The 52,356-nt window shown below is 63.5% G+C and carries 54 protein-coding genes and 1 pseudogene; 32 read left to right on the forward strand and 23 right to left on the reverse strand.

What is annotated here, in order from left to right; genetic code table 11:
- Positions 1 to 195 precede the first annotated feature (195 nt).
- Entirely contained in the window at positions 196 to 1,128 is a 933-nt protein-coding gene (locus QCE49_RS26415) for a M23 family metallopeptidase (protein WP_409017609.1), read from the reverse strand.
- A gap of 221 nt (positions 1,129 to 1,349) precedes the next feature.
- Between QCE49_RS26415 and QCE49_RS26420 the strand changes: the two genes are divergently transcribed.
- Positions 1,350 to 2,801 (forward strand): aldehyde dehydrogenase family protein, encoded by a 1,452-nt coding sequence (locus QCE49_RS26420; RefSeq protein WP_250460030.1) that lies wholly within the window; start codon positions 1,350 to 1,352, stop codon positions 2,799 to 2,801.
- An 85-nt stretch (positions 2,802 to 2,886) separates the two neighbouring features.
- On the opposite strand, the gene QCE49_RS26425 is transcribed toward QCE49_RS26420, so the two are convergent.
- The 3 genes from QCE49_RS26425 to QCE49_RS26435 form a co-directional block, all read right to left on the reverse strand.
- Complete coding sequence (locus tag QCE49_RS26425) at positions 2,887 to 3,225, reverse strand: hypothetical protein (protein ID WP_250460028.1); 339 nt, start codon at positions 3,223 to 3,225, stop codon at positions 2,887 to 2,889.
- A gap of 97 nt (positions 3,226 to 3,322) precedes the next feature.
- Positions 3,323 to 4,267: a LysR family transcriptional regulator gene (locus tag QCE49_RS26430; protein ID WP_033536098.1), complete on the reverse strand. Its 945-nt coding sequence runs from the start codon at positions 4,265 to 4,267 to the stop codon at positions 3,323 to 3,325.
- A 51-nt stretch (positions 4,268 to 4,318) separates the two neighbouring features.
- A complete protein-coding gene (locus tag QCE49_RS26435) occupies positions 4,319 to 4,648 on the reverse strand; it encodes a hypothetical protein (RefSeq protein WP_250460026.1) in 330 nt (109 codons plus the stop codon).
- Between the two features lie 96 nt (positions 4,649 to 4,744).
- Here QCE49_RS26435 and oxlT point away from each other — a divergent pair, with 96 nt between their 5' ends.
- From oxlT to QCE49_RS26460, 5 genes are all read left to right on the forward strand, one after another.
- Complete coding sequence (oxlT, locus tag QCE49_RS26440; RefSeq protein ID WP_008353903.1) at positions 4,745 to 6,076, forward strand: oxalate/formate MFS antiporter; 1,332 nt, start codon at positions 4,745 to 4,747, stop codon at positions 6,074 to 6,076.
- Complete coding sequence (locus QCE49_RS26445) at positions 6,073 to 7,008, forward strand: LysR family transcriptional regulator (protein ID WP_008353902.1); 936 nt, start codon at positions 6,073 to 6,075, stop codon at positions 7,006 to 7,008. The genes oxlT and QCE49_RS26445 overlap by 4 nt, the downstream gene beginning before the upstream one ends.
- A gap of 157 nt (positions 7,009 to 7,165) precedes the next feature.
- Positions 7,166 to 8,179, forward strand: a complete 1,014-nt coding sequence (locus QCE49_RS26450) for a 2-dehydropantoate 2-reductase (protein ID WP_008353901.1) — start codon at positions 7,166 to 7,168, stop codon at positions 8,177 to 8,179.
- Between the two features lie 113 nt (positions 8,180 to 8,292).
- The gene (locus tag QCE49_RS26455) at positions 8,293 to 8,514 is read left to right on the forward strand and encodes a hypothetical protein (RefSeq protein WP_051079075.1); all 222 of its coding nucleotides are present in this window, start codon (positions 8,293 to 8,295) and stop codon (positions 8,512 to 8,514) included.
- On the forward strand, positions 8,504 to 9,247 hold the full coding sequence (locus QCE49_RS26460; RefSeq protein ID WP_008353900.1) for a GntR family transcriptional regulator: 744 nt from the start codon (positions 8,504 to 8,506) through the stop codon (positions 9,245 to 9,247). Before QCE49_RS26455 ends, QCE49_RS26460 begins: the two co-directional genes overlap by 11 nt.
- A 54-nt stretch (positions 9,248 to 9,301) precedes the next feature.
- On the opposite strand, the gene QCE49_RS26465 is transcribed toward QCE49_RS26460, so the two are convergent.
- The 3 genes from QCE49_RS26465 to sucC form a co-directional block, all read right to left on the reverse strand.
- Entirely contained in the window at positions 9,302 to 9,475 is a 174-nt protein-coding gene (locus tag QCE49_RS26465) for a hypothetical protein (RefSeq protein WP_250460024.1), read from the reverse strand.
- Positions 9,476 to 9,587: 112 nt separating this feature from the next.
- A complete protein-coding gene (gene sucD / locus QCE49_RS26470; RefSeq protein ID WP_008353897.1) occupies positions 9,588 to 10,460 on the reverse strand; it encodes a succinate--CoA ligase subunit alpha in 873 nt (290 codons plus the stop codon).
- Positions 10,457 to 11,659 (reverse strand): ADP-forming succinate--CoA ligase subunit beta, encoded by a 1,203-nt coding sequence (gene sucC, locus QCE49_RS26475; RefSeq protein ID WP_250460022.1) that lies wholly within the window; start codon positions 11,657 to 11,659, stop codon positions 10,457 to 10,459. The genes sucD and sucC overlap by 4 nt, the downstream gene beginning before the upstream one ends.
- Before the next feature lie 411 nt (positions 11,660 to 12,070).
- On the opposite strand from sucC, the gene frc reads away from it, so the two are divergent.
- The 4 genes from frc (at position 12,071) to QCE49_RS26495 (ending at position 17,134) form a co-directional block, all read left to right on the forward strand.
- Positions 12,071 to 13,333: a formyl-CoA transferase gene (gene frc / locus QCE49_RS26480; RefSeq protein ID WP_250460012.1), complete on the forward strand. Its 1,263-nt coding sequence runs from the start codon at positions 12,071 to 12,073 to the stop codon at positions 13,331 to 13,333.
- An 81-nt stretch (positions 13,334 to 13,414) separates the two neighbouring features.
- Positions 13,415 to 15,622 (forward strand): acetate--CoA ligase family protein, encoded by a 2,208-nt coding sequence (locus QCE49_RS26485; protein ID WP_250460010.1) that lies wholly within the window; start codon positions 13,415 to 13,417, stop codon positions 15,620 to 15,622.
- Between the two features lie 64 nt (positions 15,623 to 15,686).
- Positions 15,687 to 16,475, forward strand: coding sequence for a fumarylacetoacetate hydrolase family protein (locus QCE49_RS26490; protein ID WP_250460007.1), 789 nt, complete (start codon positions 15,687 to 15,689; stop codon positions 16,473 to 16,475).
- On the forward strand, positions 16,472 to 17,134 hold the full coding sequence (locus QCE49_RS26495; RefSeq protein WP_309806598.1) for a hypothetical protein: 663 nt from the start codon (positions 16,472 to 16,474) through the stop codon (positions 17,132 to 17,134). Before QCE49_RS26490 ends, QCE49_RS26495 begins: the two co-directional genes overlap by 4 nt.
- Before the next feature lie 57 nt (positions 17,135 to 17,191).
- On the opposite strand, the gene QCE49_RS26500 is transcribed toward QCE49_RS26495, so the two are convergent.
- The 3 genes from QCE49_RS26500 to QCE49_RS26510 all read right to left on the reverse strand — a co-directional run bounded on the left by QCE49_RS26500 (position 17,192) and on the right by QCE49_RS26510 (position 19,399).
- Positions 17,192 to 17,446 carry a CsbD family protein gene (locus QCE49_RS26500; protein ID WP_008353889.1) on the reverse strand — a complete coding sequence of 85 codons (255 nt, stop codon included), beginning with the start codon at positions 17,444 to 17,446 and terminating at the stop codon, positions 17,192 to 17,194.
- 85 nt (positions 17,447 to 17,531) lie between these two features.
- Positions 17,532 to 17,888 carry a response regulator gene (locus QCE49_RS26505; protein ID WP_008353888.1) on the reverse strand — a complete coding sequence of 119 codons (357 nt, stop codon included), beginning with the start codon at positions 17,886 to 17,888 and terminating at the stop codon, positions 17,532 to 17,534.
- Complete coding sequence (locus QCE49_RS26510) at positions 17,885 to 19,399, reverse strand: ATPase domain-containing protein (RefSeq protein WP_250460005.1); 1,515 nt, start codon at positions 19,397 to 19,399, stop codon at positions 17,885 to 17,887. Before QCE49_RS26510 ends, QCE49_RS26505 begins: the two co-directional genes overlap by 4 nt.
- A 247-nt stretch (positions 19,400 to 19,646) precedes the next feature.
- Between QCE49_RS26510 and QCE49_RS26515 the strand changes: the two genes are divergently transcribed.
- From QCE49_RS26515 to QCE49_RS26525, 3 genes are all read left to right on the forward strand, one after another.
- A complete protein-coding gene (locus tag QCE49_RS26515; RefSeq protein WP_175983075.1) occupies positions 19,647 to 20,078 on the forward strand; it encodes a hypothetical protein in 432 nt (143 codons plus the stop codon).
- A gap of 112 nt (positions 20,079 to 20,190) precedes the next feature.
- Positions 20,191 to 20,811: a DUF2968 domain-containing protein gene (locus QCE49_RS26520; protein WP_250440438.1), complete on the forward strand. Its 621-nt coding sequence runs from the start codon at positions 20,191 to 20,193 to the stop codon at positions 20,809 to 20,811.
- Positions 20,812 to 21,201: 390 nt separating this feature from the next.
- Positions 21,202 to 21,717 (forward strand): OmpA family protein, encoded by a 516-nt coding sequence (locus tag QCE49_RS26525; protein WP_250460003.1) that lies wholly within the window; start codon positions 21,202 to 21,204, stop codon positions 21,715 to 21,717.
- An 83-nt stretch (positions 21,718 to 21,800) separates the two neighbouring features.
- On the opposite strand, the gene QCE49_RS26530 is transcribed toward QCE49_RS26525, so the two are convergent.
- Genes QCE49_RS26530 through QCE49_RS26540 form a run of 3 tightly spaced genes read right to left on the reverse strand, consistent with a single transcriptional unit; the run spans position 21,801 to position 23,366 of the window.
- Positions 21,801 to 22,316 carry a methylated-DNA--[protein]-cysteine S-methyltransferase gene (locus tag QCE49_RS26530; protein ID WP_008353883.1) on the reverse strand — a complete coding sequence of 172 codons (516 nt, stop codon included), beginning with the start codon at positions 22,314 to 22,316 and terminating at the stop codon, positions 21,801 to 21,803.
- A gap of 38 nt (positions 22,317 to 22,354) precedes the next feature.
- The gene (locus tag QCE49_RS26535) at positions 22,355 to 22,615 is read right to left on the reverse strand and encodes a hypothetical protein (protein WP_033536088.1); all 261 of its coding nucleotides are present in this window, start codon (positions 22,613 to 22,615) and stop codon (positions 22,355 to 22,357) included.
- Positions 22,608 to 23,366 (reverse strand): DNA/RNA non-specific endonuclease, encoded by a 759-nt coding sequence (locus QCE49_RS26540; protein WP_250435541.1) that lies wholly within the window; start codon positions 23,364 to 23,366, stop codon positions 22,608 to 22,610. Before QCE49_RS26540 ends, QCE49_RS26535 begins: the two co-directional genes overlap by 8 nt.
- Before the next feature lie 179 nt (positions 23,367 to 23,545).
- Here QCE49_RS26540 and QCE49_RS26545 point away from each other — a divergent pair, with 179 nt between their 5' ends.
- Complete coding sequence (locus QCE49_RS26545) at positions 23,546 to 24,538, forward strand: alpha/beta fold hydrolase (RefSeq protein WP_250460001.1); 993 nt, start codon at positions 23,546 to 23,548, stop codon at positions 24,536 to 24,538.
- A gap of 279 nt (positions 24,539 to 24,817) precedes the next feature.
- On the opposite strand, the pseudogene QCE49_RS26550 reads toward QCE49_RS26545, so the two are convergent.
- Positions 24,818 to 25,789, reverse strand: a pseudogene (locus QCE49_RS26550) (MATE family efflux transporter); the annotation flags it as partial.
- A 147-nt stretch (positions 25,790 to 25,936) separates the two neighbouring features.
- Between QCE49_RS26550 and QCE49_RS26555 the strand changes: the two are divergent.
- Entirely contained in the window at positions 25,937 to 26,257 is a 321-nt protein-coding gene (locus QCE49_RS26555; protein WP_008353867.1) for a YnfA family protein, read from the forward strand.
- 6 nt (positions 26,258 to 26,263) lie between these two features.
- Here QCE49_RS26555 and QCE49_RS26560 read toward each other — a convergent pair whose 3' ends face one another.
- Positions 26,264 to 27,286 (reverse strand): DUF2891 domain-containing protein, encoded by a 1,023-nt coding sequence (locus QCE49_RS26560; protein ID WP_250459999.1) that lies wholly within the window; start codon positions 27,284 to 27,286, stop codon positions 26,264 to 26,266.
- A 380-nt stretch (positions 27,287 to 27,666) separates the two neighbouring features.
- On the opposite strand from QCE49_RS26560, the gene QCE49_RS26565 reads away from it, so the two are divergent.
- Positions 27,667 to 28,962, forward strand: coding sequence for an MFS family transporter (locus tag QCE49_RS26565; protein WP_008353864.1), 1,296 nt, complete (start codon positions 27,667 to 27,669; stop codon positions 28,960 to 28,962).
- Positions 28,963 to 29,196: 234 nt separating this feature from the next.
- Complete coding sequence (locus QCE49_RS26570) at positions 29,197 to 29,868, forward strand: hypothetical protein (protein ID WP_250459997.1); 672 nt, start codon at positions 29,197 to 29,199, stop codon at positions 29,866 to 29,868.
- Between the two features lie 8 nt (positions 29,869 to 29,876).
- On the opposite strand, the gene QCE49_RS26575 is transcribed toward QCE49_RS26570, so the two are convergent.
- On the reverse strand, positions 29,877 to 30,038 hold the full coding sequence (locus QCE49_RS26575) for a hypothetical protein (protein ID WP_250459994.1): 162 nt from the start codon (positions 30,036 to 30,038) through the stop codon (positions 29,877 to 29,879).
- Positions 30,039 to 30,100: 62 nt separating this feature from the next.
- Entirely contained in the window at positions 30,101 to 31,123 is a 1,023-nt protein-coding gene (locus QCE49_RS26580; protein WP_250459992.1) for an AraC family transcriptional regulator, read from the reverse strand.
- Between the two features lie 186 nt (positions 31,124 to 31,309).
- Here QCE49_RS26580 and QCE49_RS26585 point away from each other — a divergent pair, with 186 nt between their 5' ends.
- The 4 genes from QCE49_RS26585 to QCE49_RS26600 all read left to right on the forward strand — a co-directional run bounded on the left by QCE49_RS26585 (position 31,310) and on the right by QCE49_RS26600 (position 36,110).
- Positions 31,310 to 32,443, forward strand: coding sequence for an acyl-CoA dehydrogenase family protein (locus tag QCE49_RS26585; RefSeq protein WP_250440451.1), 1,134 nt, complete (start codon positions 31,310 to 31,312; stop codon positions 32,441 to 32,443).
- A gap of 15 nt (positions 32,444 to 32,458) precedes the next feature.
- Positions 32,459 to 34,165, forward strand: a complete 1,707-nt coding sequence (locus tag QCE49_RS26590; protein ID WP_008353857.1) for an AMP-binding protein — start codon at positions 32,459 to 32,461, stop codon at positions 34,163 to 34,165.
- An 8-nt stretch (positions 34,166 to 34,173) separates the two neighbouring features.
- Complete coding sequence (locus QCE49_RS26595; protein WP_008353856.1) at positions 34,174 to 35,286, forward strand: enoyl-CoA hydratase/isomerase family protein; 1,113 nt, start codon at positions 34,174 to 34,176, stop codon at positions 35,284 to 35,286.
- Between the two features lie 113 nt (positions 35,287 to 35,399).
- Complete coding sequence (locus QCE49_RS26600) at positions 35,400 to 36,110, forward strand: hypothetical protein (protein ID WP_008353855.1); 711 nt, start codon at positions 35,400 to 35,402, stop codon at positions 36,108 to 36,110.
- Between the two features lie 88 nt (positions 36,111 to 36,198).
- Here QCE49_RS26600 and QCE49_RS26605 read toward each other — a convergent pair whose 3' ends face one another.
- Complete coding sequence (locus tag QCE49_RS26605; protein WP_008353854.1) at positions 36,199 to 36,741, reverse strand: DUF6572 domain-containing protein; 543 nt, start codon at positions 36,739 to 36,741, stop codon at positions 36,199 to 36,201.
- A 191-nt stretch (positions 36,742 to 36,932) separates the two neighbouring features.
- Positions 36,933 to 38,105 carry an AI-2E family transporter YdiK gene (gene ydiK / locus QCE49_RS26610; protein WP_075583509.1) on the reverse strand — a complete coding sequence of 391 codons (1,173 nt, stop codon included), beginning with the start codon at positions 38,103 to 38,105 and terminating at the stop codon, positions 36,933 to 36,935.
- 342 nt (positions 38,106 to 38,447) lie between these two features.
- Here ydiK and QCE49_RS26615 point away from each other — a divergent pair, with 342 nt between their 5' ends.
- Genes QCE49_RS26615 through QCE49_RS26625 form a run of 3 tightly spaced genes read left to right on the forward strand, consistent with a single transcriptional unit; the run spans position 38,448 to position 41,461 of the window.
- A complete protein-coding gene (locus QCE49_RS26615; protein ID WP_250459990.1) occupies positions 38,448 to 40,187 on the forward strand; it encodes a PQQ-binding-like beta-propeller repeat protein in 1,740 nt (579 codons plus the stop codon).
- Positions 40,187 to 40,810, forward strand: coding sequence for a cytochrome c (locus QCE49_RS26620; RefSeq protein WP_008353851.1), 624 nt, complete (start codon positions 40,187 to 40,189; stop codon positions 40,808 to 40,810). The genes QCE49_RS26615 and QCE49_RS26620 overlap by 1 nt, the downstream gene beginning before the upstream one ends.
- A gap of 3 nt (positions 40,811 to 40,813) precedes the next feature.
- Complete coding sequence (locus QCE49_RS26625; protein WP_175983064.1) at positions 40,814 to 41,461, forward strand: ankyrin repeat domain-containing protein; 648 nt, start codon at positions 40,814 to 40,816, stop codon at positions 41,459 to 41,461.
- Positions 41,462 to 41,534: 73 nt separating this feature from the next.
- Here the strand turns inward: QCE49_RS26625 and QCE49_RS26630 are convergent, their stop codons facing one another.
- A complete protein-coding gene (locus QCE49_RS26630) occupies positions 41,535 to 42,449 on the reverse strand; it encodes a LysR family transcriptional regulator (RefSeq protein WP_008353847.1) in 915 nt (304 codons plus the stop codon).
- A 106-nt stretch (positions 42,450 to 42,555) separates the two neighbouring features.
- Between QCE49_RS26630 and QCE49_RS26635 the strand changes: the two genes are divergently transcribed.
- Both QCE49_RS26635 and QCE49_RS26640 read left to right on the forward strand, forming a co-directional pair.
- A complete protein-coding gene (locus QCE49_RS26635; RefSeq protein WP_250459988.1) occupies positions 42,556 to 43,518 on the forward strand; it encodes an alpha/beta fold hydrolase in 963 nt (320 codons plus the stop codon).
- Positions 43,519 to 43,573: 55 nt separating this feature from the next.
- Complete coding sequence (locus QCE49_RS26640; protein WP_008353845.1) at positions 43,574 to 44,524, forward strand: glutathione S-transferase family protein; 951 nt, start codon at positions 43,574 to 43,576, stop codon at positions 44,522 to 44,524.
- On the opposite strand, the gene QCE49_RS26645 is transcribed toward QCE49_RS26640, so the two are convergent.
- Entirely contained in the window at positions 44,512 to 45,447 is a 936-nt protein-coding gene (locus QCE49_RS26645; protein WP_268811655.1) for a 3-hydroxybutyryl-CoA dehydrogenase, read from the reverse strand. The two genes, QCE49_RS26640 and QCE49_RS26645, sit on opposite strands and share 13 nt — an antisense overlap.
- Positions 45,448 to 45,452: 5 nt before the next feature.
- Positions 45,453 to 45,938, reverse strand: a complete 486-nt coding sequence (locus tag QCE49_RS26650; RefSeq protein WP_008353843.1) for a 2,4'-dihydroxyacetophenone dioxygenase family protein — start codon at positions 45,936 to 45,938, stop codon at positions 45,453 to 45,455.
- A gap of 117 nt (positions 45,939 to 46,055) precedes the next feature.
- Here QCE49_RS26650 and QCE49_RS26655 point away from each other — a divergent pair, with 117 nt between their 5' ends.
- The 5 genes from QCE49_RS26655 (at position 46,056) to QCE49_RS26675 (ending at position 49,990) form a co-directional block, all read left to right on the forward strand.
- Positions 46,056 to 46,982, forward strand: coding sequence for an ABC transporter ATP-binding protein (locus QCE49_RS26655; protein ID WP_008353841.1), 927 nt, complete (start codon positions 46,056 to 46,058; stop codon positions 46,980 to 46,982).
- The gene (locus tag QCE49_RS26660) at positions 46,979 to 47,740 is read left to right on the forward strand and encodes an ABC transporter permease (RefSeq protein WP_008353839.1); all 762 of its coding nucleotides are present in this window, start codon (positions 46,979 to 46,981) and stop codon (positions 47,738 to 47,740) included. The genes QCE49_RS26655 and QCE49_RS26660 overlap by 4 nt, the downstream gene beginning before the upstream one ends.
- A 42-nt stretch (positions 47,741 to 47,782) precedes the next feature.
- Positions 47,783 to 48,262, forward strand: a complete 480-nt coding sequence (gene msrB / locus QCE49_RS26665) for a peptide-methionine (R)-S-oxide reductase MsrB (RefSeq protein WP_008353838.1) — start codon at positions 47,783 to 47,785, stop codon at positions 48,260 to 48,262.
- Between the two features lie 38 nt (positions 48,263 to 48,300).
- Positions 48,301 to 48,882 carry a hydrolase gene (locus QCE49_RS26670; protein WP_250459986.1) on the forward strand — a complete coding sequence of 194 codons (582 nt, stop codon included), beginning with the start codon at positions 48,301 to 48,303 and terminating at the stop codon, positions 48,880 to 48,882.
- Between the two features lie 61 nt (positions 48,883 to 48,943).
- Positions 48,944 to 49,990: a patatin-like phospholipase family protein gene (locus tag QCE49_RS26675; protein ID WP_008353836.1), complete on the forward strand. Its 1,047-nt coding sequence runs from the start codon at positions 48,944 to 48,946 to the stop codon at positions 49,988 to 49,990.
- Positions 49,991 to 50,200: 210 nt separating this feature from the next.
- On the opposite strand, the gene QCE49_RS26680 is transcribed toward QCE49_RS26675, so the two are convergent.
- Positions 50,201 to 51,364, reverse strand: a complete 1,164-nt coding sequence (locus QCE49_RS26680; protein ID WP_008353835.1) for a metallophosphoesterase — start codon at positions 51,362 to 51,364, stop codon at positions 50,201 to 50,203.
- 259 nt (positions 51,365 to 51,623) lie between these two features.
- Between QCE49_RS26680 and QCE49_RS26685 the strand changes: the two genes are divergently transcribed.
- Complete coding sequence (locus QCE49_RS26685) at positions 51,624 to 52,220, forward strand: hypothetical protein (RefSeq protein ID WP_008353834.1); 597 nt, start codon at positions 51,624 to 51,626, stop codon at positions 52,218 to 52,220.
- Positions 52,221 to 52,356 lie beyond the last annotated feature (136 nt).

Consider the following 52,356-nt stretch of genomic DNA (forward strand, 5'->3'; position numbering starts at 1 on the left):
TGCCGCGTCGGCGGCGTCGAGTGTCTCGGGAGCCGCCGCCGCGAGCAAAGCGGCGGCGCAGAGCGTCAACACGGCGACCGACGCGCTCACAAGCGCCAAGGCGAGCGCAAGTTCGCTCTCGAAGAGCGCCGGCGGGTTGCTTTCGAATTGAACGTGTCGGAATGGTCCACCCGGCGGACCAATTCTTACCTCGTCTCACGCATGCGAGTCGCCCGCAAACAGCGCGAGATATCCTTCCGGGTCGACCGGCTTCCCGCCCACACGCACCTCGAAATGCAGATGCGGTCCCGTGGATCGACCCGTCGAGCCCACCTCGGCGATAGTCTCGCGCGGCTCGACCTGCTGTCCGACGCGCACTTCGATCTTCGAAGCGTGAGCGTATCGCGTGATAAAGCCGTTGCCGTGATCGATCTCGACCGTATTGCCATAGCCCGGCATCGGTCCGGCGTGGATCACGCGGCCGCCGGCGGCCGCGAGAATCGGCGTACCTGTCGGGGCGACCAGATCCACGCCCGGGTGGAAACTCAGGTGACGATTGAACGGATCCAGACGGTTCCCGAACGATGAACTCGTTCGTCCGAACGCGAGCGGACGACGCCCCGGAAAGGCTTCCCACGCCGCCTCGTGCTGCGCCGCGTCTTGTTCGAGCGCGCCAAGCGTCGTCGCCAGGCAGTCGAGTTCGTTGCTTCGGTTTCGCGGCTCCGGTCGCGCGTCGGCGGCCTGGCAAGGGCGGGGCGGAAGCTCTGGGCCGCCCGCTGCGTCGCTGGAGGCCGCGCGCACCGAGGCCACTGCGCTGGTCGCCGTGGCGCGCGGCGGTTTTGCGCGCAAGCGTTGATCGAACCCACTGAGCGTGTCCAACTGCGCAGCGAGCCGCTCCACGCGCGCATCGAGCGCGGCGTTCGACGCCTTCAGACGCGCGAGCTCATCGGCGTTGTAAGGGGCTCGGGCGTATCGGACGGCGGCGGGCTCCTGCGCACGCCGCATCTGAACGTCATACCGGCCGAGCGCGAGACCGCCTGCCAGCGCCAGCACCGCCACCGAGCAGGCAGTACCAACGATGGCGCGCAGCGCGCCTCGCCGCATCACGATGTAAAGATCGTTTTTCGAGCGCGAGATGACTGACACCACCCTTATCTCCCTGCAATCAGTGCGAGTTTTGAGATGGTACGAGCGCGCCGGATCTCGGCCTATCGGACGAATCAGAGAAATTTGGGACAAGAGTCGATTCCGCGGCCTGCGCTATATCCGCTCATACATTCTGCCCTATATAAATAATAAAAATGTTTTGCTTTCATAGATGGTTCTTCTCCCTCAACATGAAGTGATCCGAAAAAGCACTGGAGCGAGACATGGAAAGCACCGCGGATTTGAAGCGCTATGAATTGCTGATCAATGGCGAGTTCGTCCCGCCGAGCGGAGGCGACTACTCGACGAACCTCGATCCTTCGAACGAGAATCCGATCGCCCACGTCGCGCAAGGCACATCCGCCGATGTCGACCGCGCGGTGCAGGCGGCGCGCGCCGCGCTCAAGCCGTGGAATGCGATCCGCGCCGCCGAACGCGGCCGAATCCTGATGAAGCTTGCCGATCTCCTGCGCGAAAATCAGGAAGAACTCGCGGCGCTCGAAAGTCTCGATGCCGGCAAGCCGATCTCCGGTGTACAACGCCAGGACGTGCCCGCCGCCATCGATACGCTCGCCTACTATGCCGGCTGGTGCGACAAGATCAACGGCCAGGTCGTGCCCGCACGCCCCGACGCGCTGACCTACACCGTGCGCGAGCCGATCGGCGTCGTCGCGGCGATCGTGCCGTGGAATTTCCCGCTGATGATCGGCATGTGGAAGATCGCGCCCGCGCTCGCGTGCGGCTGCACGCTGATCGTCAAGCCGGCCGAAATCACGCCGCTTTCGGCGCTGATGGTCGGGCGGCTCGCGCTGGAAGCCGGCGTGCCGCCGGGCGTGCTCAACATCGTGACCGGCAAGGGCTCGGTCGTCGGCGATTCCCTCGTCGCGCATCCGGGCGTCGACAAGGTGACGTTCACCGGCTCGCCGTCCGTCGGGCGCGGCATTCTGCAGGGCGCGGCGGGCAACTTCAAGCGCGTCACGCTCGAACTAGGCGGCAAGTCCGCCAACGTGATCTTCGCGGATGCGAACATCGACGGCGCCGTGCGCGCGGCCGCATCGGGCATCTTCTTCAACGCGGGGCAAGTCTGCTCGGCGGGCTCGCGCATTCTCGCGCAGCGCGCCGTCTACGACGAAGTCGTCGAGCGCCTCGCCCAGCGCGCGCAGACGATCAAGCTCGGCGATCCGTCCAAACGCGAAACCAACATGGGCCCGCTCATTTCCGCCAAGCAGATGAAGAGCGTGCTCGACTACGTGGACATCGGCACGGGCGAGGGCGCCTCGCTCGTGACAGGCGGCAAGCGCGCGGGCGAACGCGGCTATTTCGTGGAGCCGACGGTGTTCGCCAACGTCGAGCACGAGATGCGCATCTCGCAGGAAGAGATCTTCGGGCCGGTCGCGAGCGTGATTCCCTTCGACGACGAAGCCGACGCGCTGCGCATCGCCAACGGCACCGCGTACAGTCTCGCAGCGGGCGTCTGGAGCGCGGATATGGGCCGCGTGCATCGCATGGCCGCGGAATTGAAAGCGGGCACGGTCTGGGTCAATACCTACGGTTTCACGGACGTGCGCCTGCCGTGGGGCGGCGGCGGCGACTCGGGCTTCGGCCGCGAACATGGCGACGTCGCCATCGAGAATTTCACCGAGCCGAAGGCGGTCTGGGTGGCGCTGACGCCTTGACGGAATGAACGCCGCGGCCGACCGCGGCGAAAGGGAAACGGGCGGTCCGACTCATCGAACCGCCCGTTTGGATCGGAAAGACCCGTCAGACGCGCGCCGTTTCCTCGTTGCGCGCCCGCCAGAGCCGCGCCCGCTGCGTGCTGTCTTCATATTGGACCGTGTTTTGCCGGCAGGCTTCGATTGTCGAATTCTTGCGCTCGACGATCGCCTGGCAAAGAAACTCGGCGCTGTAGGCCGTCAGCAAATGCGGGGAATGGGTTGCGATGTACTGTGCGATCTTCCCGTAATCGCTATCCGCCGATGCCAGCCCGCGATACGTCTGCACATCCCAGCGGAACATCAGGTCGAGTTCTTCGAAAGCCGTGTTGAACGCGCAGACTTGCGCCTGAAGTTCGCGGTCATCGTCGTGCGTTGCATGGATCATGATCGTCTCCTGTATGGCCGTGGGGCTTGAATGCAGGATAGAAAAGTCGATCCATATACGATAGTTAAAGTTTCTTCGCTTATCTATTCAGAAAGAATTATGCGTTCGGTTTGCCCGTCTTCGCGACGATTTGCGTGATCGCTTCGATCTGCGCTGCGCCTTCTTCGATCAGAAACTGCTTGAACGCAAGCGCCACCGGCGGTAGCCGCTTGTTGTTCCGATGCACGACGAACCAGTTGAGCATCACGGGAAAGCCCTCGATATCGAGCACCGCCAGCTTTCCGACCTGCAATTCCATGCTGATCGTGTGCGCGGACAAGAAGCTCAGGCCCATGCCGGCGATCACCGCCTGCTTGATCGTCTCCGTGCTGGTGATTTCCATCGCGACGTTAAGGTTCGGCAGCCGTCCGCCGAATCCTTCTTCCATCGAATTCCAGGTGTCGGACCCACGCTCGCGCACGATGAACGGTTCGTCGGCGAGCGCTTCGAGCGGCAAGTTCCTCCGTCCGACGAGCGGATGATCGGGCGGCGCGACGATCACGTACGGATGGGGCGCGAATGAGACGTTCACCGTGTCCATATCGCGCGGGGGGCGGACCATCACGGCGAGATCGGTGAGATTGTCGGACAGCTGATGCAGCAGTTCCTCGCGATTGTGTACCGCGAGATTGAGCCGGACATCGGTATTGCGCTGCGTGAACGCGGCGAGCAAGCGGGGGAAAAAGTAATCGCCGGCGCTGATCACCGCGACGTTGAGCGTGCCGCCCGCAATGCCTTTGAGTCGGGCCATCGCATCGTCGGCTTCGCGGAATTGCTCCAGAATCGCGCGGCTGTAGTGAAGCATTTCATTTCCGGCCGGCGTCAGATAGATTTTCTTGCCGAGCTGCTCGAACAGCGGCAGCCCGGCGTGCTCCTCCAGTTGCTTCACCTGCGTCGAAACAGCCGGCTGCGTAAGGTAGAGCTCTTCAGCGGCGCGCGAGAAACTCAGTCGACGGGCGACGGTCTCGAAGATCTTGAGTTGACGCAGGGTGGCGTTGCGCAGCACAGCAATCCCTCATCCATTAACGATCACTAATTTATACAATAATTTTTTCTAACTTTCCTTAATCGTTTTTCTCCCCCACGATGCTTTCACGGCCGCGAAAGTTGTAAGGCGGACGGTTGCGCCAAGAACGAACGGCCACGCCAGACCCCAGGCATCGGCCAGTTTGCCGCAAAGCAACACGAGCACACTCGCAGCATGGAAGCCTGCAAAGGCTGCATAACCCATCCGGACTTTATTGGGAATCGCTTTGAAATGATTCTTCGATCGCCTGAAGCGGATGTTTGCCGGATGTGCGAATCGATCGCCCACCTCAAAACGCGCGACATGCGCAATACCCGTGACCGGCGGCCTCACGCCCATGCCGCCTGGACCGAGCATTTCCCCTGACCGACCGCTCGCCGCCGACGCACCGCGCCGGCTTCTCGCAGCACATCAAGCGCCGTACGAGCGCTAAGACAGATAACGGAGACAGACATGGCAAGCGCAGACACGGTTGTGTCCGGGCAATCGCACGGGCGTCACCACAACAGATGGATCCAGCTCGCAGTCGGCATCGTATGCATGGGGCTGGTCGCCAACCTCCAGTACGCATGGACTCTTTTCGTCGTTCCGATGGATGCGAAGCACCATTGGGGTCAAGCGGCGATTCAAACCGCCTTCACCATCTTCATCGTCACTGAAACGTGGCTCGTGCCCGTCGAGGGCTGGCTCGTCGATAAATTCGGACCGCGTCCGGTCGTGATGGGCGGCGCGCTTTGCGCCGCCATCGGCTGGATGATCGACGCCCACGCCACCACGCTCACGCATCTGTACATCGCCGCCGTGGTCGCAGGTATCGGCGCCGGTTGCGTGTATGGCACCTGCGTCGGCACGGCGCTCAAGTGGTTCCCGGACAAGCGCGGTCTCGCGGCGGGCCTGACCGCTGCTGGCTTCGGCGCGGGCGCGGCTGTCACGGTGATTCCGATCTCGAACATGATCCAGAGCTCAGGCTACGAGCACGCGTTCATGTTCTTCGGCATCCTGCAGGGCGCGTGCATCTTCGTGCTCGCGCTGATGCTCGTGCGGCCGAATCCGCCGAAAGGCATCGTGCCGGCCAAGCGCATCGTGTCGACGAAGATCGACTACACGACAGGACAGATGGTGCGCTCGCCGCTCTTCTGGGTGCTGTATCTGATGTTCGTGTTCGTCGCGGCGGGCGGCGTGATCGCGACCGCGCAGTTCGGGCCGATCGCGAAGGAATACGGCTTCGCCAAGATGCCGGTGAATCTGCTCGGCGTAACGCTGCCGCTGCTCGCGATGACGCTGTCCATCGACAATCTGTGCAACGGCTTCACGCGTCCGCTGTGCGGCTTCATCTCGGACAAGATCGGCCGCGAAAACACGATGTTCATCATCTTTCTCGGTGAAGGCGTCGCGCTGCTCGGGCTGATGGAGTTCGGCCACAATCCGTATCTCTTCATGCTGTTCGCGGCGATGACGTTCCTCTGCTGGGGCGAAATCTTCTCGATCTTCCCGGCGACCTGCGCGGACACCTTCGGCAGCAAGTACGCCGCCGCCAACGCGGGCACGCTCTACACCGCGAAAGGCACGGCGTCGATGCTGGTGCCGCTCGCTTCGGTGCTCGCGTCGATCGGGTCGTGGAACGCGGTGTTCATCACGGCGGCGGTGACGTCGATCGCGGCGGGACTGTGCGCGAAATTCGTTCTCGCGCCGATGCGAAAGCGCTGGATCGAAAACACGCTCACGGAAGAGTCGTCGGCCGAATCGTCGATCAACGCGTCGTTACGGACCGGCTCGATTCAATGAAACAGGGCACGCCGACGTTGAGCGTATCGCTGCATCAACTGAGGCTTTTCGTCACCCTCGCGCGGCATCGCAGCTTCACGCGCGCGGGCGACGATCTCGGCATCACCCAATCGGCGGTGAGCCGCAGCATTCGCGAACTCGAAGATGAAATCGCGCTGCGGCTCTTCGATCGCACGACGCGTCAGGTGGCGCTCACCGAAACCGGACGCAAGCTGCTCGCCCGCATTGCGCCGCTCGTCGAGGAACTGGAAGCGACTCTGCGGCCGCGCGCGCAAGAGGGCGGCGAGCCGGGCGTCGTCAATCTCGCGAGCAGTTGCGCTCTCACGGCGAGCGTTTTGCCCGCGATGCTCGCATCGTGTCGCGAACGTCTGCCGGAAGTCACGATCATCGTGATGGATCGGCCGCAAAACGCCGTGCTGCAACTCGTGCGTTCGGGCGAGGCGGAACTGGGCGTCGCGATCGCGCCCGACAATCTCGACGAACTCGCCGCCGAGCCTCTTTTCGCCGATGGACTTGCTGCCGTCGTCAGCGCGTCACATCGACTGAGCGCGGCGGCGGGCATCGACTGGCAGCAGTTGCGCGGCACGCCGCTTCTCCTGCTCGACGATGACACCGGCAGCCTGGGCGCCATCGAGGCTGCGCTCGCGCTGCACGGCGTCGCGGGCGCGGTGCGCCAGAAATTCACGCAAGCTGCCGCGGTTGCGCGCATGGCGGAAGCCGGCCTCGGCGTCGGTATCCTGCCGATGCACGCGCGCGCTGCCATCGACTGCGCGCAGACGCGCATCATCCCGCTCGTGCCGGACACGTCGCGCACGATCATGCTCGTACGGCGCAAGAGCCGCGCGCTGCGCTCGAGCGCGGCGAACGTCTGGTCACACATCGTCGCATCCTCGTCGCATACTTTCATCTCGGGTCAGGCCGTCGAGGTCTGACCGACTTCTTGCCGCTGAAGGAAGCCCGCCGCGCATCTCGCGCATGCGGGTTTTCGCTCGTCTGCGAGCGCACGATTCGCCTTGTCCTGTCTGCACTCGGAATGTAGTATCTTGTATATCAGACAGATATAAAGCTACAACCCTCAGGAGACGAACCATGAAGATCTGCGTGTACGGCGCCGGAGCGATCGGCGGCTATATGGGCGCGCAACTGGCGCGAGCGGGTGCGGACGTCAGTTTCGTCGCGCGCGGGCCGCATCTCGCGGCGATGCAGGCGAACGGCGTCAAGCTCCGGATCGATGGCGAGGAGCACACCGTCAAGGTGCGCTGCACGAACAATGCCGCCGAACTCGGCCCGCAGGATTACGTGATCGTCGCGCTTAAGGCGCATTCGATTCCGGGCGTCGTCGATCTCATTCCGCCGCTGCTCGGCCCGGAAACCGCGATCGTCACGGCCGTCAACGGTCTGCCTTACTGGTATTTCTACAAACACGGCGGCGAGCTCGAAGGCACGAAACTGCAGAGCGTCGATCCTGGCGGCCGCCAGTGGGACGTGTTCGGTCCGGAACGCGCGATCGGCTGCGTGCTGCTGCCGGCGGCGGAAATCGCGGAGCCGGGCGTCATCGAACATCACTACGGCAAGAAATTTCCCATCGGCGAGCCGAGCGGCGAAATCACGCCGCGTCTGCAGGCGCTGCACGACATGATGGCGAAGGCGGATATGGAAGCGCCGATGCGCGACAACATCCGCGATGAAATCTGGCTGAAGCTCTGGGGCAATCTGTGCTTCAACCCGATCAGCGCGTTGACCGGCGCGACGCTCGACGTGCTCACGAGCGATCCCGGCACGCGCGCGCTCTCGAAGGCGATGATGCTGGAGGCGAAGGCGATCGGCGACAGGATCGGCGTGAATTTCCGCGTCGACGTTGAGCGGCGCATCAACGGCGCGGGCGCGGTCGGCGCGCACAAGACGTCGATGCTGATGGACTGCGAGGCCGGACGCCCGATGGAAATCGATCCGCTGATGACGGTCGTGCAGGAAATCGGCCGCCTCGTGCACGTCGAAACGCCGATGCTCGATGCCGTTCTCGCATTGATCAAGCTGCGCGAAGGCGTGAATCAGGGCACGGCGAAGCCGCTGCCGCTCCCGCAATCTCAAAAAGCCGCCTAAACTGCAGACGAAGGGACCAGCGTTGTTTCTGATATACAAGATGCAAAATACTTGCGTGCTGTTGCGATGCAGCATATACTGAGGGCTCTTGAGTGATTCAACTGGAGCCTGAAATGAGCATCGCCCTGCTGGTTGTTGTCGGATTCGCGCTGGTTGCCGTTGGTGTAGGTGTTACGTTTATGATTGCGTCGGCCGTGCCGCAAAGCATGCTGCAGCGCGCACAGGATCACGGTCGCTTCGCCGGTCTCGCGGCGGATGACCAGAACGGCGGTTCGGGCAAGCGTGTCGACGCTCGCCGTCCGCACTTGGGAAATCAAGCCATCAATGCCATCTGATACTCAATCCGTAGATAGTCCGGAAGTTCGCCCCGATGTACGTCCGCCCGGGCTGACGCTTTCGCTGGAGCCGATCAATGCCACGGTTTCGCTGCGCGATCAGGCGTACGCGAAGCTGCGGCAGGCGATCGCCGAGGCGGACATCTATCGTTCGCGGGAAGAAATCCGTCTCGACGAGAAAGAACTGACCGAAGCGCTCGGCGTGTCCCGCACGCCGATTCGCGAGGCCATGACGCTGCTCGAGCAGGAAGGTTTTCTGCGCACGGTGCCGCGCCGCGGCGTCTATATCTTGCGCAAGACCAAGCGCGAGATCGTCGAGATGATTCACATGTGGGCGGCGCTGGAAAGCATGGCGGCGCGCCTCGCGACGCAGCGCGCGACGGACGAGGAAATCGCCCATCTGCGCCACATGTTCGACAATTTCCGCGACTCGACGCCCGCCGAGCATATCGACGAGTATTCGGAAGCGAATATCGCGTTCCATTCGGCGATCGTGCGGCTGTCGAAGTCGGAAATCATCTTCGACACGATCAAGAACATCTTCGTGCACGTCCGCGCGATCCGTAAGATGACGATCTCGCAGAGCGACCGGGCGTCGCGCTCGATCGTCGATCACATGCGGATCATCGAGGCGCTGGAGAAGCGCGACACGGAGCTGGTCGAGCGGCTCGTGAAGCAGCATTCGCTCGATCTGGCGGCGTTCGTCGAGGCGAATTGCGACTTTCTGGACTGATGACGGATTGAGTTGGAAAGCAAAAAACCGCATGGTGTTCGCCGTGCGGTTTTTTTATTTCGTCGTCGATCGAAACGGTGATGCGCGAAGCGGATAGTCGTCGCTCGGCAGCGCGCCGCGCGTCTCGACGGGCACGAAGCCGGGCGCATGACTCGGAGACGGCGCGACGGCTTGCGATGTCGCGAACGACAGGGCAGTGACCTGGCCGATGCGCAAGGCCACCGCCATCGCAGAGTCGAGGTAGACGAACATGGCGCGGAAAAAAGGCGCAAGTCTATCGATGCTGCCCTTTCTCAGCAATAGCGCGCCCTTGCTCGGCCCGCGCCGGTTGCCCGCGTGACTAACGCATCGCGTGCAGCATCGTTTCGCCGAGCGCGGCCGGCGAATCGGCGACGTGAATGCCCGCCGATTTCATCGCGTCGATCTTCGCGCTGGCCGTGCCCGATCCGCCCGAGATGATCGCGCCCGCGTGACCCATGCGGCGTCCCGGCGGCGCGGTCGTTCCGGCGATGAAACCGACCACTGGCTTCGTCGTCTTCGCGTCCTTGAGAAACTGCGCGGCTTCTTCCTCCGCCGATCCGCCGATCTCGCCGATCATGATGATGCCCTCGGTCGCATCGTCCTCCAGAAAGAGCGACAGGCAATCGATGAAGTTCGTCCCGTTCACCGGATCGCCGCCGATACCGATGCACGTCGTCTGCCCGAGGCCGGCCGCGGTCGTCTGCGCGACGGCCTCATAGGTCAGCGTGCCCGAACGCGATACGACGCCGATCTTCCCCGGCCGGTGAATATGCCCCGGCATGATGCCGATCTTGCACTGCCCCGGCGTGATGACGCCCGGACAGTTCGGCCCGACGAGCCGGCTCGACGAACCGCTCAACGCGCGCTTCACGCGCAGCATGTCGAGCACCGGAATGCCTTCCGTGATGCAGACGATGAACGGCACCTGCGCGTCGATGGCTTCGAGAATCGCATCGGCGGCGAAGGGCGGCGGCACATAGATGACGGAGGCGTCGGCGCCCGTTTTCGCGACGGCATCGGCGACGGTGTCGAACACGGGCAAGTCCAGATGCGTCGTGCCGCCTTTGCCCGGCGTCACGCCGCCGACCATGCGCGTGCCGTACGCGATCGCCTGTTCGGAGTGAAACGTGCCTTGCGCGCCGGTGAAGCCCTGGCAGATGACCTTCGTATCTTTATTGATGAGAACGCTCATTGGGCCACTCCTTGAGCGACGGCGCTGACGATCTTGTCGGCGGCATCGGCGAGATTTTCGGCGGGGATGATGGTGAGACCGGACGTGCGCAGAATCTCGCGGCCCGCATCGACATTCGTGCCTGCGAGGCGCACGACGAGCGGCACGCTCAGATCGATCTCGCGCGCGGCCGCGACGACGCCTTGCGCGATCACGTCGCAGCGCATGATGCCGCCGAAGATGTTGACGAGAATGCCCTGCACCTTCGGGTCGCGCAGGATCAGCTTGAACGCGGTCGCGACGCGCTCCTGGGTCGCGCCGCCGCCGACGTCGAGAAAGTTCGCCGGCTCGCCGCCGTAGAGCTTGATGATGTCCATCGTGGCCATCGCGAGGCCCGCGCCGTTCACCATGCAGCCGATATTGCCGTCGAGCTTGACGTAGTTCAGACCGTGCTTCGCCGCTTCGATTTCGGCGGGATCTTCCTCGTCCTCGTCGCGCAGTTTCTCGATGTCGGGATGGCGATACAGCGCGTTGTCGTCGAAATTGAGCTTCGCGTCGAGCGCCATCACGTCGCCGGAGCCGGTCACGACGAGCGGATTCACTTCCACGATCGACGCATCCAGATCGACGAACGCCTGATACAGCGCCGTGATGAACTTCGACGCAGCCTTGATCTGATTGCCGGTGAGCCCGAGTCCGAACGCGATCTGGCGCGTGTGAAAGGGCTGAAGCCCGGTCGCCGGATCGATCGCGACCTTGAGAATTTTTTCCGGCGTGCGATGCGCGACTTCCTCGATCTCCATGCCGCCTTCCGTCGACGCCATGATCGTGATGCGCGAGTTGGCGCGATCGACCAGCATGCCGAGATACAGCTCGCGCGCGATATCGCAGCCTTCTTCGACGTAGAGCCGCTTCACTTCCTTGCCCGCCGGCCCCGTCTGCATGGTCACGAGCACGGACGCGAGCATCTTCTGCGCGTTCTCGCGCACTTCGTCGACCGACTTCACCACGCGCACGCCGCCTTTTCCGTCCGGATCGTTGGCGAAGCGCCCGGCGCCGCGGCCGCCCGCGTGAATCTGCGACTTCACGACCCAGACGGGTCCGGGCAGCGCGCGCGCCGCATCGGCGGCCTCCGTCGCGGAAAAGGCGACGCGGCCCTCCGGAACCGCGACGCCGTACTTTCGCAGCAGCGCCTTCGCCTGATATTCGTGGATGTTCATCTCGTCTCCTGATGTCCTCTGATGGGAATGAGCGAGCCGAGCAACAGCATCGTCGGCGCGCTGAAATACTGTATATCAGATTTCACGGCGCGCAAAAACTTTCGTTTGCGGGCTTTTGCAGCGTTAAACCAGTGCTTAACGGGCCGAGGCGGACGACGGTAATTGATGCACTGCAGAATTAAAAATCGGTCGAGCGTTGCTCACAGCGGCGTCCAAGGGATCGTGCGCTGCATCACAGGGTTTTCATCGACCGACGGACGGTTGACTAATACTGTGTGTGGAATATTGTATATCACAGGAGGCGGGTCGCTTTGCGGTCCGACGGTCTACGCGCTCCGGGCACGACGGCGCGGGACGATGTACAAATAATTGTGAATCTATAAACGTCGAAAGAGAGTGGGAGACAAAGCCATGACGGTGAACACATCTGGCAAGGCGCTGGACGGCGTGCGAATCCTGGACTTCACGCACGTTCAGTCGGGACCGACCTGCACGCAGTTGCTCGCGTGGTTCGGCGCCGACGTCATCAAGGTCGAGCGCGCGGGTTCGGGCGACATCACGCGGGAGCAGTTGCGCGATATCCCCGACGCCGACAGCCTCTACTTCACGATGCTCAACCACAACAAGCGCTCGATCACCATCGACACGAAGAATCCGGAAGGCAAGAAGGTGCTCGAGACGCTCGTGAAGAAGTGCGACGTGCTCGTCGAGAACTTCGCCCCGGGCGCGCTCGATCGCATGGGCTTCACGTGGGAGCGCATCCAGGAACTGAATCCACGGATGATCGTCGCGTCGGTGAAGGGCTTCGGCCCGGGACCGTACGAAGATTGCAAGGTGTATGAGAACGTCGCGCAGTGCGCGGGCGGCGCGGCGTCGACGACCGGTTTCGAAGACGGTCCGCCGACCGTCACCGGCGCGCAGATCGGCGATTCGGGCACGGGCCTGCATCTGGCGCTCGGCATCGTCACGGCGCTGTATCAGCGCAACACGAGCGGACGTGGCCAGAAAGTGCTCGCCGCGATGCAGGATGGCGTGCTCAATCTCTGCCGCGTGAAATTGCGCGACCAGCAGCGCCTCGAACGCACTGGCGTGATGAAGGAGTACCCGCAATATCCGAACGGCACGTTCGGCGAAGCCGTGCCGCGCGCGGGCAACGCATCGGGCGGCGGCCAGCCGGGCTGGATTCTCAAGTGCAAGGGCTGGGAGACCGATCCGAACGCGTACATCTACTTCATCACGCAGGCGCCGGTCTGGGGCGAAATCTGCAAGGTGATCGGCAAGGAGGAATGGATCGATCATCCGGATTACAAGACGCCGAACGCGCGCCTGCCGCATCTGAAACAGATTTTCGAGGAAATCGAGCGCTGGACGATGTCGAAGACCAAGTTCCAGGCGATGGAAATCCTCAACAAGCACGACATTCCGTGCGGCCCGATCCTGTCGATGAAGGAAATCGCCGAAGAGCCGTCGCTGCGAAAGACGGGAACGGTCGTCGAAGTCGATCATCCGGTGCGCGGGAAGTATCTGACGGTCGGCAATCCGATCAAATTGTCCGACAGTCCGACCGAAGTCGTGCGCTCGCCGCTGCTCGGCGAACACACCGACGAAGTCATGGCCGAACTCGGCTACACGCCGGATCAGGTCGCCACGCTGAAGAGCCTCGGCGCGATCTGAGCACATTGCCTTGCACTGACGTCCGCCTTCGAAAGAGGGCGGCGCAGGCCCCTGCACGCCCCTATAACGGAGACGCACCAAATGAACAGCACGGTTGCCCAGGACCGCGGCGAAGCAGCCAATTCATCCACGCACGCGGCGGCGGTCGTTCCGCTCCACGCGCCCGACGCGAAACGCCGCGTCGCGGAAGTGTTCGCCCGAGTGAAAGCGGAAGGCCGCACGTCGCTGACCGCGCCGGAAGGCAAACTCGTCTGCGATGCATACGGCATCGCGGTGCCGCAGGAAGGCGTCGCGAAATCGGCGGACGATGCCGCGAAGCTCGCGTCGTTCATCGGCTTTCCGGTGGTGCTGAAGATCGTTTCGCCGGAAATCCTGCACAAGACCGAAGCGGGCGGCGTGCTCGTCAACCTGAAGAATGAAGCCGATGTGCGTGCCGGTTTCGACACGATCATCTCGAACGCGAAGAAGTACGACCCGAAGGCGACGCTTGTCGGCGTGCAGGTTCAGCAGATGGTCGGCGCGGGGCAGGAAGTCATCATCGGCGCGGTGACGGACCCGTCGTTCGGCAATCTGATCGCGTTCGGTCTCGGCGGCGTGCTCGTCGAAGTGCTGAAGGACGTGACGTTCCGGCTCGCGCCCGTCACGCGCGAAGAAGCCGCATCGATGCTCGACGGCATTCAGGCCGCAGAAGTGCTGCGCGGCGTGCGCGGCGCCGAACCGGTACATCGCGAGGCGCTGATTACCCTGATCGAGCGCGTGTCGCGTCTCGTCGACGATTTCCCGCAAATCGCCGAGATGGACCTGAATCCGGTGTTCGCGAGCCCGAACGGCGCGGTCGCGGCGGACGTGCGCATCGTGATGGATTTCGCGCCCGCCGAACCGCGCTATCGGCCGACGCAAGAGCAGATCGTCGCGCAGATGAACCGCATCATGAAGCCGGATGCGGTCGCGGTGATCGGCGCGTCGAACGAGGACGGCAAGATCGGCAATTCGGTGATGAAGAACCTCATCAACGGCGGCTATCAGGGCACGATCTATCCGATTCACCCGAAAGCCGACGAGATCATGGGCCGCAAGGCGTACAAGAGCGTGAAGGACGTGCCCGGCGTGATCGATGTCGCCGTGTTCGCGATTCCCGCGAAGTTCGTGGCTCAGGCGCTCGTCGAAGTCGGCGAGAAGAAGATTCCGGGCGCGGTGCTGATTCCGTCGGGCTTCGCGGAAACGGGCAATCACGAAGGTCAGGAAGAGATCGTCAAAATCGCGCGGCAATACGACATCCGCATGATGGGCCCGAACATCTACGGCTTCTACTACACGCCGAAGAATCTTTGCGCGACGTTCTGCACGCCGTACGACGTGAAAGGCAAGGCGGCGCTGTCGTCGCAGTCGGGCGGCATCGGCATGGCCATCATCGGGTTCTCGCGTTCGGCGAAGATGGGCGTTTCCGCGATCGTCGGTCTCGGCAACAAGAGCGATATCGACGAAGACGATCTGCTCACGTTCTTCGAGCAGGACGACAACACCGAAATCATCGCGCAGCATTGCGAGGATCTGAAGGACGGCCGTGCGTTCGCCGAAGCCGCAAAGCGCGTGTCGAAGAAGAAGCCGGTCGTCGTGCTGAAAGCGGGGCGCACGAGCCTCGGCGCGCGCGCGGCCAGCTCGCATACGGGCGCGCTCGCGGGCAACGACAAGATCTACGAAGACGTCTTCGAGCAATGCGGCGTGATCCGCGCGCGGTCGCTGCGCGATCTGCTCGAGTTCGCGCGCGGCATTCCGAAGCTGCCGACGCCCAAAGGCGAGAACACGGTCATCATCACGGGCGCGGGCGGCTCGGGCGTGCTCTTGTCGGACGCATGCGTCGACAACGGCCTCTCGCTGATGGCGATGCCCGACGATCTCGATGCCGCGTTCCGCAAGTTCATCCCGCCGTTCGGCGCGGCCGGAAATCCCGTCGACATCACCGGGGGCGAGCCGCCGTCGACGTACAAGAACACGATCCGCCTCGGGCTCGAGGACGATCGCATCCATTCGATCATCCTCGGCTACTGGCACACGATCATCACGCCGCCGATGGTCTTCGCGAAACTCGTCATCGAAGTGAAGGAGGAGATGAAGGCGCTCGGCATCGAGAAGCCGATCGTGGCGTCGCTCGCGGGCGACGTGCAAGTGGAAGAAGCCGCGGAATACCTGTACGAGCATGGCGTGCCGGCCTACGCTTATTCGACGGAACTGCCCGTTGCCGTGCTCGGCGCGAAGTACAAGTGGGCGCGCGGCGCAGGTTTGATCTGAGGTTTGGAGGAGGGGACAGGGGCGCGGACCACGTATGTCCGCGCCCTTTATAAGGGAGACACACTTGACACACTGGATTCGTTTTCGCGATGCCGGCGGCAGCATCGGTTTCGGTACGCTCGATCAGCATTCTGGCCGCGTCGTGCAGCACGACGGCGCGATGTTCGACAGTCCGCGCCCGACCGACATGTCGTTCGCCGTCGACGACCTGACGCTGCTCGCGCCCTGTCAGCCGAGCAAGGTCATCGCGCTGTGGAACAACTATTACGCGCTGTCGCAGAAGCTCGACAAGGCGCCGCCGCAGCATCCGCTCTTTCTCATCAAGCCGCCGATGTCGGTGATCGGGCCGGGCGAGTCGATCCGCCGGCCGAAGAGCTATCACGGCAAGATCGCGTACGAGGGCGAACTCGGCATCGTGATCGGCAAGACGGTGAGCGGGGCGTCCGTGGAGGAAGCCGAAAGCGCGATCTTCGGCTATACGTGCGTGAACGACGTCACCGCGATCGAGCTGCTGCAGGAAGATCCCAACTTCGCGCAATGGTGCCGCTCGAAGGGCTTCGACACGTTCACCTGCCTCGGGCCGGCGATCGTCACGACGGGCAACGGCTTCGACTGGCGCACGGCCAGCGTCGTCACGACACTCGAAGGCGTCGAGCGCCAGAACTATCCGCTCGACGACATGATTTTCTCGCCCGCCGAGCAAGTGAGCATGCTGTCGCAAGACATGACGCTCGTTCCCGGCGACGTGATCGCGTGCGGCACGTCTATCGGCGTCGGCTCGATCAAGGACGGCGCGCGCGTGGATGTGTCGATCGCCGGAATCGGCACGCTGTCGAACGTGCTCGAAGCATGATCGCGGATGGACTCGCGGGCGCGCTCTGCGTGCTCGCGGCGCTGTCGGCGGGTTCGTCGATGCGTGCGTCGCGCGGAAGGCGGGAAACGGGCGCGCTCCTTGCCGCCGCGTGCTTCGCGAGCGGCGCATCGGGCGGAACCGCGCTCGTGCTTGCGCTGGTCGCGGGATTCATCGGGTATCGATCCGCGCGTGCGACGCCGGGTGTATCGGCGCAATCGCTCTTCGCGACGATGGCGTTCGTCGCGTGGGCGCTGCCGGGCCCGGACAGCGCATATGCGGTGCTGGCGGGCGGCGCGCTGGCGGCATTGGCTTGCGTCGTCGTTCGCCGGCACACGAACGGAGCAAGCGCGAACCTTCAATCGATGCATCTCGCCTGCGCAGGCGCATGCGCGGCGTTCGCCTATGTGCTCGGCGTTCAGTCGGACGTGATTTCCGTTATCGCGATGCTCGCGCTCATCGGCGCGCACTTGTCGCTCGCGATGGGCGGCAACGCGGCCGCGCCGGTCGCATACGCGATGAGAGCGGCGGCGGCTGGCGGACTTGCGCTCGCGGCAGCGATCGGCGGTTCGCATGGCGCGCTCGTCGTGGCGGCAGTCGCGATCGCCGTCGGCTGCACGCGGTCGGCGACGCTCGTCGGCATCGTGCGCGAGACGCCATGAAACGACAAAGCCGGCGCAACCTTCGCGCCGGCTTTGCATCGCGATGCCCGAGACACATCAGCGATCGCGATTCCACAACGCGCCGAGCACGAAGCCGACGGCCGCCGCGATCAGCACGCCCTGAATCGGCTGGCTCGCGACCGCGAGACGCACGTTGTCGACGGTCTGACCATAACTTTGCTGCAAGTTGCCGTAAGCCTGCCGCACCTTGCCTTCGGCTTGCGTGCCTTCATCGCCCGTCAGTGCGCCGACTGCGTCCTGCACTTTGCCGACGACCTTCTGTGCCGCGCCTTCCACTTGATCCTGCACCATGGTGCCTCCCTTCGGTTGAGCGGTTTCTCGTAAATCCGGATTCGCCGGAACGCTCATCAGCAGCACGCAGCGTGCCCGGGCCAATTCAGGCCGAACCGATCAGTCCCTTCACGGCGTCGATCAAATCGTCGATAGAAAGCGGCTTGCGGCGAAACTGCGCATGCGGATGCTCGAGCGCCGGCGCATGCGCTGCCGCGCTCATGAGGATCACCGGCACGCGTGCGAGGGCGTCGCTCGCGGCCAGTTGACGGATCAGTTCGACGCCGTCCATGTGCGGCATCATCCAGTCGGTGATGACGAGCGCGGGCGGATTCGAGCGCGCCGCGTCGAGCGCGGTCCGTCCGTTGGACGCGGTCGAAACTTCGTAGCCCTCCATTTCGAGCACGAGGCGCCACGTGGTCAGAATGTCGAATTCATCGTCGACGACGAGGATCTTCTTCATGCGCGCGCGCCGGGGTCCGACACAGACAGCGCGGGCGCGGCGATCGACGGGTGTCCGGACAAGATACCCGTCGAGCCAATGAAGCCTTCGCTGATATGCAGGCCGCGCGAGTCGATCGTGAGACGGCGGATCGCCGAATCGTGCGGGCCTTCGCGCTGCTTGACGATCGACACCATGCGATACAGCGAGGAATTCGCCTCGACATAACGCATGAGCACGATGTTCTCGGTCATCGCGGACGCGCGCAACGTCGTGGGCTGCACCGAATCGCCGTAGAGCGGCATTTCCTCGGTGAGCAGCGTCGTCACGCCCGCGTCGCGCAGACGGTGCGTGAGCGCGTTGAGGAAGAGGCCGAAACGCTCCGTGCGGTTCGCGGACTGAAAAAAGCCGTCGATGCCGTCGACCACGAGCCGCGACGCATTCGTGTTCCGCACCGCGGTCATCAGTTCGACGGCGAGCTCGTCGATCGCGAGTTCGACAGCCGGATGCCAGCGGATCGCGAGACGTCCGTCCTGCACGGCCGGCGCGAGATCGATGCCGACCGACAACGCTTTGGCGAGAAGCCGCTCGGGCGATTCGTAGAGGCCGAAGTAGACGCAGCGCTCGCCGCGTTCGACGCCCGCCTGCAGGAACTTGAGCGACAGCAGCGTCTTGCCGATGCCCGATGGCCCGACGAGCGTCGTCGTCGAGCCGCGCACGATGCCGCCGCCGAGCATCTGGTCGAAATCGGGAAAGCCGAAGCTCAACTTGTTCTTGAAGTCCGGCGCGCCGTCATCGTTCGCGGGCGACGCCTCGATGCGCGGAAAGGTCACGAGACCGTTCTCCGTCATCTTGAAGAAGTGCTTGCCGAGCAGATGATCGCGGGCGCGCAGCTTGTGGACTTCGATTTCGCGGGCACGCCGCATGCCGGTGTTGTAGCGGTTCAGTTCGATGAGCCCGTCGACGAGCGTGTGCTCCGGATGCGGCTCGTTGCCCGAAAGCGGCGCGAGGATCAGCGTCGTGCAGCGCGCGGCGCTCACGAACGCCGAAAGCTCGTGGATGAACTGCGAGAGTTCGAGTTCCGTCGAGCTGAATTCGCGCGCGCTGCGAAAGCCGTCGATGACCATGAAACGCGGCCGGCTCGTCTTGATCGTCGCTGCGATCAGCGCGAGAAAGCCGGACAGGCCGTCGCGCATCAGTTCGTGATAACCGGAGACGAAGAGCATCCGGTCGGAGATGGCGTCGGCGTCGTAGAACGACAGTCCGCGAAGATGAGACAAAAGCTTGGTGTGCGATTCGGCGATCAGCGTGATGTACAGGACCATGTCGCCCTGCGCGACGCGATGAAAGCCGATCTGCGATGAAAGAATCGTCTTGCCCGCGCCCGCCATGCCTTCGATCAGATACAGGCCGCCCTCGACGAACCCGCCGCCCAGGATGTCATCCAGGCCCGCGACGCCCGTCGTCACGTTGCCGTCGTTGGCAGCGTGTTGCCGGGGTTGAGCGGTGGAGTGCTTGTCGTCTTGGTTCATGGGATTTTCTTTTTTACTCGGCGTACCGGCTTTTTTGAGAAGGCGAATTATGGCTGACTATTGGCAAGCCGTGCTGGAAGCCATACCGCTCATGCCCGCCGTCGCGCCTTTGCGTGCGCGGTTTTGGGCGGCCACGCGCCTTTGCGTCGTCGCTGCGGCCTTTTGAAGCGAGCCCGCCGGGGCCGCGCGCGGGCGAATGCATCATGCACGCATTTTCTGCGCCCGAGCGTTTTGCGGATGGGAGCGATTGCCCGCCAACAGGAATTCTTTGAGAACTGTCTCATGGGCACTCGGAGCAGCGGGTGATGAAATGACGAACGTCTTACAGGGGCGCCGTGTTTTCTCCCGCCGCTTCACTCCGGCGCTCGCGCGCCTTCATTGCCTTCATCTCGCCATGCACCGTTCGCACTCGATTCCGGGCGCTCTTGCGCTCGCCGCCAGCTTTTTTGTTCTTTTTGCCGCGACAGCTTCGGCCGCCGCGCCGCACGCCACCGAAAGCCTGCCCGACGCGCGCATTCTCTCGGCCGCGCCTTTCGTTTTCCACGGCGACCGCCATATTTTTTCGCGCATGTCCGTGGAGCCGTCCGATTCGCGCATCTTCATGCCGGTCGAAACGATCCGCAACCTGAGCGAGCCGCGTTTGTCGCAAGTAAGTTTCAAGCGCACATCGACCATTTAAAGACGCACGGATTAACGGCGTTCGAATGAAGTATTGAGTCGTCTGGAATCGATTGCCTTGCCGCGCCATAATTCTTTCCGGGCGACGCGCGTTGCCATTACGGAAAATCGCAATGAAGCGCTGGGTAATTGCGGAAATCGTGCTGATTGCCGCCGGTTTGTCCGGTCCGTTGGCGCGGGCCGCTGATTCATCGCCGATGAGGCCCGAAGCGGCTATTGCGAGCAATGGCGATGTCGCGGAACTCGAGAATCTGCTTGCCGCCGGGAAAATCACGGCGTTACGCAGGACGTTGAATGGCAGTTATGGCGCGAGTCTCTCGTATTATCCCGACGAGATGATTTATTACGCCGCGCTGTTTCAGCAAAGCAATATCTGGCGCGTGTTCAAAACGCAAAATGACGCGCGGGCCGAAACGGTCTATGCGGATTTCGCCAAGACGTCGAACACGCTCGCCGATGCGGAAATAAAGCGCATCAAGCTCGAAGCGGAGAAGGCATATGCGGACCGGCAGATCGCCGCCCAGCAGGCGCGCGCGAACCGGCTGCAAGCCGATCTCGATATTGCACGCGCGCAGCAAAATCAGGTGACGAGTTATCAAGTGGAGCAGCAGAATGCGATCCGCGAACTTCGCACGGAGCAGGCAGCGGCGCAGGCGCAACTTCGCGCGCTGCAGATCCGCGTGCAGGAGCTTCAGAAGCAATCCGACGGCGACCTTCCGGTCCCGTCCAAATAGGGCTTGCGATACGAGTGCCGCCGGCCTTGTATTTGGGAGTTGTCCGCTTAAATCGCACGAATTGTCACGCTACAATCGCGCAGCTTTCGGATTGCTTATCGAACGTTTGGCGCACCCGAAATCGATCCATCATTTTTCACGTCACCTTTGGGTTGTTCCCCGGCCCGGAATCGAGGTGCGCGCTCAGCGGCTCGCACTTTGAAATTGACTTGCATGACCACCAAGATGCTCACGAAAACCCTTGCTGTTAGTCTTATCGCCGCTGCCGTACTTGCGGGCTGTTCGTCCACGTCGGGACCGGCCTTCAATATCAGCGAAATTCAAACGTCGGATGGCCAGAAGGCTTTTCGCGCCGAATGCTACGGTCTGTTCGAAAACGGCAGCGCCTGCATGACCGCGGCTCAAAAGATGTGCGGCGATCAAAAGGTGAACGTGCTTCAGACGCTCGCCGGAACGAAGACGCCGAGCGATCCGCGCAACGTAATCTTCAACTGCGTGACGCCGCCTCAGCCGGTCGTTGCAACGCCGGAACCGGCGCCAGCGAAGGCCCCGGCTGTCGTGCCGCGCAAGATTTCGCTCGACGAAAAGACGAACTTCGCCTTCGACAGCGCCGCGTTGACGCCGAAGGCCAGGAGCATTCTGGATAAGCTCGTCGCCGACTCGAAGGGTGCGAATTTCGCGTCCGTCACGGTCGAGGGCTACACGGATTCGATGGGCCCGGATGCCTACAACCTCGGTCGGTCCCAGCGTCGCGCGCAGGCCGTGCTCGACTACCTGAAGGGACATGGCCTGAGCGCCGAGAACTTCGCGATGAAGGGTTTCGGCAAGGCCAATCCGATTGCGTCGAACGCAACGAGCGTCGGGCGTGCGGAAAATCGTCGTGTGGAAGTGATGCTTACGCCGTAATTCATCATCGGACGATGTCGAAAAAACCCCCGCGAACCGATGGTTCGCGGGGGTTTTTGTTTTGTCGCCGACTGTGCGCTGCTTCAGAAGAGCGCGAGTTGTTCGCGCCCCGGACCGCCCTCCAGCGTGAGCAAATGGCGTTTGCGTTCGACGCCGCCCGCATAGCCGGTCAATTCCCCGTCGACGCCGATCACGCGATGACACGGCACGATGATCGCGACCGGATTGCGTCCGTTCGCGCCGCCGACGGCCCGCGATGCGCCCGCGGGCAAGCCGAGCCGGCGCGCGAGATCGCTGTACGTCCACGCGTCGCCGAAAGGGATCTGGCAAAGCGCGTCCCAGACTTGTCGCTGAAAGGGTGTTCCGCGAAACTGCACCGCAATCGAAAACTTCCGACGCGTACCCGCGAAGTATTCGCCGACCTGCTCGCGCGCATCGGCAATCACGCGGGATCTCGGCGCTGTCTCCGACAGCGTCGGCGCGTGCAGACCATCGGGAAAATACTTCTGTCCGATGAAGAAGAGACCCGTCAGACATTCGTCTTCGGCGCGATACAAAATGTGCCCGAGCGGGCTCGGGCCGACATGGCATTCGATCACTTCGATTCTCCGCGCGGCTGTCTTCGGCGACGGCCGCTTCAGATGAACGGATTATCGGCGGTGCCTGACGGCGCATCCGGCTCGTCGGGCAGCTTCGCGGGCAGCGACGCATCGCTTTGCAACGCTTCGACGATCGCACCGATCGCCTTCTGAAGCGCCAGCGCGTTCGCGAGTCCGGCCTTGTCGCGGGCGATCGTCAAATTGCCGCTGATCGTGAGGCGCTTCACGCCGTTCTCGATGTTGATCGCGTCGCCCGCGATGTTCATCACATCCGTATCGTTTGCAAATGGCTTAAACACCGCGCAATCCTCCAATTCGCTTGTCCTTCAGTCCGTCCGGGATGCCGGGAAACGCGAGTCCGCTCATCGCTTCCAGTTCGTGCACGGTTTTCATCGTGTACGTGTTCGTCGGCGTATTTTCGATCACGACCGCGAACGCGATCTGACGCTGCGGCAAATAGACTACTTTATACAGTTGCGTGGGCACGAACACGCGCGATTCGCCGATCGTCTGCAACTGACGTCCCGAGAAGAGCGGCCCGGTGACGACATACGCTTCGCCCGATTCCTCCGTGAGCCTGCGCACCGCTTGCTCGATGCGCGACCAGATGCGCCGGTTGTTCGACGGATCCTGCGGGACGATGTTCGCGAGCGAGAACGATTCGGCCATGCCTTTCTTGCTTGCGCGATCGCCCGCGGGACTCATGTGGCCGCGGTCGTAACCGCTCCTCTTGTAGTCGGACAGTTGCGCGGCCTCGTCGGGCGGCAGACGTTTGTCGACGAAGAAGCGATTCGTGCGCGTGTTGTTCTTCGCCTGGTCGACACTGCTCGCGGTCAGATGTTCCGCCGACCACAGCGGCCCTTTCGTGATGCCGGAGTGCAGCAGCGCGAAGTCGGAATAGCAGACTTCCTGCGTCGACGCGCGCATCTTCGAATTGACGACGACCGGCGCGCGGCCGTTCGGGCTGAACTGCGGACAGTCGCTCGCGGATGCGCTGATGCACGCGAATGCGAGGAGCGCGGCGGCGAATGCCTTGATGCGGAATTGCATGCTTGGAATGATCCTGACGACGATCGGGGTCGCAAAGTATAAGCGCTGAATACAGCATACGGGCGCGTGCGAAATTCAGCCGCGCTAGAATGCGTCGGCCGACGTCATCTTCAGATCAAAAAATGAAACCAGCGCGCAGCAAGCCGTCCGTCGTTCGATCCTTGATGTTGTGTCTCGCGATGTCCTTCGCTTTACAAGCACATGCCGACGAAGCCACGCAAGCGGCCGGCAATGACGGCCCCGCATACGGCCCCGAGTTGCAGGGCTTCGACTATCCGTATCCGGACGCGCGCTTCGCGCTTACGTCGCAGCGCCAGGTCGTGCGCATGGCGTATATGGATGTGCATCCGGCGCATCCGAATGGACGCACCGCGGTACTTCTGCACGGCAAGAATTTTTGTTCGGCGACGTGGAAGCAGACGATCCAGACCTTGAGCGATGCGGGCTATCGCGTGATCGCGCCGGATCAGATCGGCTTCTGCAAATCGACGAAGCCCGCGCGCTATCAATACAGTTTCCAGCAACTTGCCCGCAACACGCATGCGCTGCTGACCGCGCTCGGCGTGTCGAAGGCGACGCTCATCGCGCATTCGACGGGCGGCATGCTCGCGGTGCGCTACGCGCTCATGTATCCGCGCGAGACGGAGCAGCTCGTGCTGGTGAATCCGATCGGGCTCGAAGACTGGAAGGCGAAGGGCGTGCCGTCGATTTCCATCGACGACTGGTATGCGCGCGAGCTCAAGACGAGCGCCGACGGCATCCGCCGCTATGAGACGAGCACGTACTACTCGGGCCAGTGGCGCGACGACTACGAACCGTGGGTGCAGATGCTGGCGGGCATGTATCGCGGACCGGGCAAGGACATCGTCGCGTGGAACTCGGCGTTGCTGTACGACATGATTTACACGCAGCCCGTCGTCTACGAATTCGATCAGTTGAAGACGCCGACGCTATTGCTTATCGGCGACAAGGATACGACCGCGATCGGCAAGGACTTCGCGCCGCCCGAGATTCGGCCGATGCTCGGGCGATATCCGGATCTCGCGAAGCTGGCGAAGGAGCGTATCGAAGGCGCGAAACTCGTCGAGTTTCCGGAGCTCGGGCACGCGCCGCAGATGCAGGATCCGGCCGCGTTTCATAAGGCGCTGCTGGAGGGGCTGGCGGGGCAATAGCTTCGATTCGCTCGCAAAGTTTCGTTGGCTGTTCAGCATTGCGATTTCGCTCAACGTGACCATGATCGTGCCACGCCGACGCAGGGCGGCCATTATCTGGCGCACGTTATTGCAGGTCTTCTCTTGTCGATGCTGACTGTGCCGACCTCCAAGAAAATCGTTGGACGAAGCGAGGGCAGACTTGCCATCCGCGCAGAAACCCGACGCACCATACCTCACCTTCCCAAAGTCGCACACGAAGCCCGCTCGATCGCCGGCACCTGAATCGCCAACGTAATACCATTCGCCGCTAAACCAGAAGACGATGGAAAAGCCCGCCGCGCCGATTGCCGACCAGAACATCGTCACCTTCACGGCCTGACGGAACGCGTACCGGTCGCGCGCGCCCGCCGCCGCGCCGACGAGCGCTTCGGCCGCGTGCGCGAAGCCGTCGAGACCGAAGGACATGAAGGTCTGGAAGTTCAGCAGGACGGCGTTCGCGGCGAGGATCGCATCCCCCTGACGCGCGCCGAGATGGGCGAACCAGCCATACGAACCGAGCAGGCAGATCGTGCGGATGAAGATGTCGCGGTTGATCGCGACGACCCGCCTCAACGCGTGGGCGTCGAAGAGCGAGCGCGGGACGAGCGGCGCGAGACCGCGCGGACGCAGATGCCAAAGAATCGCGAGTCCGAGCGCAAAGCCGCAGAAATCCGCGAACGCCGTTGCCGCGCCGATGCCCGCGATGCCCCAATCGAAGCGATACACGAAAAGCAGCACCGCGACGATGTTCACCAGATTGATGAAGATCTGCGTGACGAGCGCGAGCCTCACGCGCTGGCAGCCGAGCAGATAACCCAACACGACGTAATTGCCGAGCGCGAACGGCGCGGCCCAGATGCGCGCGTGACAGTACGCGCTCGCGGTGCCCTGCACGGCAGCGCTGCCGCCCAGCGCGACGAGCGCGTAACGAATGATCGGCACTTGCAGCACCAGCACCGCCGCGCCGATCGCGAGTCCGAGCAGCAACGCGCGCAGCACGCTCTTGCGCAAGGCGTCGTCGTCACGCGCGCCGAACGCCTGCGCCACGAGTCCCGTCGTACCCATGCGCAGAAAGCCGAAGCCCCAGAACACGAAGCTGAAGACGAGCCCGCCGAGCGCGACGCCGCCGAGATACTGCGGCCCGTCGAGATGCCCGGCGACAGCCGTGTCGACGGCGCCGAGAATCGGCTGCGTGAGATTCGCGAGAACGATGGGAAAGGCCAGCATCATCACGCGCCTGTGCCAGTGCACGGGCAGCGCGGCGGCATCGGTTGAATCGGTCTGCAAGGTCGGCGGCCTGAAGTTTCGAGCAAGGGCGTCATTGTCCGCAGCGGACGCGGACCACGCAACGTCTCGCGAACGCCGATAATGCGCCTCATGAAAACGTTCGCGCTCTATGTCGTCACCGCCATCGCCGAGATCGCCGGCTGCTATTTCCCTCATCGATGGCTCAAGGAGGGCGGCTCGCCGTGGCTCGTCGTGCCCGGCGCGCTGTCGCTCGCGCTGTTCGCGTGGCTGCTCACGCTGCACGCCGCGGCGGCGGGGCGCGTCTACGCGGCGTATGGCGGCGTGTATATCGGCGTGGCGATCGCGTGGCTATGGGCCGTCGAGCGCATCCGGCCGACGGCGTGGGATGTCGCGGGCGCGGCCATCGCGCTCATCGGCATGGGCGTGATCGCGTTCCAGCCGCGCGTCTAGAACCGCTCAGGCTTCCAGCGCCAGCAGCGCGAACGTCGCGAGCCAGTGCTCGCCCATGTAATCGCCCGCGACATGCGCAATGCCCGACGCCAGATGTTCGTGCGCCGCCGTCTCGAGCACGGCGATACGCGCATCGCCCGCCGGCAGCGCGCGTGCGATCGTGCGCTGACACCACGCGCGCGAGAGGTTCAGGCCGTCGAGATGCGCGAGCTTGCCGTCGCTGCGATCGGTGACGGTGGCCGGCGCGAAGAGCGTCGCGGGTTCTCGCTCGGCGATGCGCGGCAGAAACCGGTCGAACCAGCGGACGAAGCGCTCGCCCGGCAGCACATGACGCATCAGCACGGCTTCCATCAGCGACGGCGACAGGAACTCGTCGCCCGCCGGTTCCCACGCCTGACAGCCTTCGTCCTTCTCGAACCAGCGCAGGGCGGTTTCCTTCAGCAGATGCTCAAAATCGGCGTTCTGCGCGACGCGCGCGTAACCGATCGAAAGCGTCAAGGCGAACGCCATGTTGAAGTGCGTGCCGACGCGAAGCGGATACGTCGATTTCGGCAGGAATTCGTCGAAGCGTGCGACGAATGCGTCCGCGAGCGGCTGGAGCGTGCGGGCCCAGCGCGCGCCGTCATCGGAACGCATCGAGCGCAGCTGGCCTGCGAGCGCGAGCAGCCACGCCCAGCCATAAGGCCGCTCGAAGCCGCGCGCGGCGGGACGCTGCAGATAAGCGACTTCAGCGGCGACGTTAGCCTCGGTGACATGCTCGTCGATCACGGCGCGAATGCGCGGCGCGTCCGGCAGATCCGGAAAGCGGTCGATCAGCCGAGCGATCAGCCAGTAACCGTGCACGCACGAATGCCAGTCGAAGCTGCCGTAGAAAATCGGATGCAGCGCGCGCGGGCTTTGCACGTCGGCAACGCTTGCCATGACGTGATCGAGCTTGTTGGGATATTCGCGCGTCAGGTGGCCGAGCGCGACTTGCGCGAATGTCGACGCGAGCGCGGCGTCGAGAATGATCGGTTGATGCTGACTCATGCAGTCCTCGTCGATGTGAATCGTGATCCCGAGACTTTATCGATAAATAATCGTCAAAATCTTTAATCAGGGTAATTACCTAGTACGAACGATCGAGGCAAAGACAATTTATGTCGAAAGCGTTGAACGATGCCGTCGCAAGGGCGGCAAATGCTTTTGCGGCAAGCCTGAGCGGGTGGGGCGGTCATCGGTGAACGCGATGCGGGCGCGTCCTTGCGCGAATTTTCCTACTCCGTCCGGCCGTGTTTCGCGCGCCACGATCGCGCGCCGGTTGCGAAACCGCGTATAAACTTGCGCCCGAACGCCGCCAAGAGCGCCCGGATCGGGGATGAAACCCCGACATACGCCATCCAGACAGTGACCAAGAGATCAGAAACAACATGACCGACCTTCCCGCTTACACCGCAGAGGACACCCGGCGCCGCGTTTTCGCCATCGTCGGCGCCTCGTCGGGCAACCTCGTCGAATGGTTCGACTTCTATATCTATTCGTTCCTCGCGCTGTACTTTTCGGCGGCGTTCTTTCCCGGCGGCAATCCGACGGTTCAGTTGCTGAACACGGCGGGCGTGTTCGCGGCGGGCTTCCTGATGCGCCCGATCGGCGGGTGGCTCTTCGGCCGCATCGCCGACAAGCACGGCCGCCGCAACGCGATGATGATCTCCGTCCTGATGATGTGCGGCGGCTCGCTCGTCATCACCTTCCTGCCGACGTACGCGTCGATCGGCGCGTGGGCGCCGTTCCTGCTGCTGATCGCGCGCCTGTTCCAGGGCTTGTCGGTGGGCGGCGAATACGGCACCAGCGCGACGTACATGAGTGAAGTCGCGCTGCGCGGCCGGCGCGGCTTCTTCGCGTCGTTCCAGTACGTGACGCTGATCGGCGGCCAGCTCGCCGCGCTGCTCGTGCTCGTGATCCTGCAACTGTTCCTGTCGACGGAAGAGCTGAAGGCGTGGGGCTGGCGCATTCCGTTTTTCATCGGCGCGTGCGCGGCGCTGATCTCGCTGTACCTGCGCCGTTCGCTCGACGAAACGTCGACCGCCGAGACGCGCGATCGCAAGGAAGCGGGCACGCTCGCCGGCCTGATGCAGCACAAGGCCGCGTTCATGACAGTCGTCGGCTTCACGGCGGGCGGCTCCCTCATCTTCTACACGTTCACGACCTACATGCAGAAGTATCTGGTCAACACGGCGGGCATGCACGCGAAGACCGCCAGCAACGTGATGACCGCCGCGCTCTTCGTCTACATGCTGCTGCAGCCGCTGTTCGGCGCGCTGTCGGACCGCATTGGCCGCCGCGCCTCGATGCTTTGCTTCGGCGCGCTCGCGACCATTTGCACGGTGCCGCTGCTGCACGCGCTCTCCACGGTGACGAGCCCGGTCATGGCGTTCGTGCTGGTCGTGATCGCGCTCGCGATCGTGAGCTTCTACACGTCGATCAGCGGTCTCATCAAGGCGGAAATGTTCCCGCCGGAAGTGCGCGCGCTGGGCGTCGGCCTGTCGTACGCGGTCGCCAACGCGGTGTTCGGCGGCTCGGCGGAGTATGTGGCGCTGTGGCTGAAATCGGCGGGCAGCGAATCGACGTTCTTCTGGTATGTCACGGCGATGTGCGCCATTTCGCTCATCGTCTCCTGGCGCATGCTCGATCCGAGCAAGGAAGGGTATCTGCGCAACGAACCGTAAGCCGGCCGGCGGCGTGCGCGTCGTGTCGCACGCCCGCATCGGCGCGGACGCCGTTGTCCGCCCGGCTTGCCGATGAAGGTAGTATGGTGTTTTATGCGGTATGTAGACGACGCACCGGCCACGGTGCACGATGTTGATCGGAAAGCGCGGGAACCGGATACGCATGCGCGCAGCGCCGCCGCGCGCAAATCCGATGTGCACGTTCGGGCGCGTCGGACTGCCTGGAGCCTGTTCATGGAAGATTTCGACGAAACGCTGTTCATAGTCTGGCGAGCCAACCTCAATGTCCTGGTCGGCTCGCCGGGCGGCGCTGGCCGCCTCGCACGCATGATGAACTTCTCGCCGACGTTCATGAAGCTGATCGTCGGCGGTCAGCGCGATTTCAACGAGGAATTCGTACGCGGCATCGAGCTCGTGACCGGCCTGCCGCCGCACTGGATGGACGAGCGCCGCACGCTGGAAGAGATTCCGCCCGACGTCCTGCGCGCGATCGACGAGGAAACGCCGATGGCCGTGTTCCGCGGCACGGCCCATCCCGCGCCGAAGCGTTCCGTGTTGCGCGGCCCGGAACCGCTGCTTTCCCAGACCGAAGCGACGCGCCGTGTCGCCGATCAGGCCCAGCAACAGGCCGAAGCCAACCGCCGCGATCTGGTTTTTCGGAAGAATCGCGAGCTGCTGTCGCAGGACTTACGCCGCCTGGAGCGCCAGCTCGGCTTGCTGCAGGTCGAATCGATGCAGCCGAAGGTCGATGAACTCATCGCGTCCGATCGCATGAGCGAGTCGGCGAAGGCCGATCTGACCGGGCGTCTCGAACAGATCGACAAGCACGTCAAGCTGTTACATCAGCACGTCGAGAAGCTCGTGGTGCTGCTCTCGAGTCCGGATGAGCCCGACTCGGGCGAATAACCGAACGACTACTTGTTTTTCCGGTCTTCAGGCGATTCCGGCTCCGGATGCACCGCGATCGGATCGCTTGCGGGGAAGGTCTCTTCCAGCGCCTCGTCGAGCAAATCCTCTTCGGTTTGCTTCTTCGGTTGTTCCTGCTTCGAACGTTCATCCCGGCTGGCTTTGGTCATGGTGCGCTCCGTGGTGCGAAATCATGGACGATTCAATATAGCAGCCTCGATGTTCGCGCGCTTCAGCTCTCCCGCCGGTAATCCGCGGGGCGCACGCCCGTCCACTTCCTGAATGCGCGCCGGAACGCGCTCGGTTCCGCGAAGCCGAGCGCATCGGCGATTTGCGGAATCGTCTCCTGCGTATGCGCAAGACGCGCGATGGCCAGATCGCGCCGCAATGCGTCCTTGATCGTCTGATAGGTCAGCCCTTCCTGCTTCAGACGCCGCCGCAGCGTGGCTTCGGCCATATGCAGCGCGGCCGCGATGCTTTCGGCTTCCGGCCAGTCCGTCGGCGCGGTTTGCCGAAGACGCGTCCGGATGCGCGCCGCGAGCGAATCCGGATTGCGATACTTCACGATGAAATTCGCCGGCGCATCGCGCAGGAAGCGCTTGAGCGTGGCGGACGTCTGCACGATCGGCAGCGCCGCGCATTCGGCCGACAGGTCGACGAACGAGCGCGTCGCGTCGAAACGCAGGTCGTTGCAGAACATGAGGCGATATTCGTCGCTGTCGGCGGGCTCAGGGCAGCGCATGTGCGCCGCGAGCACCGGAATGCGCCGCCCGACCAGCCAGCACAAGAGCCCATACACGAGGATGAAGCCCGTCGCGTAGGCGAACATCGACTTCGGTCCGGCTTTGTCGGCGAGCCAGATTCGCACGCGCTTGTCGTCGATGTCCGGCTCGAAGCTCAGATCGTCGAGCACGAGCCGCATGAAAGTCGCGATGCGCCCGAGCGCCTGCGCGCCGTCGCGCGAGGAAAGCGCCGCGTGGCATAGCAGCACGAAGCTGCCGCGCCGCATCGGATGGGCGTCCTGGCCGAAGAACTCGTCGTCGAGCGCGTCGGCGGTGGCGTTCCACAGCTTGCCGTACTGGACCGGCGACACCCGCGCGCGCGGCGAATCGAGCGTCGCCGGCGCGATGCCCGCCGCGGCCAGCAAATGCCCGCGCGCGACGCCGCGCGATTCGGCGCATCGCAATGCGGCTTCGACGAGGCTCACGGAAATCGAGTCGCGCTCGATCTTTTTCTTGGGACTTGGGGTTGTCACTAGGTGGCCAAAGCGCTCAGTTAGCGTGATCGTTTTGGGCATCGGCTAACGTTAGGCGATTGCCTAGACTCGTGCTCAGACGGCCCAGCCGCCCATCATCGACCGGGCGAGCGGCGGCCAGAAAGTTTAAACGATCGATGCGGCGAGCCTCGCCGCGCAAGCCCCCATCACCGAATTCAGAACATGATCGACGCATTTCTCACCGAAGAGCAGCGCATGATCCGCGACGCGGCTCGCCAGTTCGCAACCGAAGTGCTCGCGCCGAACGCGGGCCAGTGGGACAAGGACGGCGCGATCCCCGACGCAGTCGTGCGGCAACTGGGCGAACTCGGCCTGCTCGGGATGATCGTGCCCGCCGAACTCGGCGGCACCTTCAGCGACTACACCGCCTACGCACTCGCGATGGAAGAGATCGCCGCCGGCTGCGCGTCCTGCGCGACGATGATGAGCGTGCACAACTCGGTCGGCTGCGGGCCGATCCTCGCGTACGGCACCGACGCGCAGAAGGCCGAATGGCTGCCGAAGCTCGCGAGCGGCGAGGTTATCGGCGCGTTCTGCCTGACGGAGCCGCAGGCGGGCTCCGAAGCGAACAACCTGCGCGTGCGCGCCGTCGAGAAAGACGGCAAGTGGGTCATTTCCGGCAGCAAGCAGTTCGTGACCAACGGCAAGCGCGCGGGCGTGGCGATCGTTTTCGCCGTGACCGATCCCGATCAGGGCAAGCGCGGCCTCTCCGCGTTCATCGTGCCGACGGACACGCCCGGCTTCAACGTCGGCGCGCCGGAGCACAAGCTCGGCATCCGCGCGTCGGATACGTGTCCGATCAACTTCGACGATTGCGCGATTCCCGCCGCGAATCTGCTCGGCAAGCGCGGCGAGGGCTTGAAGATCGCGCTGTCGAATCTGGAAGGCGGGCGCATCGGCATTGCGGCGCAGGCGCTCGGCATCGCGCGCGCGGCATTCGATGCGGCGCGCGCCTATGCGAAGGAGCGCGTGCAGTTCGGCAAGCCGATTCAGGAACATCAGTCGGTGGCCAACATGCTCGCCGACATGCAAACGCAGATCAACGCCGCGCGCCTCTTGATTCATCACGCGGCGCGCATGCGTACCGAAGGCGTGCCGTGTCTGTCGGAGGCGTCGCAGGCGAAGCTGTATGCGTCGGAAATGGCGGAGCGCGTGTGTTCGGACGCGATCCAGATTCACGGCGGATACGGCTATCTGCAGGATTATCCGGTGGAGCGTCATTATCGCGATGCACGCATCACGCAGATTTACGAAGGCACCAGCGAAGTGCAGCGGATGGTGATCGCGCGCAACGTATAAATCTTTGGAGACGCAATGAACGAAGCCCAGGCATTCATCGAAGCACGAGACTTCCTGTTTGCTCATCGCACGGACTACGACACCGCGTATCGCGACTTCAGATGGCCGTCGCTCGATCGCTTCAACTGGGCGCTCGATTATTTCGATCCGATGGCGCGCGGCAACGACGCGCCCGCGTTGCAGATCGTCGGCGAAAGCGGCGACGAGACACGGCTTTCGTTTGCGCAGATGAGCGAGCGTTCCGCGCGCGTCGCGAATCATTTGCGGGGGCTGAACGTGAAACGCGGCGAGCGCATTCTGCTGATGCTGCCGAATCGCGTCGAGCTATGGGACACGATGCTCGCCGCGATGAAGCTGGGCGCGATCGTCCTGCCCGCGACGACGCAGCTTGCGAGCGCGGATTTGCGCGACCGCATCGCGCTAGGCGGCGTGCAGCACGTCATCGTCGATGCAGCCGAAACGAGGAAATTCGATGGCATCGACGTACCGGGCTTGCGCATCGCGGTGGGCGGCGCGCAGGACGGCTGGCTCGCGTATGAAGCCGCGTACGACGCATCGGCGGAATTCGCCAAGGACGGCGAAACGTCCGCGAACGATCCGTATCTGCTGTACTTCACGTCCGGCACGACGTCGAAGCCGAAGCTCGTCGCGCATACGCATCAGAGTTATCCGGTCGGGCATCTCTCGACGATGTACTGGATCGGCCTGCAACCCGGCGACGTCCACTGGAACATCAGCTCGCCCGGCTGGGCGAAACACGCGTGGAGCTGCTTCTTCGCGCCGTGGAACGCGCAGGCGTGCGTGTTCATCTACAACTTCAGCCGTTTCGATGCCGCCCGCGCGCTCGATGTGCTCGTGAAGCACGAAGTCACGACGCTGTGCGCGCCGCCGACCGTATGGCGCATGCTCGTGCAGGAGCCGCTCGCGTCGTACGAGGTGAAGCTGCGCGAGATCGTCGGGGCGGGCGAGCCGCTGAATCCGGAGATCATCGAGCGCGTGCAGCATGCGTGGGGATTGCCGATCCGCGACGGCTACGGCCAGACCGAAACCACCGCGCAGATTGCCAACACGCCGGGCCAGCGGCTCGTGCCGGGCTCGATGGGCCGTCCGCTGCCGGGTTATCGCGTGGCCTTGCTCGATCCGGATGGCAATCCTGCCGAAGAAGGCGAAATCGCGCTCGCGCTCGATCCGCCGCCGCTCGGCCTGATGACCGGTTACGCCGATAACCCCAAGGCCACCGAAAACGCGATGCGAGGCGGCTTCTATCGCACATCCGATGTCGCCGCGCGTGGCGCGGACGGCTACTTCGTCTACGTCGGCCGCGCGGATGACGTGTTCAAGTCGTCGGATTACCGCTTGAGCCCGTTCGAGCTGGAAAGCGTGCTGATCGAGCACGAAGCGATCGCCGAGGCGGCTGTCGTGCCGAGTCCCGATCCGCTGCGTCTTTCGGTGCCGAAGGCGTTCGTCACGCTGCGTCACGGCTATTCGATCGGACCCGAACTCGCGAAAAGCGTGTTCGCGTTCTCGCGCGAACGGCTCGCGCCGTACAAGCGCATCCGCCGGCTCGAATTCGCGGAATTGCCGAAGACCATCTCCGGCAAGATTCGCCGCGTCGATTTGCGCCGGCAGGAAATCGCGCGCACGCAGGACGGCGCGCGCGGCGAGTTCGAGTTCTGGGAGGAAGATTTCCCGGAGCTGCGCCAGACCAGCAAGGCCGACTAAAGGAATTCATGAGCACGCTTGAACTTTCACGCGACGCGCCCGAAGTCGCCTTCGAGGTCGTGAACCGCGTGGCGATCGTCACGCTCGACCGTCCGCATGCCTTGAACGCGCTCTCGCACGGCATGATCGCGCATCTCGCCGAACGTTTCGCGCAATGCGCCGCGGACGATTCGATCGCCGCGGTCGTCTTGCGCGGCGCGGGAGAGAAGGCGTTTTGCGCGGGCGGCGACGTGCGCAAGCTCTATCACGCGGCGCGCAACGATCCGCATCACGAGACGCCGTGGCTCAAGTTTTTCATCGATGAATATCGGCTCGATTTCACGGTGCATCGCTTTGCGAAGCCGGTTATCGCGCTGATGGACGGCATCGTGATGGGCGGCGGCATGGGCCTCGCGCAAGGCGCGGCGTTGCGCATCGCGACCGAGCGCACGCGCATGGCGATGCCGGAGACGCGCATCGGCCTGTTGCCCGATGTCGGCGCGACGCATTTCCTGCGCGTGCTGCCGCGCGATCTCGCGCTTTACGTCGGGTTGACGGGCGCGCGTCTGTCGGGCGCGGATGCGCGGCGTGTCGGTCTCGCGGACGAATGCGTGCCGTCGACGTGGCTGCGCAGTTTCGTCGAGCGTCTCGAAGCTATCCGCTGGGACGATGCGCAGGACACGATGACGCAACTGGCGCGCGTGTTCGTGCCGAGCGCGAATATCGAACGGCACGCGCCGCTCGACGATATGCGCGCGCAAATCAAACGCCATTTCGCCGTGTGCGCGACGGGCGGCGTGGAACGCATCGTCGCATCGCTCGCAACGGATGAATCCGACTGGGCGCGCGCGACGCTCGCGCTGCTCGAAAGCCATTCGCCGACGATGCTCGAAGTCACGTATCACGCGCTTTTGCGTGGCCGTCAGATGTCGCTCGCGGACTGCTTTCGCATGGAACTCGGCGTCGTGTACCGCGCGATCGATGACGGCGATTTCGTCGAAGGCGTGCGGGCGCTCATCATCGACAAGGACGAGCGGCCGCGTTTCGCGCCGACGACGCTCGCGCAAGTGCGCGCCGAGCGCGTGCAGCACTTCCTGTCATCGCCGTGGCGCAGGGAAATGCATCCGCTCGCCGATCTGTAGGCGGGACCTCTCGACGGAATTCGCAAGCAAATGTTTCTGCAGCGAACCGTCCAGATGACCGATGGTCGAATCGGGCTTATCGAACATCGGACAATTCTGAGGAGGAACCGAACATGGCGAATCGTACGTATCGAACGGCGCTTCTTTCGGCTGGGATCGCATTTGCGGTAATCGCGCCGGGGGCATCGTACGCACAACTCAATCTTCAACAGTTCGGCTTCGGCAGCGGCAAGTCCGACGTGACGTCGGGCGCGAACGGCGCGACGCAGCCTTCGGCGCTGAATTCGCTTCTGCAAAGCTATGTCGGCGCGAACCAGCAAGTGCTGACCGGGCAGTCGACCCTCGCCTCGGCGATGGGCATGTCGAGCGTCGCGAGCCAGGCGCAATCGGCGGCGGGGTTGCTGTCTGGCGCATCGGGCGGGAACGCCGTTCCGAGCACGAGCGTATTGTCGCAACTCGGCGGCACGCAGCAGAGCGTGTCCCAATCGCTGATGCAGGCATTCACGAACGGCTCCGCGACGCCGCCGACAGCCGCCAGCAAGAAGACCTTCAGCGACGGCCTCGCGTCGCTCGGGCAGGGCGTGAAGCAGTACGCCGGCCTGCAATCGAATCTCGGCTCGGTGACGAATTCGATGAACATGTCGTCGCTGCTGGAGGCGGGTTCGAATCCGTCGACCGTGCAGGCGGCGAGCTATGTGGCGCAATCGGCGCCGGGGCAGTTGCAGTCGCTCATGCAGACGCTCTCGCAAGCGGTGCAGTACGCGAAGACCAATGGCATTTCGGTGCCGTCGATCGCGACAGCGGCGCTGAGCGGCGCGCAGTAACGCGATGTGAAGCGGCGATCACGCGCGCAAAGGAAAAGCGGCGGGGCTCATGCGAGCCACGCCGCTTTTTTCGATCGCGGGAGTTGGTTCAGTAGCTTGCCGCCTGACGCATCGCGAGACGCCTGAGCAGGGGCAGCGCCTGCGGCAGGCCCGATTTGGGCATCGAGGGCGGAAGATACGAAACGTCGGCGACGTCGGCGAGTTGCTGCATGCGCGGGTCGGGATCGAGCACTTCCAGCGCGGGCGGCTCGACCGGTTCGGCTGCGACGCGCTCCGGTTTATCGACGGAAATGCCGAGCGAATGACGCACGTCGACGCCACGGATATGCACCTTGTAACCCGCGTCGGTCACGACGCGTTCGCGCGATTTCCAGAATTCGAGTCCCGACGGCGTCATGGGATGCATCGACACGTATTCGACCACGATCTCATAGCCGCGAACTTTCGGATAATTCAACAGCAATTTGCCTGAACGAATATAACGGATGTAGCGGTCGATCTTCTTTGTGAGCAAATCCTGATGCTTCTCTTCATCGCGCCAGTCCAGATCGTCGAAGAGCCCGACATATACGCGCTTGAAGAGAATATTCACTCCGATGTAATCGATGTCGTCCACGTCACGCAAAGACATGGTCAATCCCCTGCGCCCTCAATCGGGCAAATAACGAAGGATTGCATTGTAACGGATATGCATCGCCCAAAAACCGTGAAACACCGTGTTAACCGGCACAAAATCTCATTTTCGTAAGAGTCCGAATTCTCGATTTAAGCGCATTCCGATTGTCGATAAAAAATGCGACAAATCGAGAATATCTTTATCAATTAACCCTGTCTTCCCGATGTATCCGCGAGACCCCGCGCCGACGGGGTGTTCGCGATTTCCTCGTTACTCATCGCTTCGACTTGCGGCAGCGGCGGTTGCTCGTTGATCCACGCGTTCAGAATCGTCGACGTCACGGCGAGAATCACCGGACCGATGAACAATCCGACTATTCCGAATGCGAACATGCCGCCGAGCACGCCGGAGAGAATCAGCAGCATCGAGAGATTCACGCCGCGCTTGATGAGAATGGGGCGCAGGAAGTTATCGAGCATCGCGATCATGATCGACCACACGAGCAGCATCGAAGCGACGACGGTCGATCCGTTCCAGAAGAGCCATGCAACGCCGCCGAGCAGCGGCAGGAGCGGGCCGATCTGCGCGAGGCACAGCATCAGCATGACCGCGGTGATGATGCCCGCGGCGGGCACGCCCGCAACCGCAAGCCCGATGCCGCCGAGCGCCGATTGCGTGACCGCCGTCACGACGATGCCGAGCGCGACCGCGCGGATCGCGAGGCCGGCGAGCTTGACGGCTTCGGCGCCGCGCTGCGCGGCGATGCGCGTCGCGAAGCGCGTGACGAAGCGGCCGGCCGCCTCGCCGTTGGTGTACAGAATGCCGGAGATGATGACGGTGATCACCATGTGCATGACGAACACGCCGACCACGGCCGCATGCGAAAGCATCCAGCGCGCGACGATCGTCACGTAGGGTTCGAGCTTCGCGAGCAGGCCGCCGGGGCCGGCGTCGGAGAGCATCTGCCATTCCTTCGATACGCGCGCGCCGACGAGCGGCACGTCATGGATCCAGCCCGGCGGCGGCGGCAGCGCGTAGCTCGGCAGACTCTTGACGGCGGCCATGATCTCGCCGCCGTGCTCCGCGAGCGTCGAGATCGCCGAATAGAGCGGCAGCACGATGACGACCAGCAGCATCAGCAGCATGACGGTGGTCGCGATCCAGCGGCGATTGCCGCAGCGGCGCTGCACGGCGAGCATGAGCGGCCAGGTCGCGACGACGATCGTCGTCGCCCAGATGAGTCCCGGCAGGAACGGGCGCAGCACGTAGAGACTGCCGACCGTGAGCGCGGTCAGGATCGTGATGACGAGCAGAATGCGCGCGATGTCCACCGGCTGGCGGGGATTCGGATTCGGCTGTCCGTTGGATAGGATGGGCATGATGCGTCCGGATAAAGGTGATGATCGAAGCGGCGCCCGCGCAGAGGCCACGCGCGTGACGAGGATGAACGAGCGATAAGCGAAAGCCGGCGATCCGGCAAGCCGCTCCCGGCATCGACGGGCGCAATCATAACGGCACGCCAATCCATACTACTAAAAATCGGCGCCCGTCTTCCCCTGAAATACCCTTCGTGCAGCGCGTGCCGAAACGAACGCGCGCCTTTAACGAAATCTGGAAATGCATTTTTAAATTGCCTATTCTTTTTTGCGGGCGCAGAAGAGGGCACGCAATGTTCCGCCGCGCATAACGAGGCCCACACAAGAACGATTTGGGAGACTCACATGGCCGGTTTTTCCCGTACCTCGCTCGTTGCGCTCATTGTTGCCGTCGGTGCTTTCGGGATCGTGACATCGCCCGGAATCGAAGCCGCCGACGAAATCCAGAACGCCAACACGACGCAAGCCTCGCCACTCCCGAGCTCGCTGCGATCCATCTCGCAGCAGCAGCTCGACGGCGCCGCGGGCGACAGCGCGTCGTGGCTGCATTCGAACGGATCGTATGCCGAAACGCGCTACGCGCCCGCGACGCAGATCAACACGTCGAACGTCGCCAAGCTCAAACCGGCGTTCATCTTCCAGACCGCCGTGATGGAGTCGATGGAAACCGCGCCGATCGTCTCGAACGGTGTGATGTTCCTGACCACGTCCTACAACCACGTCTACGCGATCGACGCGGTCACGGGCAAGGAGTTCTGGCATTACAAGCACAAGATGGGTCCGGTCACGACGTTCTGCTGCGGTCCGAACAATCGCGGCGTGGCGATCTCGGGCGACCGGCTCTTCATGGGCACGCTCGATTCGAAGCTCGTCGCGCTCGATGCGAAGACCGGCAACGTGCTCTGGTCGACGCAGATCGCCGATCCCGAAGAAGGCTATTCGGAGACGATGGCGCCCGTCGTCGTCGAAGACAAGGTGCTGATCGGCACGAACGGCGGCGAGTACGGCATACGCGGCTTCGTGAAGGCGTTCGACGCGAACTCCGGCCAGTTGCTGTGGACGTTCTACACGATTCCCGATACCGGCAGCGAAGGCGTCTGGGCCGGGAACGACGCCGTCGGCCGCAACATGAAGCGCGACATCGCGGCGGAAAAGAAGACGCTCGCGGAGAAGGGCGGCGACTTCAACAAGACGCTCGGCGGCGGCGTGTGGATGGCGCCCGCGATCGATCGCAAGACGCGCACGGTGTACTTCGTGGTCGGCAATCCGTCGCCGGACCTCTACGGCGCGATTCGTCCCGGCGACAATCTCTATACCGATTCGCTCGTCGCCGTCGATCTCGACAGCGGCAAGTACAAGTGGCACTTCCAGTACATCGCGCACGACGTATGGGATCTCGACGCGGCGAGCCCGCCGATTCTCATCGACGTGAAGGACAAGAACGGGCAGATGATTCCGGGCATCATCCACGGCGGCAAGACGGGCTTCGTCTATGTGCACGATCGCCGCGACGGCAAGCTGATTCGCGTCTCCGAAGCGATGATTCCGCAGGAAGGCGTGTGGACACTGCCGACGCCCACCGGCGCGCGGATGCTGCCGGGCGCGAACGGCGGCGTCGAATGGTCGCCGATGGCCTTCAGCCCGAAGACGCGCATGGCGTATGCGGCGAACCTGCATCAGCCGATGACGTATCAGGTCGAGGAAGTCGCGTACCCCGGCGGCAAGCTGTGGCTCGGCGGCGCGTTCAAGGTGATTCCTTCCGAGCAGCAATGGGGCAGGCTCGTTGCGGTGAACGTCGATACCGGCAAGATCGCGTGGGGCTTCAAGACGGATCAGCCGTTGATCGGCGGCGTACTCGCGACGGCGGGCGGGCTCGTCTTCAACGGCGAAGGCAACGGCCTGTTCCGCGCCTTCGACGCCGCCACCGGCCGCAAGCTCTGGGAGTTCCAGTGCGGCGCGGGGGTCAACGCGCCGGCGGTGTCGTACATGGTGAACGGCAAGCAGTACATCGCGGTCGCGGCGGGCGGCAACACGCAGCTCGACTTCAAGCGCGGCAACAGCCTGCTCGTGTTCGCGCTGCCTTGATGATGACGCCTTCGAAGCGATCGAAACGCGTGCGTGTCTGGCTCGTCTACGCGCTGTGGCTCGTCGCGTGTCTGCTGTTGTCGCTGCCGTCGCTCTCGCGCGCCGCGGACGCGCAGACGGCTGCCGCGACGAAGGCCGCCATCTGCACATCGTGCCACGGCATCAACGGCAATTCGACGACGGGCGATTATCCGTCGCTCGCGGGGCAAACGTCGCGCTACATTTATCTGCAATTGCGCGACTTCAAGGCGGGCCGCCGCAGCGATCCGCGGATGTCGCCGATGGCCGCGAATCTCACGCCCGACGACATGCACCTGCTCGCCGATTACTTCGCCGCGCAAAAGCCCATCGCCGCCGATTTCAAGGCGGACCCGGTGAAAGTGGAAGCGGGCAGGAAGAAGTCCGAAGAGATTCTGTGCACGATGTGCCATCTCGGCGGCTTCTCCGGGCAGAACGAGATCCCGCGCGTGGCGGGACAGCAGTATCCGTACATCGTGAAGCAGTTGCAGGACTTCCGCGACCGGAAGCGCACCAACGACGCGGGCAACATGACGAGCGTGTCGAAGAATCTGACCGACGCGGACATCGAGAATCTGGCGAACTACATCGCGAATCTGCAATGACGCATGACAAAACGCCTACGCTTGCTGACCATTTTCCTGTCGATGACATGCGCGATCGCTTACGCGCAACAGGACGCCTACACGCTCAACGAACGCCTGCTTTCCGCGACGCGCGAAGGCGATCAGGCGTCCGTCGCGCGCTTGCTCGATGAAGGCGCGGCGATCGATTCGCGCAATCGCATCGGCGACACGCCGCTCATCAGCGCATGCAAGAAGGGCCTCGCGCCGATGGCGCGCATGCTGATCGAGCGCGGCGCGAACGTCAGCCAGGCCAACGTGCAGGGCATCACGCCGCTGATGGCCGCGGCCTTCGACGGCAACGACGAAATCGCCGCGCTGTTGATCGCGCGTCACGCGGATGTCGCCGCGACGGATCGCGTCGGCAAGACGGCGATCGAATACGCGGCGGGGCAGGGGCGCACGGCGATCGTGCAGCGTCTGCTCGATGCCGGTGTCGATGTGAACGCGGCGTATCGCAATCATCTGACCGCGCTGATGTGGGCGGCAGGCTACGATCGCGACGAAACCGCGTCGATGTTGCTCGCGCGCGGCGCGAAACGCGATCTGCGCGACGATCGCGGCCTGACAGCGAAGGACATCGCCGAGCAGACGCATTCGATGCGCGTCGTCGAGTTGCTGTCGAAGGGTTAATCGGCCGGGGAGCGTTGCGCGCCGACGCGCTGCAAATCGCTGGCCTCGGCCGTTTCGCGAACACGCGGCCGCGTCACGCGAACGCGTCGATGCCATCGACGAGACGTTGCGCGAGACGCGGTTGCCGCAACTGCTCGATCCACCATTGCAGCGCGCGGCCTTCGTGATCGCCGCGCCAGCCCACATACAACACGTTCGGCTCGCGCGGATCGGCGGTTTCCTTTTCGACGAGTTCGCCGCGCGCAAACAACGCCTGCACGCGATACCGCGGCACCCAGCCCGTGCCCAGGCCTTGCCGCTGGGCGAGAATTTTTGCGCGCATCGTCGGCACGGCGAGCGCGGCCTGACCGCCGAGCACGCCGTAAGCGCGTCCCGCCGAACGCGACGAATCCGCGACGACAACCGCACGATGCGCCGCGATCTGCTCGCGCTTGAGCGGCCCGCTGACGCTCGCGAGCGGATGACGCGGCGACACGGCGAACACCCACTGCATCACGCCGAGCTCGAACCAGCGCAGACCGGGAATCGCGGGCGGCTCGTTGGTCGCGCCGACGATCAGATCGGCGCGGCCGTCGCGCAACGCTTCCCAGGTGCCGGAGAGCACTTCGTGCGTGATGCGCAGCGCCACGCCGGAACCGAGCGCATCGAACGCCTGCACGACCGGCAGCAGCGTCTCGAATTCGAGGATTTCATCGCAGACGAGCCACAGCCGGTCTTCCCAGCCGCTCGCGACCTGCTTCACGCGCTGCGTGAGCCGCGACACGTCGAGCATCAGGCGCGAGGCTTCATCGGCGAGAAGATGTCCGGCGGGCGTCAGTTGCAGCCGATAACGCCGCCGGTCGAAGAGCAGCGCGTCGAAACGCGTTTCCAGTTGCCGCGCCGCGTGCGACACGGTGGACGGCGCCTTGCCGAGCCGCGCCGCCGCGCGCGACAGGCTGCCGGTTTCACGAATCGCATCGAGCAGCGAGAGTTCTTCCTCTGACAACATGTTCGACTCCATCGAACGAGTTCATCGTCCGGATCGTACGGCAAAAGCGCGGCGGGGGTCCAACCTGAGCGTCATCGGATAACCGAACCTTCGATGGAGCTGAACGATGAAAACCCTCCTGCACACGATCCGCCGCGCCGTTGGCATGCTTGTCGCCGCGGCTGCGCTGCAACCGTCCGCGTATGCCACGAACGCGCCGCGCCCGCCGCAACCGGTCGCCGCCGCGAGCGCGATCCACTCCCGCACGATCGATGCGAACGGCGTCGAACTGCACTATTTGCAAGTTGGACACGGCGACGCGACGCCCGTCGTCCTCCTGCATGGCTACACGGAAACGAGCCGCATGTGGCAACCGCTGATGACGCGTCTTGGCGGTGAGCGCGTCGTAATCGCGCCGGATCTGCCGGGCGCGGGCGGCTCCGCGATGCCCGCTGCCGGCTACGACAAGAAGACGCTCGCGCAAGACATTCACGCGATGGTGCAAGCGCTGGGCTATCGCAAGGTGAAGCTGGTCGGGCATGACATCGGGCTGATGGTCGCGTATGCGTACGCCGCGCAATATCCCGACGAAGTCGAAAGCATCGTGCTGATGGACGCGTTTCTGCCGGGCGTCGGCGACTGGCAGAAAGTCTGGCTGTTGCGCGATAAATGGCACTTCAATTTCTACGGCGACACGCCCGAAAAGCTGGTTCGCGGACGCGAGCGCGTTTTCTTCGAGCACTTCTGGAACGACTTCGCCGCCGATCCCGCGCATTCGGTGAGCGAGGCCGATCGCCGCTATTATTCGGCGCAATACGCGCGCAACGGCCGCATGCGCGCGGGTTTCGAATACTTTCATGCGTTCCCGCAAGACGCGGACGATTTTGCCGCGTTCGCGAAGACGCCGCTTCCGATGCCGATGCTCGTCCTCACCGGCGAGCGCGCGTCGGGCACGTTTCTGATCGATCAGGCGAAGCTCGTCGCGACGAACGTGCAAGGCGTGGTCGTGCCGGGCGCGGGCCACTGGCTGATGGAAGAAGCGCCGGACGCGACGATGGCGCAACTCGTGCGCTTCATCGAACAAGACTGATTGATGTGAATGCCGTGGCGCGCCGATTGCGCCACCCCACGCAAGGAGAATCGAAATGGGACTGCTCGTCGACGGAAAATGGCAGGACAAGTGGTACGACACGTCATCCACGGGCGGACGCTTCGTGCGCAAGGACGCGGCGTTTCGCAACTGGGTCACGGCGGACGGCGATACCGGCTTCAAGGCCGAGGCAGGGCGTTATCACCTGTATGTGAGTCTCGCGTGCCCTTGGGCGCATCGCACGCTCATCATGCGCGCGCTCAAGGGGCTGGAAGCGATGATCGACGTATCGGTCGTCAACTGGCTGATGCTCCAAAACGGCTGGACCTTCGACGACGCGCCGGGCGTCGTGCCCGATTCGATCAACGGCGCGCGCTATCTGCATCAGGTGTACACCGCCGCCGATCCGCATTACACCGGTCGCGTCACGGTGCCGATTCTGTGGGACAAACAGCGCGGGACGATCGTCAATAACGAGTCGTCGGAAATCATTCGGATGCTGAATTCGGCGTTCGACGGCATCGGCGCGAAGCCGGGCGATTACTATCCGCGCGAGTTGCGCGAAGAGATCGACACGCTCAACGCGCGCATTTACGACACGGTCAACAATGGCGTCTACAAGGCGGGTTTCGCGACGACGCAAGCCGCCTACGAGGAAGCGGTGATGCCGCTCTTCGAGACGCTCGATTTTCTCGAAGAACGCCTCGGCACGCACCGCCATATCGCAGGAGACCGGTTCACCGAAGCCGACATTCGCCTCTTCACGACGCTCGTGCGTTTCGACGCCGTGTACTTCGGCCACTTCAAGTGCAATCTGCGGCGCATCGCGGATTATCCGAATCTGTCAAAGTTCGTGCGCGACGTTTACGCGATGCCGGGCATCGCCGCGACCGTGAACTTCGAGCACATCAAGCGGCATTACTACGAGAGCCATCGGACGATCAATCCGACGGGCATCGTGCCCGCCGGACCGGTGCTCGATTTCGTCGCTTCTCAATCGTACTGATACACGCCGCGCTTCGTCTTGCGACCGAGGCGTCCCGCCGACACGAGCTCGCGCAACAGCGGGCAGGCGCGGTACTTCGAATCGCCGAAATCCTTGAGGAACACGTCCATCACCGAGAGGCACACGTCGAGGCCGATCAGGTCCGCGAGCGCGAGCGGTCCGATCGGATGATTCGCGCCGAGCTTCATGCCGGCGTCGATTTCCTCCGCGCTCGCGACGCCTTCGTACAGCACGAAGAACGCTTCGTTGATCATCGGCACGAGAATGCGGTTGACGACGAAGCCCGGCGAATTGCGCACGCCGATCGGCGATTTGTCGAGCTTCTCGGTGAGTTCGCGCACGGCGGACGCGGTTTCATCGCTCGTCTGCACGCCGCGAATCACTTCGACGAGTTGCAGGAGCGGCACCGGATTGAAAAAGTGCATGCCGATGAAGCGCTCGGGCGTGGCGAGCGTCGCGGCGAGCGCGGTGATCGAAATCGACGACGTGTTCGACGCGATGATCGCATCGGCGCGCGCGGCGTCTTCGATCTGCTTCAGAATGCGGTTCTTGAGCTCGGCGTTCTCGGTCGCGGCTTCGATGACGATGTCCGCTGCGGCGAGACGTCCGTAATCGGTCGACGTTTCGATGCGCGTCAACGCCGCGTCGCGCGCCGATGCCTCCAGCTTGTCCTTCGACACGAGCCGCTCGAGGCTGCCCGTCAGCGTTTTGATGCCTTTTGCGAGCGCGGCGTCGGTGACGTCGATCATCACGACCTTGAAGCCCGCGACGGCGGCGACCTGCGCGATGCCGTTGCCCATGGTTCCTGCGCCGACGATGCCGACGGTCTGAATCTTCATGCTTTTGCTCCTCCTTGATCTGCGCCGGCGCGTGCGGCCGGCAAACCGGAAATGGTCGAAAGCGCGCGAGGCGCGTCCAGGCATCGATTCTAACCAGCGGAAAAGGCGGTCAGATCTTTTGGCGCGATGCCGTTTGCGTCGCAAAACGCAAGGTATCGGTCGAGTCCGCTTTTCCAGTTTTCGGCGGCGAGGACGTGGCCCTTGTCGTTCACGAACAGCAGTTCGCCCTGAATGATATTGAGCGTGACGATGTCCGCGCCCCCCGAATCCGGTGGCAGCGCCTCGGGCGTGTGGCTCGAACCCGCCGTCTCGTACACGATGCTGCCCGGCTCCGCGATCCACTCGTGCTCGCGATATTTCCAGCGCCCCTGCACCGTATAGACGATCACGGTTCCCGTATGACGATGACGGGGCATCTCGCCTTTCGCCGGCGCCTTCATCATCGCGATGACTTCGCCGCGAACCGGGTCGAGCTTGAAATACTTGACGAGCACGCGCTCGCTGTACGGCGTGAACGGCACCCACGGCAGGTCGGCGTCGTTGAGGCACGAGGTCTGGATCTGTTCGAACAGCATGATGTGGCTCCTTTCGGGAACGGCCATTTTATGCACTGCCGCGCGCGTCGAACATTGGCCGAATGGCCGACCCCTTCATTCAAGCCGGAAGGCGCGGTATCTGCTATCGTCCACGCCATGTCGACCATCATCACCGTTTCCAATCTGTCCAAGACCTACGGGTCGGGCTTTCGCGCGCTCAGGGACATCAACCTCGAAATCCGTCGCGGCGAGATTTTTGCGCTGCTCGGCCCGAACGGGGCGGGCAAAACGACGCTCATCAGCACCGTCTGCGGCATCGTCAATCCGAGCGAGGGCAAAGTGACCGTCGCCGGTCACGATATCGTCACCGACTATCGCGCCGCGCGCGCGATGATCGGTCTCGTGCCGCAAGAGCTCACCACCGACGCCTTCGAAACCGTCTGGGCGACTGTGTCGTTCAGCCGCGGGCTTTTCGGGCGGCCGAAGAATCCGGCTTACGTCGAGAAGGTGCTGAAATCGCTGTCGCTCTGGGCGAAAAAGGACAACAAGATCATGACGCTTTCGGGCGGCATGAAGCGGCGCGTGCTGATAGCGAAGGCGCTCGCGCACGAACCGGAGATTCTGTTTCTCGACGAGCCGACCGCGGGCGTCGACGTCGAATTGCGCCGCGACATGTGGAACCTTGTGCGCGAGCTGCAGGGCAACGGCGTGACCATCATCCTGACGACGCACTACATCGAGGAAGCGGAGGAGATGGCGGATCGCATCGGCGTCATCAATCGCGGCGAAATCGTGCTCGTCGAGGAAAAGCGCGAGCTGATGCGCAAGCTCGGGCAGAAGAAGCTCACGCTGCAACTCGAACATCCGCTCGCCGAAATTCCGACGCAGCTTCAGCCCTACGGCCTCGCGCGTTCGGCGGACGGCGGCGAACTCACGTACACATATGACGCGCAGGACGAGCCGGGCCGCATTATTGCGCTGCTTCGTCACGTCGACGAAGCCGGCGTGCGTTTCAAGGATCTGCAAACGACGCAAAGCTCGCTTGAAGATATTTTCGTGAGCCTCGTCAGGGAAGCCAAATGAATCTATACGCCGTTCGCGCGATCTACCGTTTCGAGATGGCGCGCGCCGGGCGCACGCTGATGCAAAGCATCGTGTCGCCGGTCATTTCCACATCGCTTTATTTCGTCGTCTTCGGCGCGGCCATCGGCTCGCGCATTCCGGAAGTCGACGGCATCAGCTACGGCGCGTTCATCGTGCCCGGCCTCGTGATGCTGTCGCTGCTGACGCAAAGCATCGCCAATGCGTCGTTCGGCATCTATTTCCCGAAGTTCACGGGCACCATCTACGAATTGCTGTCCGCGCCGGTGTCGTACTTCGAGCTCGTCGTGAGCTATGTCGGCGCGGCGGCGACGAAGTCCGTCATTCTCGGGCTCATCATTCTTCTGACCGCGCGGTTATTCGTGCCGCTCAGAATCGATCATCCGGTGTGGATGATCGTCTTTCTGCTACTCACGTCGGTAACGTTCAGCCTGCTCGGGTTCATCATCGGCATCTGGGCCGACGGCTTCGAGAAGCTCCAGATCATTCCGCTGCTGATCGTCACGCCGCTCACGTTCCTCGGCGGCAGCTTCTATTCGATCAATATCCTGCCGCCGTTCTGGAAGGCGGTCGCGTTGTTCAATCCGGTCGTCTATCTGATCAGCGGCTTTCGGTGGAGCTTTTACGGACTCGCCGATGTCCACGTCGGCGTGAGTTTCGGCATGACGCTGGTGTTTCTTGCGGTGTTTATCGCGATCGTCGCGTGGATCTTCAAGACGGGATACCGGTTCAAGACGTAGCGCGGCGCCGGCTGTCAACCAAGGCATGAGGGCGTTCATCGTATGAAGATCATGAGGCGCACGAAGCGCAATTTTCTCGGTGCGATGGCGGCCGCCTTCACGGGCGGGTTTCCCTCGGCGCCCGCCAGATCGTACGAAATCGATCACACCAGCGCGGACTGGCGGCGCCGTCTGTCGTCGGAACAATTCCGCGTGCTGAGGCGCGGCGGCACCGAGCCGCCGTTCTCGAGCCCGCTGCTCAAGGAACGCCGCGACGGCACATACGCGTGCGCGGGATGCGGATCCGCGCTGTTTTCGTCGGCGACGAAATTCGATAGCGGCACCGGCTGGCCGAGCTTCTGGAAACCGGTCGATGGCGCAGTCGCGACGCACGCGGACGCGACCGGCCACATGCGCAACGAGGTCCATTGCCGGCGCTGTGGCGGGCATCTCGGCCACGTTTTCGACGACGGTCCGAAACCTACCGGCCTGCGCTATTGCATGAACGGCGCGGCGCTTGAATTCCTGCACGACGAAGCCTGACATCGCGCAGTCATCCATCCATTTCTAGCCGACTCGCCATGAACGCACCTGAACTCAAGCTCGATGCCGCGAAGACCGCGCTCGTGCTGATCGATTTGCAGGCGGGCATCGCCGCCTTGCCCGTGCAACCTCACTCCGCCGCGAGCGTGCTCGCCAATGCGCGCGCGCTCGCCGACCGCTTTCGCGCGCTCGGCGCGCCGGTCGTGTTCGTCAAGGTCGCGTTTCCGAACGCCCCCGGCGGCTTGCGGCCGATCACCGACGCAGGTCAGGCGCAGGAAGCGCCCGAGCCGGCGGGCTGGAGCGACCTGTGCGCGGAACTGGACGTGCAAGCAACCGATATCGTCGTCACGAAGCGGCAGTGGGGCGCGTTCTACAATACCGACCTCGACTCGCATCTGCGCCGGCGCGGCATCGGCACGATCGTGCTGGGCGGCATCGCGACGGCGATCGGCGTCGATTCGACGGCGCGCGGCGCGCACGAGCGCGGTTATCAGCAAGTGTTTGTCGAGGACGCGATGAGCGATCTCAACGCCGACACGCACGAATCGACCTGCCGCTACATCTTTCCGCGCATCGGGCGCATTCGTTCGACGCAGCAAGTGTTCGCCGCGCTGGCATAGCGGCGCGCGTCGCCTATCCTGTAGCGTACGTCCGATATCGACGGACGCGAGAGGTGCGGCGATGGCGGCCATTCCCAAAGTAGCGATCGCGTGTCAGGGCGGCGGCAGCCATGCGGCATTCGCCGCGGGCGTGCTCGACCGGCTGCTGAGCGGCGAGTTCGTCAACCGCTTCGAACTGGTGGCGCTGTCCGGCACGTCGGGCGGCGCGATGTGCAGCGCGCTCGCGTGGTGCGGACTGCTGCTCGGCGGCCCGCCCGACGCCAGGCGGCGTCTCGCCGCGTTCTGGAAGGATCTGGAAGCGCGCGACGGGCCGGATATCGTCGTCAACGCGGTCGGTACGTGGTACGCACGCTTGCCCGTCAATGCGGAGATCAGTCCGTATCTGTATCCGCCGATAGCCGAAGAACGCCTGCGCGAACTGCTCGCCAAGCATCTGCCTTTCGCGTCGCTTCCCGCCGATCCGCAACTGCGCGCGAAGCCGACGCTTCTCGTCGGCGCAACGGACGTGCGTTCGGGCGACCGCGTGATCTTTCCCGGCGACAGGCTCGATCAGGACCAACTGGTCGCCTCGGCTGCGGTGCCGCCGCTGTATCGCGCGGTCGCGGCCGATGGGCGCATGTGCTGGGACGGCCTCTTCAGCAGCAATCCGCCGGTGCGCGAATTCACCGACTTCGCGCTCGATTCGCGGCCCGACGAAATCTGGGTCGTGCAGATCAATCCGCAGTATCGGCGCGAGTTGCCTGAATCGATGAACGAGATCATCGACCGTCGCAACGAGTTGTCCGGCAATCTCGCGCTCGGGCAGGAGCTTTACTTCACGACGCGCGTGAACGAACTGCTTGCAGCCGATGCGTCGCTCGAAAAGCGCTACAAGCCGATCAAGGTTCGCGTCGTGGAGATGCATCTCGACGCGAAGGATTATCCCGGGCCGCTCGACTATGCATCCAAGCTCGATCGCAATCCGGCGCTGATCCATGCGTTGATGCGCAAAGGACGCGAGCGCGCGGAATGGTTCTTCGACGCCCGCTCCGACTGGCCGCGCGAGGGCACCGCCCCGCACAGAAGCGTCTATGCGACGACGCCCGCGGCGATGTCGGCGAAAGCGTGAGTGGAGATTCGGACTCCGTGACAATCGAACTGCGTTTCATTGTTTAGGAGATTTCTTATGTCCTCGGTTTTTCTGTTCGCCTATTTTTCACTTACTCGCTGGCGGGGCCCCGCCCGTCAATCGAGTTGCCCGTTCATCACCGTGATCGGGAGTAGCGCTTGTCCCCGAGCGCTGGACGCGCGCCGCACCCTACGGCGCGCGTCCCTTTTTTTATGCGGCCGTAGCCGCAACCAGTCGAACCAGCGTGATCTCTGAAGGCGCGCCCAGCCGCTTGGGCGGTCCCCAATAGCCGGTTCCACGGCTCGTATAGACCCACAGTCCGTTGAACTTAACGAGTCCGGCGACGAACGGCTGTTGCAGCCGCACGAAGAAATTCCACGGCAGGAATTGACCGCCATGCGTGTGCCCCGAGAGCTGTAGCGTGAAGCCCGCTTCGGCGGCGGCCGTGGCGCTGCGCGGCTGGTGCGCGAGCAGCACGCGCACGATGGCGTCGTCGGGTGCGCCGCTGATCGCCTTCGCGGGATCGCTGCGATGCGCCGGATCGAAACTGCCCGCGCTGAAATCCGTGACGCCCGCGACCACGGCTTGAGCGCCGTCATGATTCAGCACGACATGCTGATTGAGCAGCACGGTCAGGCCGAGACGCCGAAATTCGGCGATCCACTTGTCCGCGCCTGAGTAATATTCGTGATTCCCGGTGACGAGAAACGCGCCATGCCGCGCGCTGAGGCCCGCGAGCGGGCGTGTGTGATCGGCGAGATTCGGCACGCTGCCGTCGACGACATCGCCTGTCACGGCGATGAGATCAGGTTCGAGCCCGTTCACGGCGGCGACGATGCGTTCCACATAGTGCCGCTTGATCGTCGGGCCGACGTGGATGTCGCTGATCTGCGCAATCGTGAAACCCTGGAGCGCGGCCGGGAGATTGTCGATGGGCACATCCACGCTCACGACCGGCGCGCGCCGCCGCGCGTTGTAGAAACCGATCGCGGAGAAGAGCACGGCGAGGAGCGGCACGGCGAGCGCGCTATAGCCGACGAGCATCGGCGAACCGACGGGCGCGCCGCGCAGCCAGTCGGCGAGATGCACGAAGAGGAGCATCACGTCGCGCGCGAAGGTCAGCAAGAGCAGCGACGAGAAAAAACCGAGCGCCGTCAGCCCGAACCAGGCGAGGCGATCCGCAAGCGACTGCGGTTCGATCTGCCGGGCCGCCATGCCGAGCGGAATCGTGATGACCGATGCCGCAAGCAACAGCGCCGCCAGCACCTTGAGCGGCAGGCCGACGGGCGCATCCGGGATGAGCCGGACGCCCACATAGATATGAAACAGAACGCCGATGCCGATGAAGCGGAGAAAGAATGCCGAGCGTCGCATAGCGCTCCTGGAGAGATCGGGGAAGCGGCAAGGAGACGGGCGGCGCGCGCCCGTGGCGGATATGGGGCCGATTCTACCGGTTAGACGCCGGGCGCGCCTTTGTCGACGCGCGTCGCGGAGAAGATGGCGAATCGTAATATATCGTTCGAATGGCTCGGCGCACGCGGCGCGGACGTTATAAATACGCCGCCTCGACTGTCGTTGCGACAGTCGCACGGCGGAATTTCCGCATCGCGTTTTTATTCGAGGAGTCCATTCAATGAATCTGAAACTGTGTGCCGCTGCAATCCTTTCCCTGTCCGCAATCGTCGCTTCGACGGGCACGGCGCTCGCGCAAGACAGAACGCTGGCGGCGACCGCGGAACAAGTCGTGAGCCAGGAGCAGCCGGTTCATATCCGGGCGCAGATCGTCGGCATCGATCGCGCGAATCGCGCGCTGATGGTGCGCGGCGCGAACGGTGATTCGACCGTCCAGGTGGGCAAGGAAGTCAAAGGCTTCGAGCAATTGAAAGTCGGCGACCAGATCGACGTCACCTACAAGGCCGCGTTGCTCGTCAGCGCCGAGAAAGTGACGGGCGCGGCCAAGGGCGACCGTACGCGCATCGATACGACGACCTATCAGCCGACCGTGGGTGCCGACGGCGTGACGGGTTTCGATGCGACGCGCCGCATCGAGACGATCGCGACGGTCGAAAGCGTCGACGTGAAGAAGCGCAAGATCACGCTGCGCGGCGCATGGCGCACCGAGACGCTCGACCTCACGCCGGGCATGGCTGCCGAGAAGCTGAAGAAGGGCGACACGATCCATGCGGTGTACGTGTCGGCGACGGCGGTGCAAGTGACGTCGGCACAATGATCGGCAGGACGTTCTGAACGGCAAAAAGCCTCGGCACGAAATGAACTGCACCCCAAAAGTTGGACACCCGTTCAACGATTTGGGGTGTTTTTTCATGAGCAAGTACAGCGCACGACTCAAGAGCAGAGTCGTTCAA

The sequence above is a fragment of the Caballeronia sp. LZ008 genome, assembly GCF_031451435.1.
In the GTDB taxonomy this organism is placed as follows: Bacteria; Pseudomonadota; Gammaproteobacteria; order Burkholderiales; family Burkholderiaceae; genus Caballeronia; species Caballeronia zhejiangensis.

What these genes read in the sequence shown, in the direction of transcription:
- QCE49_RS26420 (WP_250460030.1), top strand. Translation starts at nt 1,350, where the DNA reads ATGGAAAGCACCGCGGATTTGAAGCGCTATGAATTGCTGATCAATGGC.
- QCE49_RS26425 (WP_250460028.1), bottom strand. Translation starts at nt 3,225, where the DNA reads ATGATCCATGCAACGCACGACGATGACCGCGAACTTCAGGCGCAAGTC.
- QCE49_RS26435 (WP_250460026.1), bottom strand. Translation starts at nt 4,648, where the DNA reads ATGCTCGGTCCAGGCGGCATGGGCGTGAGGCCGCCGGTCACGGGTATT.
- oxlT (WP_008353903.1), top strand. Translation starts at nt 4,745, where the DNA reads ATGGCAAGCGCAGACACGGTTGTGTCCGGGCAATCGCACGGGCGTCAC.
- QCE49_RS26445 (WP_008353902.1), top strand. Translation starts at nt 6,073, where the DNA reads ATGAAACAGGGCACGCCGACGTTGAGCGTATCGCTGCATCAACTGAGG.
- QCE49_RS26450 (WP_008353901.1), top strand. Translation starts at nt 7,166, where the DNA reads ATGAAGATCTGCGTGTACGGCGCCGGAGCGATCGGCGGCTATATGGGC.
- QCE49_RS26455 (WP_051079075.1), top strand. Translation starts at nt 8,293, where the DNA reads ATGAGCATCGCCCTGCTGGTTGTTGTCGGATTCGCGCTGGTTGCCGTT.
- QCE49_RS26460 (WP_008353900.1), top strand. Translation starts at nt 8,504, where the DNA reads ATGCCATCTGATACTCAATCCGTAGATAGTCCGGAAGTTCGCCCCGAT.
- QCE49_RS26465 (WP_250460024.1), bottom strand. Translation starts at nt 9,475, where the DNA reads ATGGCGGTGGCCTTGCGCATCGGCCAGGTCACTGCCCTGTCGTTCGCG.
- sucD (WP_008353897.1), bottom strand. Translation starts at nt 10,460, where the DNA reads ATGAGCGTTCTCATCAATAAAGATACGAAGGTCATCTGCCAGGGCTTC.
- sucC (WP_250460022.1), bottom strand. Translation starts at nt 11,659, where the DNA reads ATGAACATCCACGAATATCAGGCGAAGGCGCTGCTGCGAAAGTACGGC.
- frc (WP_250460012.1), top strand. Translation starts at nt 12,071, where the DNA reads ATGACGGTGAACACATCTGGCAAGGCGCTGGACGGCGTGCGAATCCTG.
- QCE49_RS26485 (WP_250460010.1), top strand. Translation starts at nt 13,415, where the DNA reads ATGAACAGCACGGTTGCCCAGGACCGCGGCGAAGCAGCCAATTCATCC.
- QCE49_RS26495 (WP_309806598.1), top strand. Translation starts at nt 16,472, where the DNA reads ATGATCGCGGATGGACTCGCGGGCGCGCTCTGCGTGCTCGCGGCGCTG.
- QCE49_RS26500 (WP_008353889.1), bottom strand. Translation starts at nt 17,446, where the DNA reads ATGGTGCAGGATCAAGTGGAAGGCGCGGCACAGAAGGTCGTCGGCAAA.
- QCE49_RS26505 (WP_008353888.1), bottom strand. Translation starts at nt 17,888, where the DNA reads ATGAAGAAGATCCTCGTCGTCGACGATGAATTCGACATTCTGACCACG.
- QCE49_RS26510 (WP_250460005.1), bottom strand. Translation starts at nt 19,399, where the DNA reads ATGAACCAAGACGACAAGCACTCCACCGCTCAACCCCGGCAACACGCT.
- QCE49_RS26520 (WP_250440438.1), top strand. Translation starts at nt 20,191, where the DNA reads ATGAAGCGCTGGGTAATTGCGGAAATCGTGCTGATTGCCGCCGGTTTG.
- QCE49_RS26525 (WP_250460003.1), top strand. Translation starts at nt 21,202, where the DNA reads ATGACCGCGGCTCAAAAGATGTGCGGCGATCAAAAGGTGAACGTGCTT.
- QCE49_RS26540 (WP_250435541.1), bottom strand. Translation starts at nt 23,366, where the DNA reads ATGCAATTCCGCATCAAGGCATTCGCCGCCGCGCTCCTCGCATTCGCG.
- QCE49_RS26545 (WP_250460001.1), top strand. Translation starts at nt 23,546, where the DNA reads ATGTCCTTCGCTTTACAAGCACATGCCGACGAAGCCACGCAAGCGGCC.
- QCE49_RS26555 (WP_008353867.1), top strand. Translation starts at nt 25,937, where the DNA reads ATGAAAACGTTCGCGCTCTATGTCGTCACCGCCATCGCCGAGATCGCC.
- QCE49_RS26560 (WP_250459999.1), bottom strand. Translation starts at nt 27,286, where the DNA reads ATGAGTCAGCATCAACCGATCATTCTCGACGCCGCGCTCGCGTCGACA.
- QCE49_RS26565 (WP_008353864.1), top strand. Translation starts at nt 27,667, where the DNA reads ATGACCGACCTTCCCGCTTACACCGCAGAGGACACCCGGCGCCGCGTT.
- QCE49_RS26570 (WP_250459997.1), top strand. Translation starts at nt 29,197, where the DNA reads ATGGAAGATTTCGACGAAACGCTGTTCATAGTCTGGCGAGCCAACCTC.
- QCE49_RS26575 (WP_250459994.1), bottom strand. Translation starts at nt 30,038, where the DNA reads ATGACCAAAGCCAGCCGGGATGAACGTTCGAAGCAGGAACAACCGAAG.
- QCE49_RS26590 (WP_008353857.1), top strand. Translation starts at nt 32,459, where the DNA reads ATGAACGAAGCCCAGGCATTCATCGAAGCACGAGACTTCCTGTTTGCT.
- QCE49_RS26595 (WP_008353856.1), top strand. Translation starts at nt 34,174, where the DNA reads ATGAGCACGCTTGAACTTTCACGCGACGCGCCCGAAGTCGCCTTCGAG.
- QCE49_RS26600 (WP_008353855.1), top strand. Translation starts at nt 35,400, where the DNA reads ATGGCGAATCGTACGTATCGAACGGCGCTTCTTTCGGCTGGGATCGCA.
- QCE49_RS26605 (WP_008353854.1), bottom strand. Translation starts at nt 36,741, where the DNA reads ATGTCTTTGCGTGACGTGGACGACATCGATTACATCGGAGTGAATATT.
- ydiK (WP_075583509.1), bottom strand. Translation starts at nt 38,105, where the DNA reads ATGCCCATCCTATCCAACGGACAGCCGAATCCGAATCCCCGCCAGCCG.
- QCE49_RS26615 (WP_250459990.1), top strand. Translation starts at nt 38,448, where the DNA reads ATGGCCGGTTTTTCCCGTACCTCGCTCGTTGCGCTCATTGTTGCCGTC.
- QCE49_RS26620 (WP_008353851.1), top strand. Translation starts at nt 40,187, where the DNA reads ATGATGACGCCTTCGAAGCGATCGAAACGCGTGCGTGTCTGGCTCGTC.
- QCE49_RS26625 (WP_175983064.1), top strand. Translation starts at nt 40,814, where the DNA reads ATGACAAAACGCCTACGCTTGCTGACCATTTTCCTGTCGATGACATGC.
- QCE49_RS26630 (WP_008353847.1), bottom strand. Translation starts at nt 42,449, where the DNA reads ATGTTGTCAGAGGAAGAACTCTCGCTGCTCGATGCGATTCGTGAAACC.
- QCE49_RS26635 (WP_250459988.1), top strand. Translation starts at nt 42,556, where the DNA reads ATGAAAACCCTCCTGCACACGATCCGCCGCGCCGTTGGCATGCTTGTC.
- QCE49_RS26640 (WP_008353845.1), top strand. Translation starts at nt 43,574, where the DNA reads ATGGGACTGCTCGTCGACGGAAAATGGCAGGACAAGTGGTACGACACG.
- QCE49_RS26645 (WP_268811655.1), bottom strand. Translation starts at nt 45,447, where the DNA reads ATGCCTGGACGCGCCTCGCGCGCTTTCGACCATTTCCGGTTTGCCGGC.
- QCE49_RS26650 (WP_008353843.1), bottom strand. Translation starts at nt 45,938, where the DNA reads ATGCTGTTCGAACAGATCCAGACCTCGTGCCTCAACGACGCCGACCTG.
- QCE49_RS26655 (WP_008353841.1), top strand. Translation starts at nt 46,056, where the DNA reads ATGTCGACCATCATCACCGTTTCCAATCTGTCCAAGACCTACGGGTCG.
- QCE49_RS26660 (WP_008353839.1), top strand. Translation starts at nt 46,979, where the DNA reads ATGAATCTATACGCCGTTCGCGCGATCTACCGTTTCGAGATGGCGCGC.
- msrB (WP_008353838.1), top strand. Translation starts at nt 47,783, where the DNA reads ATGAAGATCATGAGGCGCACGAAGCGCAATTTTCTCGGTGCGATGGCG.
- QCE49_RS26670 (WP_250459986.1), top strand. Translation starts at nt 48,301, where the DNA reads ATGAACGCACCTGAACTCAAGCTCGATGCCGCGAAGACCGCGCTCGTG.
- QCE49_RS26675 (WP_008353836.1), top strand. Translation starts at nt 48,944, where the DNA reads ATGGCGGCCATTCCCAAAGTAGCGATCGCGTGTCAGGGCGGCGGCAGC.
- QCE49_RS26680 (WP_008353835.1), bottom strand. Translation starts at nt 51,364, where the DNA reads ATGCGACGCTCGGCATTCTTTCTCCGCTTCATCGGCATCGGCGTTCTG.
- QCE49_RS26685 (WP_008353834.1), top strand. Translation starts at nt 51,624, where the DNA reads ATGAATCTGAAACTGTGTGCCGCTGCAATCCTTTCCCTGTCCGCAATC.